The 53,034-nt window shown below is 72.0% G+C and carries 69 protein-coding genes (2 of these 69 only partly in view); 54 read left to right on the top strand and 15 right to left on the bottom strand.

Going from position 1 to position 53,034, the window contains the following annotated elements:
• The 3 genes in view from ACSMHG_RS07950 to ACSMHG_RS07940 are tightly spaced (at most 9 nt apart) and all read right to left on the bottom strand, a layout consistent with a single transcriptional unit that may run on beyond the window.
• A protein-coding gene (locus tag ACSMHG_RS07950; RefSeq protein ID WP_435743445.1) for a DNA repair helicase XPB crosses the window boundary here: on the bottom strand, positions 1-84 show its start. Its footprint begins 1,575 nt before the window's first position; 84 of the gene's 1,659 nt are visible here — the first part of the coding sequence; its start codon is at positions 82-84; its stop codon lies off the left edge, out of view.
• Positions 81-605: a CGNR zinc finger domain-containing protein gene (locus ACSMHG_RS07945; RefSeq protein WP_435743443.1), complete on the bottom strand. Its 525-nt coding sequence runs from the start codon at positions 603-605 to the stop codon at positions 81-83. The genes ACSMHG_RS07950 and ACSMHG_RS07945 overlap by 4 nt, the downstream gene beginning before the upstream one ends.
• 9 nt (positions 606-614) lie before the next feature.
• Complete coding sequence (locus ACSMHG_RS07940) at positions 615-2,873, bottom strand: helicase-associated domain-containing protein (RefSeq protein ID WP_435743441.1); 2,259 nt, start codon at positions 2,871-2,873, stop codon at positions 615-617.
• 24 nt (positions 2,874-2,897) lie between these two features.
• On the opposite strand from ACSMHG_RS07940, the gene ACSMHG_RS07935 reads away from it, so the two are divergent.
• From ACSMHG_RS07935 to ACSMHG_RS07905, 7 genes are all read left to right on the top strand, one after another.
• Positions 2,898-3,719, top strand: coding sequence for a PP2C family protein-serine/threonine phosphatase (locus ACSMHG_RS07935; protein ID WP_435743439.1), 822 nt, complete (start codon positions 2,898-2,900; stop codon positions 3,717-3,719).
• Entirely contained in the window at positions 3,716-4,816 is a 1,101-nt protein-coding gene (locus ACSMHG_RS07930; RefSeq protein ID WP_435743437.1) for an FHA domain-containing protein, read from the top strand. Before ACSMHG_RS07935 ends, ACSMHG_RS07930 begins: the two co-directional genes overlap by 4 nt.
• A complete protein-coding gene (locus ACSMHG_RS07925) occupies positions 4,816-5,880 on the top strand; it encodes an RDD family protein (protein WP_435743435.1) in 1,065 nt (354 codons plus the stop codon). The genes ACSMHG_RS07930 and ACSMHG_RS07925 overlap by 1 nt, the downstream gene beginning before the upstream one ends.
• Positions 5,881-5,882: 2 nt before the next feature.
• The gene (locus ACSMHG_RS07920) at positions 5,883-6,542 is read left to right on the top strand and encodes a histone deacetylase (protein ID WP_435743433.1); all 660 of its coding nucleotides are present in this window, start codon (positions 5,883-5,885) and stop codon (positions 6,540-6,542) included.
• Between the two features lie 24 nt (positions 6,543-6,566).
• Positions 6,567-6,983 (top strand): SRPBCC family protein, encoded by a 417-nt coding sequence (locus tag ACSMHG_RS07915; RefSeq protein ID WP_435743431.1) that lies wholly within the window; start codon positions 6,567-6,569, stop codon positions 6,981-6,983.
• A gap of 59 nt (positions 6,984-7,042) precedes the next feature.
• Positions 7,043-7,672: an HAD family hydrolase gene (locus ACSMHG_RS07910; RefSeq protein WP_435743429.1), complete on the top strand. Its 630-nt coding sequence runs from the start codon at positions 7,043-7,045 to the stop codon at positions 7,670-7,672.
• A gap of 148 nt (positions 7,673-7,820) precedes the next feature.
• Positions 7,821-8,216, top strand: coding sequence for a cold-shock protein (locus ACSMHG_RS07905; protein ID WP_435743427.1), 396 nt, complete (start codon positions 7,821-7,823; stop codon positions 8,214-8,216).
• Between the two features lie 22 nt (positions 8,217-8,238).
• Here ACSMHG_RS07905 and ACSMHG_RS07900 read toward each other — a convergent pair whose 3' ends face one another.
• Entirely contained in the window at positions 8,239-9,816 is a 1,578-nt protein-coding gene (locus ACSMHG_RS07900) for an MFS transporter (RefSeq protein WP_435743425.1), read from the bottom strand.
• Between the two features lie 97 nt (positions 9,817-9,913).
• Here ACSMHG_RS07900 and ACSMHG_RS07895 point away from each other — a divergent pair, with 97 nt between their 5' ends.
• Entirely contained in the window at positions 9,914-10,687 is a 774-nt protein-coding gene (locus ACSMHG_RS07895) for a DUF3027 domain-containing protein (protein ID WP_435743423.1), read from the top strand.
• Positions 10,688-10,721: 34 nt separating this feature from the next.
• On the opposite strand, the gene ACSMHG_RS07890 is transcribed toward ACSMHG_RS07895, so the two are convergent.
• Positions 10,722-11,333, bottom strand: coding sequence for a class I SAM-dependent methyltransferase (locus ACSMHG_RS07890; protein WP_435743421.1), 612 nt, complete (start codon positions 11,331-11,333; stop codon positions 10,722-10,724).
• Entirely contained in the window at positions 11,326-11,643 is a 318-nt protein-coding gene (locus ACSMHG_RS07885; RefSeq protein WP_435743419.1) for a DUF2530 domain-containing protein, read from the bottom strand. The genes ACSMHG_RS07890 and ACSMHG_RS07885 overlap by 8 nt, the downstream gene beginning before the upstream one ends.
• A 49-nt stretch (positions 11,644-11,692) precedes the next feature.
• Here ACSMHG_RS07885 and ACSMHG_RS07880 point away from each other — a divergent pair, with 49 nt between their 5' ends.
• The 41 genes from ACSMHG_RS07880 (at position 11,693) to rplQ (ending at position 39,863) form a co-directional block, all read left to right on the top strand.
• Complete coding sequence (locus ACSMHG_RS07880) at positions 11,693-13,120, top strand: NCS2 family permease (protein WP_435743417.1); 1,428 nt, start codon at positions 11,693-11,695, stop codon at positions 13,118-13,120.
• A 102-nt stretch (positions 13,121-13,222) separates the two neighbouring features.
• Positions 13,223-13,669 (top strand): MarR family winged helix-turn-helix transcriptional regulator, encoded by a 447-nt coding sequence (locus ACSMHG_RS07875; protein WP_435743415.1) that lies wholly within the window; start codon positions 13,223-13,225, stop codon positions 13,667-13,669.
• On the top strand, positions 13,666-14,970 hold the full coding sequence (locus tag ACSMHG_RS07870; protein ID WP_435743413.1) for an MFS transporter: 1,305 nt from the start codon (positions 13,666-13,668) through the stop codon (positions 14,968-14,970). Before ACSMHG_RS07875 ends, ACSMHG_RS07870 begins: the two co-directional genes overlap by 4 nt.
• 191 nt (positions 14,971-15,161) lie before the next feature.
• Positions 15,162-15,536, top strand: a complete 375-nt coding sequence (gene rpsL, locus ACSMHG_RS07865; protein ID WP_011757353.1) for a 30S ribosomal protein S12 — start codon at positions 15,162-15,164, stop codon at positions 15,534-15,536.
• 1 nt (position 15,537) lies between these two features.
• Positions 15,538-16,008, top strand: coding sequence for a 30S ribosomal protein S7 (rpsG, locus tag ACSMHG_RS07860; RefSeq protein ID WP_300952935.1), 471 nt, complete (start codon positions 15,538-15,540; stop codon positions 16,006-16,008).
• A 128-nt stretch (positions 16,009-16,136) separates the two neighbouring features.
• A complete protein-coding gene (gene fusA, locus ACSMHG_RS07855; protein WP_435743459.1) occupies positions 16,137-18,197 on the top strand; it encodes an elongation factor G in 2,061 nt (686 codons plus the stop codon).
• Positions 18,198-18,293: 96 nt separating this feature from the next.
• Positions 18,294-19,487 carry an elongation factor Tu gene (gene tuf, locus ACSMHG_RS07850; protein WP_435743410.1) on the top strand — a complete coding sequence of 398 codons (1,194 nt, stop codon included), beginning with the start codon at positions 18,294-18,296 and terminating at the stop codon, positions 19,485-19,487.
• Between the two features lie 230 nt (positions 19,488-19,717).
• Positions 19,718-20,440 (top strand): tRNA (guanosine(46)-N7)-methyltransferase TrmB, encoded by a 723-nt coding sequence (trmB, locus tag ACSMHG_RS07845; RefSeq protein ID WP_435743408.1) that lies wholly within the window; start codon positions 19,718-19,720, stop codon positions 20,438-20,440.
• Positions 20,441-20,822: 382 nt separating this feature from the next.
• Entirely contained in the window at positions 20,823-21,131 is a 309-nt protein-coding gene (gene rpsJ / locus ACSMHG_RS07840) for a 30S ribosomal protein S10 (RefSeq protein WP_139977667.1), read from the top strand.
• Positions 21,132-21,142: 11 nt separating this feature from the next.
• Positions 21,143-21,817: a 50S ribosomal protein L3 gene (rplC, locus tag ACSMHG_RS07835; protein WP_435743406.1), complete on the top strand. Its 675-nt coding sequence runs from the start codon at positions 21,143-21,145 to the stop codon at positions 21,815-21,817.
• Positions 21,818-21,819: 2 nt separating this feature from the next.
• Complete coding sequence (gene rplD / locus ACSMHG_RS07830) at positions 21,820-22,491, top strand: 50S ribosomal protein L4 (protein ID WP_435743404.1); 672 nt, start codon at positions 21,820-21,822, stop codon at positions 22,489-22,491.
• Positions 22,488-22,793, top strand: a complete 306-nt coding sequence (gene rplW / locus ACSMHG_RS07825) for a 50S ribosomal protein L23 (protein WP_435743402.1) — start codon at positions 22,488-22,490, stop codon at positions 22,791-22,793. The genes rplD and rplW overlap by 4 nt, the downstream gene beginning before the upstream one ends.
• Positions 22,794-22,825: 32 nt before the next feature.
• Positions 22,826-23,662, top strand: a complete 837-nt coding sequence (gene rplB, locus ACSMHG_RS07820; protein ID WP_435743400.1) for a 50S ribosomal protein L2 — start codon at positions 22,826-22,828, stop codon at positions 23,660-23,662.
• A 5-nt stretch (positions 23,663-23,667) separates the two neighbouring features.
• On the top strand, positions 23,668-23,949 hold the full coding sequence (gene rpsS, locus ACSMHG_RS07815) for a 30S ribosomal protein S19 (RefSeq protein ID WP_090969263.1): 282 nt from the start codon (positions 23,668-23,670) through the stop codon (positions 23,947-23,949).
• Entirely contained in the window at positions 23,946-24,383 is a 438-nt protein-coding gene (gene rplV / locus ACSMHG_RS07810) for a 50S ribosomal protein L22 (protein WP_435743397.1), read from the top strand. Before rpsS ends, rplV begins: the two co-directional genes overlap by 4 nt.
• A complete protein-coding gene (rpsC, locus tag ACSMHG_RS07805; RefSeq protein ID WP_435743395.1) occupies positions 24,383-25,225 on the top strand; it encodes a 30S ribosomal protein S3 in 843 nt (280 codons plus the stop codon). Before rplV ends, rpsC begins: the two co-directional genes overlap by 1 nt.
• Before the next feature lie 3 nt (positions 25,226-25,228).
• Positions 25,229-25,648: a 50S ribosomal protein L16 gene (gene rplP, locus ACSMHG_RS07800; protein WP_137065147.1), complete on the top strand. Its 420-nt coding sequence runs from the start codon at positions 25,229-25,231 to the stop codon at positions 25,646-25,648.
• Entirely contained in the window at positions 25,648-25,893 is a 246-nt protein-coding gene (gene rpmC, locus ACSMHG_RS07795; protein WP_435743392.1) for a 50S ribosomal protein L29, read from the top strand. Before rplP ends, rpmC begins: the two co-directional genes overlap by 1 nt.
• Positions 25,890-26,165, top strand: coding sequence for a 30S ribosomal protein S17 (gene rpsQ / locus ACSMHG_RS07790; protein WP_166195674.1), 276 nt, complete (start codon positions 25,890-25,892; stop codon positions 26,163-26,165). Before rpmC ends, rpsQ begins: the two co-directional genes overlap by 4 nt.
• Positions 26,166-26,262: 97 nt before the next feature.
• The gene (gene rplN / locus ACSMHG_RS07785) at positions 26,263-26,631 is read left to right on the top strand and encodes a 50S ribosomal protein L14 (RefSeq protein ID WP_116570784.1); all 369 of its coding nucleotides are present in this window, start codon (positions 26,263-26,265) and stop codon (positions 26,629-26,631) included.
• A gap of 3 nt (positions 26,632-26,634) precedes the next feature.
• A complete protein-coding gene (rplX, locus tag ACSMHG_RS07780) occupies positions 26,635-26,994 on the top strand; it encodes a 50S ribosomal protein L24 (protein WP_435743389.1) in 360 nt (119 codons plus the stop codon).
• Positions 26,994-27,566: a 50S ribosomal protein L5 gene (rplE, locus tag ACSMHG_RS07775; RefSeq protein ID WP_435743387.1), complete on the top strand. Its 573-nt coding sequence runs from the start codon at positions 26,994-26,996 to the stop codon at positions 27,564-27,566. The genes rplX and rplE overlap by 1 nt, the downstream gene beginning before the upstream one ends.
• 1 nt (position 27,567) lies before the next feature.
• Complete coding sequence (locus tag ACSMHG_RS07770; protein WP_011757321.1) at positions 27,568-27,753, top strand: type Z 30S ribosomal protein S14; 186 nt, start codon at positions 27,568-27,570, stop codon at positions 27,751-27,753.
• A gap of 73 nt (positions 27,754-27,826) precedes the next feature.
• On the top strand, positions 27,827-28,234 hold the full coding sequence (gene rpsH / locus ACSMHG_RS07765) for a 30S ribosomal protein S8 (RefSeq protein ID WP_166195670.1): 408 nt from the start codon (positions 27,827-27,829) through the stop codon (positions 28,232-28,234).
• 30 nt (positions 28,235-28,264) lie between these two features.
• Positions 28,265-28,804, top strand: a complete 540-nt coding sequence (rplF, locus tag ACSMHG_RS07760; protein ID WP_435743382.1) for a 50S ribosomal protein L6 — start codon at positions 28,265-28,267, stop codon at positions 28,802-28,804.
• Positions 28,804-29,187, top strand: a complete 384-nt coding sequence (rplR, locus tag ACSMHG_RS07755; RefSeq protein WP_435743380.1) for a 50S ribosomal protein L18 — start codon at positions 28,804-28,806, stop codon at positions 29,185-29,187. Before rplF ends, rplR begins: the two co-directional genes overlap by 1 nt.
• A gap of 37 nt (positions 29,188-29,224) precedes the next feature.
• Positions 29,225-29,845: a 30S ribosomal protein S5 gene (gene rpsE / locus ACSMHG_RS07750; RefSeq protein ID WP_435743378.1), complete on the top strand. Its 621-nt coding sequence runs from the start codon at positions 29,225-29,227 to the stop codon at positions 29,843-29,845.
• On the top strand, positions 29,845-30,027 hold the full coding sequence (gene rpmD / locus ACSMHG_RS07745; protein WP_165228353.1) for a 50S ribosomal protein L30: 183 nt from the start codon (positions 29,845-29,847) through the stop codon (positions 30,025-30,027). The genes rpsE and rpmD overlap by 1 nt, the downstream gene beginning before the upstream one ends.
• Position 30,028: 1 nt before the next feature.
• Positions 30,029-30,469 (top strand): 50S ribosomal protein L15, encoded by a 441-nt coding sequence (gene rplO, locus ACSMHG_RS07740; RefSeq protein ID WP_435743376.1) that lies wholly within the window; start codon positions 30,029-30,031, stop codon positions 30,467-30,469.
• Between the two features lie 202 nt (positions 30,470-30,671).
• Complete coding sequence (gene secY, locus ACSMHG_RS07735; protein ID WP_435743374.1) at positions 30,672-31,976, top strand: preprotein translocase subunit SecY; 1,305 nt, start codon at positions 30,672-30,674, stop codon at positions 31,974-31,976.
• The gene (locus tag ACSMHG_RS07730; protein ID WP_435743372.1) at positions 31,973-32,548 is read left to right on the top strand and encodes an adenylate kinase; all 576 of its coding nucleotides are present in this window, start codon (positions 31,973-31,975) and stop codon (positions 32,546-32,548) included. Before secY ends, ACSMHG_RS07730 begins: the two co-directional genes overlap by 4 nt.
• Positions 32,549-32,657: 109 nt before the next feature.
• On the top strand, positions 32,658-33,476 hold the full coding sequence (gene map, locus ACSMHG_RS07725; RefSeq protein ID WP_435743370.1) for a type I methionyl aminopeptidase: 819 nt from the start codon (positions 32,658-32,660) through the stop codon (positions 33,474-33,476).
• Between the two features lie 169 nt (positions 33,477-33,645).
• Positions 33,646-34,656, top strand: a complete 1,011-nt coding sequence (locus ACSMHG_RS07720; RefSeq protein ID WP_435743367.1) for a TerC family protein — start codon at positions 33,646-33,648, stop codon at positions 34,654-34,656.
• Positions 34,657-34,684: 28 nt separating this feature from the next.
• Positions 34,685-35,743, top strand: coding sequence for an LLM class flavin-dependent oxidoreductase (locus tag ACSMHG_RS07715; RefSeq protein ID WP_435743365.1), 1,059 nt, complete (start codon positions 34,685-34,687; stop codon positions 35,741-35,743).
• A gap of 284 nt (positions 35,744-36,027) precedes the next feature.
• Positions 36,028-36,249 carry a translation initiation factor IF-1 gene (infA, locus tag ACSMHG_RS07710; RefSeq protein ID WP_011757309.1) on the top strand — a complete coding sequence of 74 codons (222 nt, stop codon included), beginning with the start codon at positions 36,028-36,030 and terminating at the stop codon, positions 36,247-36,249.
• Positions 36,250-36,276: 27 nt separating this feature from the next.
• Positions 36,277-36,390: a 50S ribosomal protein L36 gene (gene rpmJ, locus ACSMHG_RS07705; RefSeq protein WP_056862094.1), complete on the top strand. Its 114-nt coding sequence runs from the start codon at positions 36,277-36,279 to the stop codon at positions 36,388-36,390.
• A gap of 188 nt (positions 36,391-36,578) precedes the next feature.
• Positions 36,579-36,953, top strand: coding sequence for a 30S ribosomal protein S13 (rpsM, locus tag ACSMHG_RS07700; protein ID WP_435743361.1), 375 nt, complete (start codon positions 36,579-36,581; stop codon positions 36,951-36,953).
• A gap of 95 nt (positions 36,954-37,048) precedes the next feature.
• Positions 37,049-37,456, top strand: a complete 408-nt coding sequence (rpsK, locus tag ACSMHG_RS07695; RefSeq protein WP_166195653.1) for a 30S ribosomal protein S11 — start codon at positions 37,049-37,051, stop codon at positions 37,454-37,456.
• A gap of 29 nt (positions 37,457-37,485) precedes the next feature.
• Positions 37,486-38,094, top strand: a complete 609-nt coding sequence (gene rpsD, locus ACSMHG_RS07690) for a 30S ribosomal protein S4 (RefSeq protein ID WP_435743358.1) — start codon at positions 37,486-37,488, stop codon at positions 38,092-38,094.
• A 71-nt stretch (positions 38,095-38,165) separates the two neighbouring features.
• Positions 38,166-39,182, top strand: a complete 1,017-nt coding sequence (locus tag ACSMHG_RS07685; RefSeq protein ID WP_435743356.1) for a DNA-directed RNA polymerase subunit alpha — start codon at positions 38,166-38,168, stop codon at positions 39,180-39,182.
• Between the two features lie 66 nt (positions 39,183-39,248).
• Positions 39,249-39,863: a 50S ribosomal protein L17 gene (gene rplQ / locus ACSMHG_RS07680; protein WP_435743354.1), complete on the top strand. Its 615-nt coding sequence runs from the start codon at positions 39,249-39,251 to the stop codon at positions 39,861-39,863.
• Positions 39,864-39,958: 95 nt separating this feature from the next.
• Here rplQ and ACSMHG_RS07675 read toward each other — a convergent pair whose 3' ends face one another.
• The gene (locus tag ACSMHG_RS07675; RefSeq protein WP_435743352.1) at positions 39,959-40,312 is read right to left on the bottom strand and encodes a GntR family transcriptional regulator; all 354 of its coding nucleotides are present in this window, start codon (positions 40,310-40,312) and stop codon (positions 39,959-39,961) included.
• A gap of 22 nt (positions 40,313-40,334) precedes the next feature.
• On the opposite strand from ACSMHG_RS07675, the gene ACSMHG_RS07670 reads away from it, so the two are divergent.
• Positions 40,335-41,258 (top strand): PfkB family carbohydrate kinase, encoded by a 924-nt coding sequence (locus ACSMHG_RS07670; RefSeq protein WP_435743350.1) that lies wholly within the window; start codon positions 40,335-40,337, stop codon positions 41,256-41,258.
• A 13-nt stretch (positions 41,259-41,271) separates the two neighbouring features.
• Here the strand turns inward: ACSMHG_RS07670 and ACSMHG_RS07665 are convergent, their stop codons facing one another.
• Positions 41,272-42,930, bottom strand: coding sequence for an NAD(P)/FAD-dependent oxidoreductase (locus ACSMHG_RS07665; RefSeq protein ID WP_435743348.1), 1,659 nt, complete (start codon positions 42,928-42,930; stop codon positions 41,272-41,274).
• A 54-nt stretch (positions 42,931-42,984) separates the two neighbouring features.
• On the opposite strand from ACSMHG_RS07665, the gene truA reads away from it, so the two are divergent.
• From truA to ACSMHG_RS07650, 3 genes are all read left to right on the top strand, one after another.
• On the top strand, positions 42,985-43,815 hold the full coding sequence (gene truA, locus ACSMHG_RS07660) for a tRNA pseudouridine(38-40) synthase TruA (RefSeq protein ID WP_435743346.1): 831 nt from the start codon (positions 42,985-42,987) through the stop codon (positions 43,813-43,815).
• A gap of 5 nt (positions 43,816-43,820) precedes the next feature.
• The gene (locus tag ACSMHG_RS07655; RefSeq protein WP_435743457.1) at positions 43,821-44,429 is read left to right on the top strand and encodes a class I SAM-dependent methyltransferase; all 609 of its coding nucleotides are present in this window, start codon (positions 43,821-43,823) and stop codon (positions 44,427-44,429) included.
• A gap of 203 nt (positions 44,430-44,632) precedes the next feature.
• Positions 44,633-45,433, top strand: coding sequence for an exonuclease/endonuclease/phosphatase family protein (locus ACSMHG_RS07650; RefSeq protein WP_435743344.1), 801 nt, complete (start codon positions 44,633-44,635; stop codon positions 45,431-45,433).
• Positions 45,434-45,540: 107 nt separating this feature from the next.
• Here ACSMHG_RS07650 and ACSMHG_RS07645 read toward each other — a convergent pair whose 3' ends face one another.
• The 7 genes from ACSMHG_RS07645 to ACSMHG_RS07615 form a co-directional block, all read right to left on the bottom strand.
• Positions 45,541-46,089: a hypothetical protein gene (locus tag ACSMHG_RS07645; protein ID WP_435743342.1), complete on the bottom strand. Its 549-nt coding sequence runs from the start codon at positions 46,087-46,089 to the stop codon at positions 45,541-45,543.
• Between the two features lie 104 nt (positions 46,090-46,193).
• Positions 46,194-46,874, bottom strand: a complete 681-nt coding sequence (locus ACSMHG_RS07640) for a maleylpyruvate isomerase family mycothiol-dependent enzyme (protein WP_435743340.1) — start codon at positions 46,872-46,874, stop codon at positions 46,194-46,196.
• Positions 46,875-46,967: 93 nt separating this feature from the next.
• On the bottom strand, positions 46,968-48,311 hold the full coding sequence (locus ACSMHG_RS07635) for an ABC transporter substrate-binding protein (RefSeq protein ID WP_435743338.1): 1,344 nt from the start codon (positions 48,309-48,311) through the stop codon (positions 46,968-46,970).
• Positions 48,308-49,432: a branched-chain amino acid ABC transporter permease gene (locus ACSMHG_RS07630; RefSeq protein ID WP_435743336.1), complete on the bottom strand. Its 1,125-nt coding sequence runs from the start codon at positions 49,430-49,432 to the stop codon at positions 48,308-48,310. Before ACSMHG_RS07630 ends, ACSMHG_RS07635 begins: the two co-directional genes overlap by 4 nt.
• Position 49,433: 1 nt before the next feature.
• A complete protein-coding gene (locus ACSMHG_RS07625) occupies positions 49,434-50,312 on the bottom strand; it encodes a branched-chain amino acid ABC transporter permease (RefSeq protein ID WP_435743334.1) in 879 nt (292 codons plus the stop codon).
• Between the two features lie 12 nt (positions 50,313-50,324).
• Positions 50,325-51,029 carry an ABC transporter ATP-binding protein gene (locus ACSMHG_RS07620; protein ID WP_435743332.1) on the bottom strand — a complete coding sequence of 235 codons (705 nt, stop codon included), beginning with the start codon at positions 51,027-51,029 and terminating at the stop codon, positions 50,325-50,327.
• Positions 51,029-51,826, bottom strand: coding sequence for an ABC transporter ATP-binding protein (locus tag ACSMHG_RS07615; protein WP_435743330.1), 798 nt, complete (start codon positions 51,824-51,826; stop codon positions 51,029-51,031). The genes ACSMHG_RS07620 and ACSMHG_RS07615 overlap by 1 nt, the downstream gene beginning before the upstream one ends.
• Positions 51,827-52,002: 176 nt before the next feature.
• On the opposite strand from ACSMHG_RS07615, the gene ACSMHG_RS07610 reads away from it, so the two are divergent.
• Positions 52,003-53,034, top strand: the 5' portion of a protein-coding gene (locus ACSMHG_RS07610; RefSeq protein WP_435743328.1) for a PucR family transcriptional regulator. 192 nt of this gene lie beyond the right edge of the window; 1,032 of the gene's 1,224 nt are visible here — the first part of the coding sequence; it begins with the start codon at positions 52,003-52,005; its stop codon lies off the right edge, out of view.

Here is a 53,034-nt window from a genome sequence, read left to right as displayed (position 1 = left end):
CTTGCGGCACTCGGGCGCGCGCTCGTGGTCGATCTCGAGCAGGAGCGTCTTGTCGGACTGGACGATGAGCGGTCCGTCGTTCATGGGGAGGAGGTGGCCTTCCGTCGTGCTCGGTACGCCGCCACGTTGGCCCGCGAGGAGCAGCGGTCCGAGCAGTAGCGGCGCGAGGTGTTGGGGGAGGTGTCGACGTAGACGCGGCGGCAGGGCGCTGCGGCGCACACGCCGAGCCGGGTCGGGCCGTGGTCGCAGACCAGGGTCGCCAGCCCGAGCAACGACTCGCCGACGAGGAGCTCGGCGACCGACTGAACCCGGCTGGCGACGTGGACGTGCAGGTGGCCGTCGTGGTCGGTGATCTGCGGGGTGACCGGGTGGCGACCCATCAGCTCGTTGAGGCCGTCGACCACCGCGGCGCTGTCGCCGGACGCCGAGGCCTCGAAGACCGGGCGCAGCTCGCGCTGGAACTTCCGCAGCAGCATGCAGTCGCGGTCGGTGCACTGCGGCTGTAGCCACGGCCGCGCGGCGAGGTGGGACACGAGCCCTGCGACGTCGCCCAGGTCCGCGTTGAGCAGCGCGGCCGACTGGTCGGCGTACCGGAGGAAGTCCACCTGTCGAGTCTACGGAGCCGCATCCACCGGCCGGACCGACGTGATCCGGTGCACCGCGTAGGTGCGCACATCGTCGGCGCGGTGGTCGTGGGCGGTCAGCCGGCCGCCCTCGACGGAGAGCGGGTCGACGATCCGCTCGCTGGAGGCGCCGTGGTTGTCGACGTAGGAGATGAGCACGGGCGTGCGCGCCTCGACCGCGTCGCGCAGCGCTGCCAGCGACCCGCTGGGGCTCAACGGCGCGTCCGCCGCCGGGCGTGCGCCGGCCGCCCGGTCACCGGAGCGGATCGCCGTGACGACCGCCGAGGCCGTCGCGGTACGGCGCGCGGCAGCGTGGGCGGGCACCCGGCGGGCCTTGGGCGTGCGGGCGCGCAGCACGTCCGGCCGCGCGACGTGGACGGTGCCGTCGGGGGCCTCGACGACGGGTGCGCTGCCGAGCTCGCGCAGCCGGGGGAGGAGCAGGTCGAGCGGCGTGGTGGAGACCAGCACCGTCGGGGCGAGCCGCCGCAGGCCGAGGGCGCTCGCCCGCGGGTGGTGGAGCAGCTCGGTCAGCGCCGTCTCGTCGTCGGAGCGCAGGAACGCCTCCACCGCACCGACGCGGACGGCGCCGTACGTCCGGGCGGTGTCGTCGACCAGGTAGGTCAGCGGTTGGGGGACCGGCGTCCGCGAGAGCGAGCCGACGAAGTCGTGCAGCTCGACGGCGGTCCAGCCCGAGTCGAGCGCCCGCCGGACCGAGGAGGGCGTGAAGCGGTAGACCGTCGCGCCGCCGCGCGACTCCACGTCGGCGACCAGCTGCAGCCGGCGGGCCAGCGCCGACTCCAGCGGTCCCGGCGCGACCGCGGTGAGGTCGGCCTGGAGCAGCACGTGGTCGACCGGCTCCGGCAGCAGGGCGGCCAGCGCGGCGGAGGGGTCGTCGTCGGCGAGCAGCTCGCGGGCGTGCGAGGCCAGGCCACCCAGCCCGGTCACGCCCAGCGCTCCCGCCTCGTCGAGGGCCCAGGCGACCTGGTCGGCCCGGGAGCGGGGCCGGCGGGGTCGCAGCCACGCCACCCGCGCCACGACCGAGGGCGGACCGGTGCCGGCCGCCAGCACCTGCCCCTCGGGCAGGTCGGCGAGCACCTCTAGGGTCATCCGCCGGGCCTCCGCCGCGGTCGCGGCGGCGAGCTCGGGCTGGAGGGCGTTCCACGTCTTGCCCTGCGGGTCCCGGCTGCCGACCAGCCCGGGCAGCCGGGGGGTGTCGAGCCACGCCCGGGCGAGGACGGTCCACCGGTCGGCGAGGTCCTGCCCGGCCCAGGTGTCGAAGAGGTCGGTCGGCACCCAGGCGGGGTTTCCGTCGCGGTCGGCGGTGGTGGCCAGGAGGCCGGCCGCGTGCGCCGTCTCCACGAGGAGGGCCGCGGTCGGCTCGTCGACGTGCAGCAGGCCGGCGGTCGCCTTGAGGTCGCGCACGGCCAGCCCGCCGCTGCGCAGAGCGGTGGGCGGGGAGGTGCCCCACTGGTCGAGGAGGAGCTCGACCCGGCGTACCGCCTCGAACGCCGCGCCGGCCGCCGCGCGGTCGACGAGCGACGCCGAGCGCTCGGAGGTCACGACCTCGGGAACCACGTCGACCGGCTCCCGGGTGGTGCGGCCGCCGCGCAGCGCCAGCCCCACCTCGCCCGGCAGCACGACCGTGCCGCCGCCGCGCGGCACGAGGAGCCGGCGGGCGAGCAGCTCCTCCGCTGGCGTCGCGGCGTCGGCGACGGTCACGTGGTGGCGGGAGGTCCCGGTGGTGGCCTCGCCCCCCTGCTCGGCGACGTGCTCGAGCAGGGTCCGCGCCGCAGGCGAGAGCTCGGCGAGGCGGCGCTCCACCTCGGCCGTCGGCGGGGCGTCGGGGGACCGCGGGTGGAGGCCGCTGCTGCCGCCGCCGCGCACGCCGGCCATCGCATCGGCGACCCCGGTGAGGGCGCGTAGCCCACCGGTGGACTCCCACGCCAGGGCGAGGTCGAGCAGCCGGTCGAGCGCGGAGGCGCTACCTTTCGGGTCTGCGTGCACCAGTGTCACCAGCTCGTCGGCCGTGGTTTGGCCGGCGACGACCAGGGCATCAAGGACGCAGAGCTCGAGCCGGCTGAGGCCGTCGAGGGCACGCATCAGGGACGATCGAGTGGCCGCGCGGGACGCCAGCTGGCCGGAGTCATGAGGGGCGGGAGTGGCGAGATCGGGACGCTCGTGCAGCAGCCGGGACAGCCGTGCGTCGGGCCAGCTGCGCAGCTGGTCGGCGAGCGAGCGGTGTCCGGACATCCCCCCAACGCTAGCGAGGCGCCCGTGAGAGCCGTCGAGCTCCACCACGGGACCGCCACCGACGTGGGCCTGGTGCGCGAGGTCAACGAGGACTCCTTCCTCGCCGCCCCGCCGGTCTTCGTCGTCGCCGACGGCATGGGCGGGCACCAGGGCGGCGACGTCGCCAGCGCGATCGTCGTGGAGGAGTTCGCCCGGCTCGCCGACGACGGCTACGACCCCCACCGCGGGGCCGAGGCGATCGCCGCCACCCTCGCCCGCTGCGGCCAGCGGATCGCGGAGTACGGCGCGGCGCAGCGCGCCCGCGGCGCCACCGGCCCGCAGGCCGGCACCACCGCCGTCGTGGCCCTGCTGGTCGAGGACGCCGGCGAGCCGAAGTGGCTGCTGGCCAACCTCGGCGACTCCCGGGTCTACCGGTTCGCCGGTGGCCGGCTGGAGCAGGTCAGCGTCGACCACAGCCTCGTGCAGGAGCTCGTGGACGCCGGGGCCATCACCGCCGAGGACGCGGCGGTCCACCCGGAGCGGCACGTGATCACCCGGGCCCTGAGCGGCTCGGAGCCGGCGGAGGCCGACTACTTCCTCCTGCCCCTGCCCTCGGCCGAGCGGCTGGTCCTGTGCTCCGACGGCATCAGCGGGATGATCTCCGACGAGGAGATGGCCGCGGTGCTCGGCCGGGCCGACGACCCCCGCGACGCCGCCGACCAGCTGGTCGCCGCGGCGCTGGCGGCCGGCGGCCGCGACAACGCGACCGTCGTCGTCGTCGACGTCGTCGGGCTGGCCGGCGAGGCGTCGTACGACGCCGCCGCGCAGCGGGTGAGCCTGGAGCAGAAGCTCGGGGCCCTGCCGTGACCGGCGCCGCTGCCGTGACCCGGGCCTACCGTCCGGGCGACTGGTTCGCCGTGCTCGGCCGGGGCACCACGCTCCTCCTCCCACCGTCGGAGCGGGCCCGCGTGCCGGCGCTGTGGGAGCTGGTCGACGGCGGCGCCGAGCCCGACGAGGTCCTCGACGCGCTGGTCGCCGGCGGGCTGCGCGGGCTGCCGGCGTTCCTGCTCGCCACCACCGCCGACGACGGGTCGGTCCGCCTGGTGCTGCGGGGGCGGGTGCGGGCCACCGTCGCCGCCGACGGCGAGACGGTGGCGGTCGACGGGGCCTCGGCCACCACGTGGGTGGAGCGCTCGTGGGTGCACGTGGTCGCCCTGTCGGTCGTCCTCGACGAGCGGGTCGCCGGCCCCGACCTGGTCGTGGCCGACGGGCTGGTGCGCCTGGCCCGGCTGGAGGAGCCGGCACCCGCCACCGCGGAGTCGTCCCCGGTGGCCGGTGTCCCAGGCGTCCCAGGCGTCCCAGGCGTCCCGGGCATCCCCGAGCCGCCGCACGAGCCGGAGGCGGAGACCGAGCTGACCGACCTGGGCGGCGCCGCTGAGCGCTCGCGGTCGGCGTCCTCCCGCCTGCCGTCCCTCGCGTCCGCGCCGCCGGCTGCCCCGCTGGCGACCAGCGAGCCCGACGAGACCCGGACGGGCGAGATCGCCGCCCTCCCGCTCGAGCCGCGACTGCCCGGCATCCCCGGCCAGCCGCCGGCGCCCGAGGTCACCGCACATCCGGTCGCCCGGCTCGTGATGTCGCACGGAGAGACGGTGGACGTCGACCGGGTGGTCCTCGTCGGCCGCGCGCCCGAGGCCCGCCGGTTCACCTCGGGTGCGCAGCCGCGCCTGGTGACCGTGCCGAGCCCGCACCAGGAGATCTCCTCCACCCACCTCGAGATCAGACCCGGGTCCGGCGCCGACCACGGCCTCGCGGTGGTGACCGACCTCGGTTCCACCAACGGCACGGTCCTGGTGCAGCCCGGCCTGGGCCCCGAGGAGCTTCGGCCCGGGGTCGCGGCGCAGCTGGTCCCCGGCGCCGTGGTGGACCTCGGAGACGGCCTCACCATCCAGGTGCTCAAGCCCTGATGGCCGTGGCTGCCGAGGCCCCGGCGACCGCCTTCCCCGCGGCGGGGCTCGACCGGAGGCTCCACGCGTTCCTGCTCGACCGGCTCGTCGGCTGGGGGGTCTACGCCGTCGCGGCCGGGCTGGCCTGGTGGCTGGTCCGCGACGGTGCCGCCCTGGGCGCCGCCGTCGGGATCGTGGCCGGCGCGGTCCTCCTCGTCGTGCTCGTCCACGCGCTGCTGCTCGGGCTCCGCGGGACCTCGCCGGGCAAGGCGGCGACCGGGCTCAGGGTGGTCCACGCGGGGACCGGCGACCCGATCGGGGTGCCCGCGGCGCTGCTGCGGGTGGTGCTGCTCGGGCTGGCGACGGTGCCGACGTTCGGGCTGGGCCTGGCCACCCTGGCGTGGACGGCCGTCGCCGACCGCGGCGGTCGCCGCCGGGGCGCCCACGACGTGCTGACCCACGCGGTCGTGGTCGACGTCCGGCCCGCACCCGTCGTCGTCGAGGAGGTCGCCAGCGCACCGCGCCAGGTCGTCAACCTCACCGCGCTCCGGTTGCTCCCCACCCCGGCCCAGCCGTCCCTGCCCGCCCCACCGTCCCTGCCGGCCGCGCCGCGGGAGGTGGCACCGGAGCCGCCTGCACCGCCCCGGCCGCCCGTCGCCGCCGAGCCGCCTCCACCCGCCGCGCCGGTGACGCCCCCGGCACCCCGCCCGGCCGCGGACCGGACCGTGGTGCGGGGCTCGGGCGCGGCCCCCGCGCGCTGGCGGATCAGCGTGGACACCGGCGAGAGCCTCCTCGTCGAGGGCCTCGCGCTCCTGGGCCGACGCCCCGAGGCGAGGGAGGGTGAACCGGTGCGCCACCTGCTCGCGCTACGGTCGGACGACATGTCCTTGTCGAAGACCCATGCCCAGCTGCAGGTCGCGCCCGACGGTGTCCTCGTCGTCATGGACCGCGGCTCGACGAACGGATCGGTCCTGCTGCGGCAGGGGACGCCGCGGCCGCTGAGCGCCGGCCGGCCGGTGACCCTGGTCGACGGCGACCGGGTCCGGCTGGGCGACCGCGAGCTGGCGGTCACCCGGGAGGGCTGAGCGTGCGCACCCGCAAGCGCTCGACCCAGCGCTCGGCCCAGCGCTCGACCCAGCACTCGGCCGAGGACCCGCTGGTCTGGTACGTCTCCTACGGCTCCAACATGTCGCTCGACCGGCTGTCCTGCTACCTGGAGGGCGGTTGCCCGCCGGGCGGCAGCCGGCACAACCCCGGCGCACGGGACCAGTCGCCGCCGCTGCGCAGCCGGGCGGTGGACCTGCCCGGGACGACGTACTTCGCCGGGCGGTCCGCGCAGTGGGGCGGCGGCGTCGCGTTCTACGACCACGCGACACCGGGGCGCACCGCCGCCCGCGCGTACCTCGTGACCGCCGCGCAGTTCGCCGACATCGCGGCACAGGAGATGTTCCGCGTCCCGGCCGAGGGCGACCCGATCGAGGAGCTGGTCCTCGACCCGCTCGAGGGCGGCCGGCACCACGTCGGGCCGGGCCACTACGAGACGCTCGTCGAGGTGGGCCGGGTCGATCGGCACCCGCTGCTCACCTTCACCGCGCCGCACGGTGCCGACCACGTCGAGCACACCCGGCCGTCGGACGCCTACCTCGCCGTGATGGCCGCCGGGCTCCGCGAGTCGCGACCGTGGGACGACGCCGAGGTCGCGGCGTACCTCTGCTCGCTGCAGCCGGGACTGACGCTCGCCCGCTGATCCGTGCGCCCCTACGGTGCGGCCATGAGCTTCGAGCACGAGGAGTCGGTCCGCACCCCGGCCCCGCCCGCCGCGGTCTGGGCGTTGTGGAGCGACACCGCCACCTGGCCCGACTGGGACCCGGCGGTGGAGGCGGTCGCGCTGGACGGCGACTTCGTGGCCGGTGCCGCCGGCCTGGTCACGCTCGCCGGTGGGATCGACGCGCCGGTGCTGCTCGAGGTCGTCGAGCCCGGTGCCCGCTACCTGGACCGCCTCACCATGGGTGACCTGGTGATCCGCATCGACCACGTGGTGCGCGCCGACGGCGACGGCTCGCTCGTCACCGTCGCCACCACCATCGACGGGCCGGGTGCGGGGGACGTGGGACCGATGGTGACCCGGGACGCACCGGTCGCGCTGGCCCGGCTGGCGGGGCTGGCCGAGCGGTCCGCGCCGGCCTGAGCGACAGGGCTCGGACCGACCGTTTCGCCGGCGCCCCGGGGCCCGCCTACGCTGACGCCGTGCGCGACGACCGATCCACCCCGCTGGCGGTGGGGTTCGACCTCGACATGACGCTGATCGACACCGCCCCCGGCTTCGGCTCGGTCCTCGAGGCGCTCGGCGCCGAGCTCGGCGTCGACTTCCCCGTGGCGGAGATGACCGCCCGGCTCGGCCCGCCGCTCGACCTCCTGCTCGAGCCGTACCTGGCCGCCGACGCCATCCCGGCCGCCGGCGACCGGTTCCGCGCCCTCTACCCCGACCACGCCATCGCGTCGGTGCCGCTGCTGGCCGGCGCGCAGGAGGCCCTGGCCGCCGTACGTCGCCACGGTGGGCGCACGGTCGTCGTCACGGGGAAGTTCCCGGCCAACGCCCGGCTCCACCTCGACCACCTCGGGCTGGAGGTCGACGTCCTCGAGGGCTGGGTCTGGGGCGTCGGGAAGGCCGCCGCGCTGCGCCGCGAGGGCGCGTCGATCTACGTGGGCGACCACGTCCACGACGTCGAGGGGGCCCGGGCCGCCGACGCCCTCAGCGTCTCGGTGCTCACCGGCGGCTGCACGCGTGAGGAGCTCCTCGCCGCCGGCACTGACGTCGTGCTCGACTCGCTCACCGACTTCCCCGCCTGGCTCGACGACCACCTCGCCGGCCCCTGACCCTCGACGAGGTGGCAGCCCTGCATGGTCGAGGTGGCACCCCTGCACGGCCGCGGCAACCCGATGGACCCCTCCTTGGCCACCCTCGTAGGCTGTGCCGTCGCCCGGCAGGTCGCCGCGGACGAGACGGATCAGAAGAGGTCAGACGGTGCCCACTGGCAAGGTGAAGTGGTTCGACGCTGGCAAGGGCTTCGGCTTCCTGTCCCAGGAGGACGGGCCCGACGTCTACGTCCACGCCGACGCACTCCCGGAGGGCGTCGCGACGGTGAAGCCGGGCACCCGGGTCGAGTTCGGCATCGCCCAGGGCCGGCGCGGTGACCAGGCGCTGCAGGTGCGCATCCTCGACAAGGCGCCCTCCGTCACCCGCAGCCAGCAGGCGGCGCGCCGCAAGAAGCCGGACGAGATGGCGCCGATCGTCGAGGACCTGATCCGGCTGCTCGACGACATCGGTGAGGGCTACCGCCACGGACGTCACCCCGACGCCCGCACGGCGAAGCCCACCGCCAAGCTGCTGCGCGCGCTCGCCGACGAGCTCGAGCTCTGAGTCGAGGAGCCGCGCCGGGGGCTCAGTGGTCCGTGCGCGGTCGCCGTGGCATCGGCTGCGTGTCCGGTACGTCGGGCGAGGACACCGGGGTGCCGGGCGGGGTGGACCCCTCCCCGTGCGGCGAGCCCTCCCGGGACGACTGCGAGGGGCCGGCCGGCGCCCCCGCGTCCGGCGGCACGTCGTCCTGCGGCCGCGCGGTGCGGCCGGCCCGGGCCGCGGCGGACCGTCGCCCCAGGAGCACGTAGGCGGTCCAGGCGCCGAGCACCGCCACGCCCACGCCGAGGCCCAGCCGGGCGGGCTCCAGCGGCAGCGCGATGCCGACGAAGCCGCCGATGACCCACGCCAGCTGCAGCGTGGTGTCGCTGCGGGCGAACGCGCTGGCCTGCACCCGGGACGGCACGTCGCGCTGGATCGTGGAGTCGAGGCAGAACTTCGCCAGCGACTGGGCCAGGCCGGCGGTCAGGCCCAGCAGGGCCAGCGGCAGCACGCCGTAGAAGAAGGTGGCGACCAGGATCGCGGCGAGGTCGGCGACCAGGGCCAGCACCACGGTGACCGCGGGGTTGATCCGGCGCAGCAGGGAGGCGGCCGCCACGCCGAGCGCGTTGCCGGCGCCGGCGGCGCCGACCACGAGGCCGACCATCACCTCGGCCGAGAGCGACGTGGGCGGTGGGTTCTCCCGGAGCAGGAACGCCATGAACATCAGCAGGAAGCCGGAGAGGAACCGGGGCCCGCAGTTGGCCCGGAGCGCGAACGCGACGGCCGCCGGGATGCGGGTGCGGGTGCGCCCCCGGCGTGAGGCCGAGTCCGACGACCCGCGCAGGACGAGGTCGCCCTCGCCGGCGCTGGAGTCCACCGCCTCGGGCAGCCGGATGGCGCAGACGGTCGCGACGACGAAGAGCGCGAACGCGTAGCGCAGGCTCCACTGCGGCCCGGCCAGGGAGGCCAGCCCGGCCAGCGGTGCCGACACGACGACGCCGACGATGCCGGAGAGGCTGACCCGGCCGTTGGCCTTCACCAGCGTGAAGCCGTCGGGCAGCAGGCGGGGCACCGCGGCCGCGCGCGTGACGCCGTACGCCTTGGAGGAGACCAGGACGCCCAGCGCTGCGGCGAACAGCCACGGCGAGTCGCCGGTCACCGAGGTCGCCAGCGCCCAGCAGAGGAACGCGCGCAGCGCCATCGTCGCGCCGATCGCCCAGCGCCGACCGTGCGCGAACCGGTCGAGGAACGGGCCGATGAGCGGGGCCACGATCGCGAACGGCAGCATCGTCAGGCCGAGGAAGAGCGCCACCTGGCCGCGCGCCTCGCCGGAGGGAACCTGGAAGAACAGCGAGCCGGCCAGCGAGATCGCGACGGCTGCGTCGCCGGCGGTGTTGAAGAAGTGCATGTGGATGAGGCGGTTGAGCCCGGACTCCCCGGCTCCCTCCGCGTTCGCCGCCCGGGTGGCCTGCCGGCCCAGGAACCGGCCGGCGCGCCCGGTGGCGCGGCCGGCGGCCGCGACGCTGCGAGCCGTCGCGCGGGCGCCCGTGCCGACACCCCGGCCGAGTGCACGGGCGCGTCCGCCGGGCTGCTCGGGCTCGGGCTGCGGCCGGTCCGACGTCATGGGCACCATCCTGCCGTGCGCGCCGAGGCGCCGGCAGCGCCCCGCCGACATCCGACCCCGGCTGACACCGGGTTCGGCGATCGGTCACACTTGACCCGTGACGACCCTCGCCCGCCCGAAGCCCGACTCCGCCACCGTCGCGGCCGTCGACGTCGCCCGGGACGCCCTGCTCCAGGAGGTCGACGGGGCGGACGTCGGCGAGCACCTCGGCCACGTCGTCGAGGGGGAGCGCGTCGTCACCCACCACTTCGCGTGCGAGCGGGCCGGGTACCGCGGCTGGCGCTGGTCGGTGACGGTCGCCCGTGCGCCCCGCCAGAAGTCGGTGACCGTCGACGAGGTCGTGCTGGTCCCCGGCGAGGACGCCATCGTCGCGCCCGAGTGGGTGCCCTACCGCGAGCGGATCCAGCCGGGCGACCTCTCGCCCGGTGACCTGCTCCCGGTCGCCGACGAGGACCCGCGTCTGGTCCCGACCTACGCGTACGGCGACGACCCGCTCGACGCCGACGACCGCGCGCAGGTGCGTCAGGTCGCCAAGGAGCTGGGGCTCGGCCGGGTCCGCACCCTCTCGCTCGAGGGGCGCGACCAGGCGGCGGAGCGCTGGTACGACAGCGACCACGGACCGTCCGCGCCGATCGCCCAGGCGGCGCCGGACCTCTGCTCCACCTGCGGCTTCCTGGTACGCCTGAGCGGGCCGCTGTCGGAGATGTTCGGGGTCTGCGCCAACGGCGACGCCAACGACGACGGCCGGGTCGTCTCCTTCGACCACGGCTGCGGCGCCCACTCGGAGGTCCGGCTGGCCAAGAAGCACGAGCCGGTGCCGCTGCCCGAGCCGGTGGTCGACACCCTCACCGAGGACCTCGAGCCGCTCTGAGCGGCCTGGTGCCGACGCGCCGGGAGTCCTCCGGTCAGCCGGCCACGGAGAGCAGCCAGACGGCGTAGTCGTCGTTCGCGGGGTGCAGCTCGTAGCTGCCCGCGCGCAGGTCCACCCGGAGCCCCGCCGCGGTCGCGTCCGCGACGAAGTCCTCGGGGGTGTAGCGGCGCGCCGCTGCGGGCCCGCCCGTGAGGTGGAAGCCGGCCAGGACCCGCCCGCCCGGTGCCAGGAACGACCGCAGGTGCGCGAGCACGCGTCGCTCGGTGCCCTCCGCGAGGAACACCAGCACGTTGCCGACGCAGACCACCAGGTCGACGACGCCGACCGTGGCGGGGGAGACCGACAGCACGTCGGCCTCGACCACCTCGAGGTCCGGATAGGTACGGCGCGACTGCGCGACCAGCTCGCCGTCGGGCTCGACGGCCACCACCTCGTGCCCGCGGGCCGCCAGCGCGGCTGCGACCCGGCCCATGCCGGAGCCGACGTCGAGGACCCGCGCCCCACGCGGCAGCAGGGCGTCGGCCAGCCGGGCCTCGCCGTCCACGTCGGCCCCCGTGGCGACCAGGCGCGCGAAGGTCTCGGCGTAGCCGCCGCGGGCGGGCCCGGCGAGCTCCCAACGGGTCGGCGGGGGAGCGGGGTCAGCCACGCGGGAGCCCGTCCGGGAATGCGTCCGCCTCCTCCTCGCGGCGCTCGCGGGCCCGGCGCCGGCGCCGGCAGTACTCCACGCCGAAGAGGCCGAGCCCGAACCCGGCGAGGCAGGTCCACAGCCACCAGTCGCGACCCTCGTCCGCCAGCCGGCCGTAGAACGGCAGCAGCGCGAGGAACCCGACCAGCCACAGCGCCACCCCGACCTCGACCGTGCGCACGCCGTCGACGTCGAGCGGCTCGACGTCCGCGACCAGGTAGGTCCGGTTCCCGAACTCGTGCTGCGTCGGCTGGTCGTCGCGGAGCTCCACGTGGACACGGTACTCGGCACGGTCGCCGGCTCTGCCATGCTGACCGCCCGTGAGCATCGACTCCTACTTCCGCATCCGCGAACGCGGCTCGACCGTCGGCCAGGAAATCCGTGGCGGCTTCGTCACGTTCCTGACGATGGCCTACATCATCGTCCTGAACCCGCTGATCCTGGGCTACGTCCCGGACTCCGAGGGCAACTACCTCGGCGGCGGCGCCGACCCGAACCTGCCGGCCATCGCGGCCGGCACGGCCCTCGTCGCCGGCGTCCTGACCATCCTCATGGGCTCGGTCGCGAACTTCCCGTTGGCCCTCGCCGCCGGCCTGGGGCTCAACGCCTTCGTCGCCTTCGCCATCGCCACCCAGTCGACCTGGGCCGACGCCATGGGCCTCGTGGTGCTCGAGGGCATCGTGATCCTGGTCCTGGTGCTGACCGGCTTCCGGCGGGCCGTCTTCCACGCGGTGCCGACGCAGCTGAAGGTCGCCATCTCGGTCGGGATCGGCCTGTTCATCGCGCTCATCGGCTTCGTCGACGCGGGTTTCGTGACCCGGATCCCGGACGCCGCGCAGACGACGGTCCCGGTCCAGCTCGGCTCGGGCGGCCAGCTGGAGGGGTGGCCGGTCCTCGTCTTCGCCGGAGGCCTGCTCCTCCTGGTCGCGCTCTGGGTGCGCCACGTCAAGGGCGCCATCCTCATCTCGATCGTCGCCGCGACCGTCGTCGCGGTCGTGCTGGAGGCGCTGCTCGACCTCGGCCCGGCCAACGAGAACGCCGGTGGTTGGGCGCTGACGGTGCCGAGCTTCGACGGCTTCGTCGACCTGCCGGACTTCGGCACGCTGGGTCAGTTCTCGCTCTTCGGGGCCTTCTCCTCGGTCGGCGTGGTCGCCGCGCTGCTGCTCGTCTTCTCCCTGATGCTCGCCGACTTCTTCGACACCATGGGCACGATGACCGCGATCGGCGCCGAGGCCGGGCTCAACGACGCCGAGGGCGTCCCGCCGCACACCCAGCGGATCCTCGTGGTCGACTCGGTCGCCGCGATCGCCGGTGGCGCGGCCGGTGTCTCGTCCAACACCTCCTACATCGAGTCGGCCTCCGGCGTCGGCGAGGGCGCCCGCACCGGCCTCTCCTCGATCGTTACCGGCCTGCTCTTCCTGCTGGCGACGCTCTTCACGCCGGTGGTCCGCGCGATCCCCTCGGAGGCGGCCGTCCCCGCCCTGGTGCTCGTGGGCTTCCTGATGATGCAGCAGGTGGCGGACATCTCCTGGTCGGACCTCGAGATCGCCATCCCCGCGTTCCTCACCATCGTCCTGATGCCGTTCACCTACTCGATCACCGTCGGCATCGGGGCGGGGTTCCTGGCCTTCGTCCTCGTCAAGCTGGTGCTCGGCAAGGCGCGGCTGGTCCACCCCTTGATGTGGGTGGTGGCGCTGCTCTTCGTCGTCTACTTCGCGATCGACCCCATTACCGACTGGCTCACCTGACCCACGACGGCGGCGACACCGACGAGCGGAGGCCCTCCCCGAGCGGGGGAGGGCCTCCGCTCGTCGGAATACTTAGCAAGGCTAATAAGTTATGCTCACGACATGCCGACCGTGGAGAAGATCTGCCGCACCGACGCCGGGCTGGCGTCGGAGCTCCGCCTGTCCGTGATGCGCCTGCGTCGCCGGCTGGCCAACGAGCGCGATCCCCACAACGAGCTGTCGATGAACGCGATGTCCGTGCTCGGCTGCCTGTTCCGCCACGGCGAGCTCACCGTCGGCGAGCTCGCCGCGTGCGAGCGCGTGCAGCCCCCGAGCATGACCCGCACCGTCAACGCCCTCGAACGCGGGGGCTGGATCACCCGACGACCGCACGAGAGCGACGGCCGGCAGGTCGTCGTCGCGCTCTCCGACGAGGGCCGCGCGACCGTCGTCGCCGACCGTCGCCGCCGCGACGAGTGGCTCGCGCAGCGCCTGCGCGAGCTGAGCCCCGACGAACGCGCGGCCCTGCGCCGGGCCGCCCCGATCCTGGAGAGACTGGCCACCGCTTGAGCCCCACGTTCCGCTCCCTCGCCAACCCCAACTACCGCCGGTACGCCGTCGGCGCCGTCGTCTCGAACACCGGCACCTGGATGCAGCGCGTCGCCCAGGACTGGCTGGTGCTGCAGCTGGCCGTGAACGGCGGCACCGCCGTCGGCATCACCACCGGCCTGCAGTTCCTGCCCGCCCTGCTCCTCTCGCCCTTCGCCGGTGTCGTCGCCGACCGCTTCCCCAAGCGTCAGCTCCTGCAGGTGACCCAGGTGCTGATGGCGGTGCCGGCCCTGGTGCTGGGCGTGCTGGCGGTCACCGGCGTCGCCGAGGTCTGGCACGTCTACGTGCTGGCCCTGCTGTTCGGCGTCGGCACCGCCTTCGACGCACCCGCGCGGCAGTCGTTCGTGAGCGAGATCGTCTCGGCCGACGACCTGACCAACGCCGTGGGGCTGAACTCGGCCTCGTTCAACGCCGCCCGCATCGTCGGCCCGGCGCTCGCGGGCGTGCTCATCGGCGTCCTCGGGGGAGGCGCGCAGGCGACCGGCTGGGTGATCCTGGTCAACGCGGTGACCTACCTCGCGCCGGTGCTCGCCCTGCGTCGCATGGACCCGGCGACCCTCGCCCACGTCGACCCGATCGGCCGCACCCCGGGGATGGTGCGGGAGGGCGTGCGCTACGTGCGCGGCCGGCCCGACCTGATGCTGGTGCTGATGATCGTCTTCGTCGTCGGGACCTTCGGGCTCAACTTCCAGATGACCTCCGCGCTGATGGCGACCGACGTGTTCCACAAGGGCGCCACCGAGTACGGCCTGCTCGGCACGTTCATGGCGGTCGGCTCGCTGTCCGGCGCGCTCCTGGCCGCCCGCCGCCCGGTGGTGCGGCTGCGGCTGGTCGTCGGCGCGGCGGTCGTCTTCGGTGCCACCGAGGTCGTGGCCGGGCTGCTGCCGTCGTACGCCGTCTTCGCGCTGTGGATGCCGGCGCTCGGGCTCTCCGCGCTCACGATGATCACCGCGGCGAACACGCTGATGCAGGTGTCGACCGCTCCCGCGCTGCGGGGCCGGGTGATGGCGCTGTACCTGATGATCTTCATGGGCGGCACACCGGTGGGGGCGCCCGTCGTGGGGTGGGTCGGTGAGACCTTCGGGGCCCGGTGGACACTGGTCGGGGGAGGGCTGATGACCCTGGTCGGGGTCGGCCTCGCGGTGGCCTGGTTCTTGACCCGCCCGGAGGGCCGCTCGCGCGTTTTGACCCCTGTGGGGGCGGCGGGTAGCCTCGGTCCTCGTGTCTGGGACAACCAGGCCGTTGCGCGTGCTCAGAAGTAGTCGGCGGGAACGGATCGCCGGCCTTCGGCACGCAAGCCTCCACTTCCGCCTCGGCGGCAGTGCCGTGCGCCGGGCGACACGCCCGACCTCGGGGGCGAGCAACGCCGGTTGAGAGCACCACCCGACACCGCACACATCGTGCGCAGCACCGTGCCGCGCACTGAGAGCCGAACAAGAAGGGGAACCACCCGGTGCCCACCATTCAGCAGCTGGTCCGCAAGGGCCGCCAGGACAAGGTGTCGAAGAACAAGACACCTGCCCTCAAGGGATCGCCGCAGCGCCGCGGTGTCTGCACCCGCGTCTACACCACCACCCCGAAGAAGCCGAACTCCGCCCTCCGCAAGGTCGCCCGTGTGCGCCTGTCCAGCGGCGTCGAGGTCACGGCGTACATCCCGGGCGTGGGCCACAACCTCCAGGAGCACTCGATCGTGCTCGTCCGCGGCGGCCGGGTGAAGGACCTCCCCGGTGTCCGGTACAAGATCATCCGCGGCACGCTCGACACCCAGGGCGTGAAGAACCGCAAGCAGGCTCGCAGCCGTTACGGCGCGAAGAAGGAGAAGAGCTGACATGCCGCGCAAGGGTCCGGCCCCGAAGCGGCCGATCGACGTCGACCCGGTCTACGGGTCGCAGCTGGTCTCCCAGCTCGTCTCCAAGGTGCTGCAGGACGGCAAGAAGCAGGTCGCCCAGCGCATCGTCTACTCCGCGCTCGAGGGCTGCCGCGAGAAGACCGGCACCGACCCCGTCGTGACGCTGAAGCGCGCGATGGACAACGTCAAGCCGGCCATCGAGGTCAAGTCCCGCCGCGTCGGCGGTGCGACCTACCAGGTCCCGATCGAGGTCAAGGGCACGCGCGGCACGACGCTCGCGCTGCGCTGGCTCGTCGGCTACGCGCAGGACCGTCGTGAGAAGACGATGTCCGAGCGCCTGATGAACGAGATCCTCGACGCCTCGAACGGCCTCGGTGCCGCGGTGAAGAAGCGCGAGGACACCCACAAGATGGCCGAGTCCAACAAGGCCTTCGCCCACTACCGCTGGTGACCGCAGCGGGGCGCCCGACCGGGTGCCCCGCTCACCACCGGAACACTCCGACTTCTCTCAAGGGACGCTGACGAATCGTGGCAGTCGACATCACCACGGACCTCAACAAGGTCCGCAACATCGGCATCATGGCGCACATCGACGCCGGCAAGACCACCACCACCGAGCGCATCCTGTTCTACACCGGCATCACCTACAAGATCGGTGAGGTCCACGACGGCGGCGCCACGATGGACTGGATGGAGCAGGAGCAGGAGCGCGGCATCACGATCACGTCCGCCGCGACGACCTGCTGGTGGAAGGACCACCAGATCAACATCATCGACACCCCCGGCCACGTGGACTTCACGGCCGAGGTCGAGCGCTCGCTGCGCGTCCTCGACGGCGCAGTGGCGGTCTTCGACGGTGTCGCCGGCGTCGAGCCGCAGACGATGACGGTGTGGCGCCAGGCCAACAAGTACTCCGTCCCCCGCATGTGCTTCGTCAACAAGCTCGACCGCACCGGCGCGGACTTCTTCCGCTGCGTCGACATGATGGTCGAGCGCCTCAACTCCACCCCGCTGGTCCTGCAGCTCCCCATCGGTGCCGAGAGCGACTTCCTCGGCGTCGTCGACCTGGTCGGCATGCGTGCCCTCACCTGGCGCGGCGAGACCAAGATGGGCGAGGACTACGAGATCGAGGAGATCCCCGCGGAGATGGCCGAGCAGGCCGCCGAGTACCGCGAGAAGTTCCTCGAGACCCTCTCCGAGGCCGACGACGCCATCATGGAGAAGTACCTCGAGGGCGAGGACCTCTCGGTCGAGGAGCTGGAGGCCGCGATCCGTCGCGCCACCCTCGCCGACAAGGTCAACCCGGTCCTGTGCGGCACCGCGTTCAAGAACAAGGGCGTCCAGCCCCTGCTCGACGCGGTCGTCAAGTACCTGCCGTCGCCGCTCGACATCGACGCCATCATCGGCCACAAGCCGGGCGACGAGGAGACCGAGATCGCGCGGAAGCCCGCCGACAGCGAGCCGTTCTCCGGCCTCGCCTACAAGATCGCCTCCGACCCGCACCTCGGCAAGCTGATCTACGTCCGCGTCTACTCGGGCAAGCTCGAGGCCGGCTCCACCGTGGTCAACTCGGTGAACGGCAAGAAGGAGCGGATCGGCAAGGTCTACCAGATGCACGCGAACAAGCGTGAGGAGATCGCCTCGGTCGGCGCCGGCCAGATCGTCGCCGTCATGGGCCTGAAGGACACCAAGACCGGCCACACCCTCTGCGACCCGCAGAACCAGGTGGTGCTGGAGTCGATGACCTTCCCCGCGCCGGTGATCGAGGTCGCCATCGAGCCGAAGACCAAGTCCGACCAGGAGAAGCTGGGTCTGGCGATCCAGCGCCTCTCCGACGAGGACCCGACCTTCACCGTCAAGACCGACGAGGAGACCGGCCAGACGATCATCGCCGGCATGGGCGAGCTCCACCTGGAGATCCTCGTCGACCGGATGAAGCGCGAGTTCCGCGTCGAGGCCACCGTCGGCAAGCCGCAGGTCGCCTACCGCGAGACCCTCCGCAAGGAGGTCAAGGGCCACAGCTACACCCACAAGAAGCAGACCGGTGGGTCCGGCCAGTTCGCGAAGGTCGTCGTCTCGCTCGGCCCCAACATCGACCCCGAGACGGGCACCGGTGCGGGCTACGAGTTCGTCAACAGCGTCACCGGCGGTCGCGTGCCGAAGGAGTACATCCCCTCGGTCGACCAGGGTGGCCAGGAGGCCATGGAGTTCGGCATCCTCGCCGGCTTCCCGATGGTCGACGTCAAGTTCACGCTCGAGGACGGCGCCTACCACGACGTCGACTCCTCCGAGCTCGCGTTCAAGATCGCCGGCAACCAGGCCTTCAAGGAGGCCGCCCGCCAGGCGAAGCCGGTCCTGCTGGAGCCGATGTTCGCCGTCGAGGTGACCACGCCCGAGAACTTCCTCGGCACGGTCATCGGCGACATCAACAGCCGGCGCGGCCAGATCCGTGCGCAGGAGGAGCGTCACGGCGACATCGTCGTCAACGCCCTCGTGCCGCTGTCCGAGATGTTCGGGTACGTTGGCGACCTGAGGTCCAAGACCTCCGGCCAGGCGTCGTACTCGATGGAGTTCGACTCGTACGCCGAGGTTCCTTCGAACATCGCCGACGAGATCATCAAGAAGGTCCGCGGCGAGTGATCCTCGCCGGTCCGCCAGGAAGCTCTGGGGGACTGGACCCTCGGCACCACCCAGCTAGTACGAGTCAGGTACCAACCACACCAGGAGGAGCCCACCGTGGCTAAGGCGAAGTTCGAGCGGACCAAGCCGCACGTCAACATCGGCACGATCGGTCACATCGACCACGGCAAGACCACGCTGACCGCGGCGATCACCAAGGTCCTGCACGACAAGCACCCGGACCTCAACGCCGCCTCGGCGTTCGAGGACATCGACAAGGCTCCCGAGGAGCGCCAGCGCGGCATCACGATCTCGATCGCGCACGTCGAGTACCAGACCGAGGCGCGCCACTACGCGCACGTCGACTGCCCGGGTCACGCTGACTACATCAAGAACATGATCACCGGTGCGGCCCAGATGGACGGCGCGATCCTCGTGGTCGCCGCCACCGACGGCCCGATGCCGCAGACCCGCGAGCACGTGCTGCTCGCGCGCCAGGTCGGCGTGCCGGCCCTGGTCGTCGCGCTCAACAAGTGCGACATGGTCGACGACGAGGAGCTCATCGAGCTCGTCGAGATGGAGGTGCGCGAGCTCCTCTCCGAGTACGAGTTCCCGGGCGACGACATCCCCGTCGTGCGCGTGGCGGCCTTCCCGGCGCTGCAGGGCGACGCCAAGTGGGGGGACTCGATCGCCGAGCTCATGCAGGCGGTCGACGACTACATCCCGACCCCCGAGCGGGAGACCGACAAGCCGTTCCTCATGCCCGTCGAGGACGTCTTCACGATCACCGGTCGCGGCACCGTGATCACCGGTCGTATCGAGCGCGGCATCGTCAAGGTGAACGAGGAGGTCGAGATCGTCGGCATCCGCGAGGGCTCGATGAAGTCCACGGTCACCGGCGTCGAGATGTTCCGCAAGCTGCTCGACGAGGGCCAGGCCGGTGAGAACGTCGGTCTGCTCCTCCGTGGCACCAAGCGCGAGGACGTCGAGCGCGGCATGGTCGTCATCAAGCCGGGCACCACGACCCCGCACACCAACTTCGAGGCCTCGGTCTACATCCTCTCGAAGGAGGAGGGCGGCCGTCACACGCCGTTCTTCAACAACTACCGCCCGCAGTTCTACTTCCGCACGACGGACGTGACCGGCGTCGTGACCCTCCCCGAGGGCACCGAGATGGTCATGCCGGGTGACAACACCGAGATGTCGGTCGAGCTCATCCAGCCCATCGCGATGGACGAGGGCCTGCGGTTCGCGATCCGTGAGGGTGGCCGCACCGTCGGCGCCGGCCGGGTCACCAAGATCACCAAGTGAGCACCGCCCCGCCTGAGCCTGCGAAGGCGGGGACCGGTGCCAGGTCGAGCAAGCGGCGCGACTGAGCCTGCGAAGTCGCGGTCCGCGTGTCGAGACCAGCGCCTGTGATACACCCAGATCGGCCCCGGACCACTCGGTCCGGGGCCGATCTGCATTCTCGCCCCGGCTGGTCGAGGAGGTTGCGCAGCAACCGTCTCGAGACCTGCCCCCGTCGACCTGGGATGGAGACCATGGATCGCCCTGTCACCCCGGCGCGACCGCACCACAAGCTGACCGAGGACGGCCGGCGGATGCGGGAGGTGCTGTCCTACTCGCGTCGCGGAAGCCGGTTCACCCCGCGCCAGGCCGAGGCCTGGGCGGCCCACCACGAGAAGTGGGTGATCCCGGACGAGGCCGTCGACCGTCCGGGGTTCGCCCTGGCCGACTGGTTCGGCCGCGAGGCACCCCTCGTCGTGGAGATCGGGTCCGGGGTCGGGGAGGCCACGGCGGCACTGGCGGCCACCCGGCCGGCGCACGACGTCCTGGCGTTCGAGGTCTGGCGACCCGGGGTCGCCGACACGCTCTGGAAGCTGGCCGAGGCCGGGGCGTCCAACGTCCGGCTCTGCGGCGTCGACGCCGTCTGGTCGATGGAGCACCTGCTGGGGGAGGGGCAGGTCGAGGAGCTGTGGACCTTCTTCCCCGACCCCTGGCGCAAGACCCGCCACCACAAGCGGCGGCTGGTCGACGCGGCCTTCGCCCGGCTGGCGGCCAGCCGGCTGCGCCCCGGTGGGCTCTGGCGGCTCGCGACCGACTGGGCCGACTACGCCGAGCAGATGCAGGAGGTCCTCGGCGCCGAGCCGGGCCTGGAGGGCGGCGTCATCGAGCGGTGGGGAGAGCGGCCGGTCACGCGCTTCGAGCGCAAGGGCATCGAGGCGGGCCGCGCGATCACCGACCTCTGCTACCGCCGGCGGTAGCCGCCCGCGGTCCGCGGGTCCCGTGCGATTTGGTCCCGGTCCCGATCTCTGCCAAGATGGTCCGGTTGCTCCGGCGGGTCGCCGGGGTGCGGCACACCTTGACTTCTGAATCGCGTCTCCTGATCCCCGGTCCGCCGGGCCTGGAGTGAGTTCGGTGGTCGGCTGTGCGCCGCACCGGACGAGGAGACCCGATCAGCCCGACGAACCGTCGGGTGCCACCAAGAAACCAGCAGGATCCCGGTCCTGTGTTGCGCCTCGAGGCCGCGACACGCCCGACCGCGGGGGTCGGCCGGTGGGGGTGGGGCCAGGGCGGGACCGACCCAAACCGGGGGACGTCCCGGACATGCACGCGGCAGCTGAGAAGTAAGGACGAGAGAGACCTATGGCGGGACAGAAGATCCGCATCAGGCTCAAGGCCTATGACCACGAGGTGATCGACACCTCGGCGCGCAAGATCGTGGACACCGTCACCCGCACGGGTGCTCGCGTCGCCGGCCCCGTGCCGCTGCCGACGGAGAAGAACGTGTACTGCGTCATCCGCTCGCCCCACAAGTACAAGGACTCCCGCGAGCACTTCGAGATGCGCACCCACAAGCGCCTCATCGACATCATCGACCCCACGCCGAAGACCGTCGACTCGCTCATGCGCCTCGACCTCCCGGCGGGCGTCGACATCGAGATCAAGCTCTGAGGTCTGACGAGATGACTACCGAACGCAACGTGAAGGGGCTGCTGGGCACCAAGCTCGGCATGACCCAGCTCTGGGACGAGAACAACCGGATCGTCCCCGTCACCGTGGTCGCCGCGGGCACCAACGTCGTGACCCAGGTCCGCACTCCCGAGACCGACGGCTACAACGCCGTCCAGGTCGGGTTCGGCGAGATCGAGGGCCGCAAGGTGACCAAGCCGCAGGCGGGCCACTTCGCCAAGGCCGGCACCACCCCGCGCCGCCACCTGCTCGAGATCCGCACGTCCGACGCCGCGTCGTACGCCGTGGGCCAGGAGCTGGCCGTCGACACCTTCGCCGCCGGCGACGAGGTCGACGTGACCGGCACCAGCAAGGGCAAGGGCTTCGCCGGAACCATGAAGCGCCACGGCTTCTCGGGTGTGTCCGCCTCGCACGGTGCCCACCGCAACCACCGCAAGCCCGGCTCGATCGGCGCCTGCGCCACCCCGGGCCACGTCTTCAAGGGCACCCGGATGTCCGGCCGGATGGGTAACGACACCGTCACCACGCAGGGCGTCACCGTCCACGCCGTCGACGTCGAGAAGGGCCTGATCCTGCTCAAGGGCGCCGTCCCCGGCCCCAAGGGCGGCCTCGTGGTCCTCCGCTCGGCCGTCAAGAACTCCGCCGTCTCTACTGGCAAGGAGGCCTGAGCATGGCCGCCAAGACCGTCAAGGTCGACCTTCCTGCCGAGATCTTCGACGTTGCCGTCAACGTCCCGCTGATCCACCAGGTCGTCGTCGCCCAGCAGGCCGCTGCCCGACAGGGCACGCACGCCACCAAGACCCGCGGCGAGGTCCGCGGTGGTGGCCGCAAGCCGTACAAGCAGAAGGGCACCGGCCGCGCCCGTCAGGGCTCGACCCGCGCGCCGCAGTTCGCCGGCGGTGGCACCGTCCACGGCCCGCAGCCGCGCTCGTACGACCAGCGCACCCCCAAGAAGATGAAGGCCGCCGCCCTGCGCGGTGCCCTCTCGGACCGGGCGCGCAACGGCCGCATCCACGTGGTGGACGGCCTCGTCGAGGGCGCCACGCCGTCGACGAAGGCCGGCATCGCTGCCCTGCGCGGCCTCTCCGACCGCCGCCACTTCCTCGTCGTGCTCGAGCGGACCGACACCGTCACCTGGCTGTCGCTGCGCAACGCGCCCGAGGTGCACATCGTGGCCGTCGACCAGCTCAACACCTACGACGTGCTGGCCAGCGACGACGTGGTCTTCACCCGCGGCGCCTTCGACGCCTTCGTCACCGGCACCGCCCGCGCCAGCGAGAAGCCCGCGACCGTCGTCGAGGCCCCGGCCGCCGACGCTGTCACCGAGGAGGCTGCCAAGTGAGCACGCTGCACAAGGACCACCGCGACATCCTGATCGCGCCCGTGGTCTCCGAGAAGAGCTACGGCCTCCTCGACGCGAACAAGTACACGTTCCTGGTGCGCCCCGACGCCAACAAGACCGAGATCAAGATCGCGGTCGAGAAGGTGTTCGGCGTCAAGGTCACCTCCGTGAACACGATCAACCGTCCCGGCAAGACGCGCCGCACCCGCACGGGCCTCGGCAAGCGCAAGGACACCAAGCGCGCCATCGTCAGCCTCGCCGAGGGCCACCGCATCGACATCTTCGGGGGTCCGGTCTCCTGACCGGGCTGGCTGAGAACGAGGACTGAGAACCCATGGCTATCCGCAAGTACAAGCCGACCACCCCGGGCCGTCGCGGCTCGTCGGTCGCCGACTTCGTCGAGATCACCCGGACCACGCCGGAGAAGTCGCTGACGCGTCCGCTGCCCAAGAAGGGCGGCCGCAACAACCAGGGCCGGATCACCACCCGGCACCAGGGCGGCGGCCACAAGCGCGCCTACCGCATCATCGACTTCCGTCGCTACGACAAGGACGGCGTGCCGGCCAAGGTCGCGCACATCGAGTACGACCCCAACCGCACGGCCCGGATCGCGCTGCTGCACTACGCCGACGGCGAGAAGCGCTACATCATCGCGCCGAAGGGCCTGACCCAGGGCACTCCGGTCGAGTCCGGCCCGAACGCCGACATCAAGCCCGGCAACAACCTGCCGCTGCGCAACATCCCGGTCGGCTCGACTATCCACTGCGTCGAGCTGCGTCCGGGCGGCGGTGCGAAGATCGCCCGCTCGGCCGGCAACAGCGCCCAGCTGGTCGCCCGTGAGGGCAGCCGCGCCACCCTCCGCATGCCCTCCGGCGAGATGCGCTTCGTCGACGTCCGCTGCCGCGCGACGGTCGGCGAGGTCGGCAACGCCGAGCAGTCGAACATCAACTGGGGCAAGGCCGGCCGCATGCGCTGGAAGGGCAAGCGCCCGACGGTCCGCGGTGTCGTCATGAACCCGGTCGACCACCCGCACGGTGGTGGCGAGGGCAAGACCTCGGGTGGTCGCCACCCGGTGTCCCCGTGGGGCAAGCCGGAGGGTCGCACGCGCAAGCGCAAGGCCTCCGACGCCCAGATCATCCGTCGCCGCAAGTCCGGCAAGGGTAGGAAGTAACCGACATGCCTCGTAGCCTCAAGAAGGGCCCCTTCGTCGACGACCACCTTCAGAAGAAGGTGGACGCCGAGAACGAGAAGGGCAGCCACAACGTCATCAAGACGTGGTCGCGCCGGTCGATGATCGTGCCGGACATGATCGGCCACACGATCGCCGTGCACGACGGTCGCAAGCACGTCCCGGTGTTCGTGACCGACTCGATGGTCGGCCACAAGCTGGGCGAGTTCGCCCCGACCCGCACCTACCGCGGTCACGTCAAGGAAGACCGGAAGGGACGCCGTCGATGAGTGTCACCGATCGCCAGCGCACCAGCGCGCGCCGTGAGTCGCTCCTCGGCGACCAGCCCGGTGCCTTCGCCAGCGCCCGGTTCACCCGGATCACGCCCATGAAGGCCCGCCGCGTCGTGGACATGGTCCGCGGCCTGCCGGTCGACGACGCGCTCGCGCTGCTGCAGTTCGCGCCGCAGGCCGCGTCCGAGACCGTCTACAAGGTCCTCGAGAGCGCCATCGCCAACGCCACGACGACCGAGGGCCTGGTCCGCGACGACCTGGTCGTCTCGATCGCCCAGGTCGACGAGGGTCCGACGATGAAGCGCTGGCGCCCCCGCGCCCAGGGCCGCGCGACGCGGATCAACAAGCGCACGAGCCACATCACCCTCGTCGTCCAGCCGGCCGACGTCGTGGAGAAGAAGGCGACCCCGAAGAAGAGGAAGAGTGCCTGATGGGCCAGAAGATCAACCCGAACGGCTTCCGCCTCGGCATCTCGACTGACCACAAGTCGCGGTGGTACGCCGACAAGCTCTACAAGTCCTACGTCGGCGAGGACGTCGCGATCCGCAAGCTGCTCTCCAAGGGCATGGAGCGGGCCGGCATCTCCAAGGTGGAGATCGAGCGCACGCGTGACCGCGTCCGCGTCGACATCCACACCGCGCGCCCGGGCATCGTCATCGGCCGCCGCGGCGCCGAGGCGGACCGGATCCGCGGGGAGCTGGAGAAGCTCACCGGCAAGCAGGTGCAGCTGAACATCCTCGAGGTCAAGAACCCCGAGGTGGACGCGCAGCTGGTCGCCCAGGGCGTCGCCGAGCAGCTCTCCGGCCGTGTGCAGTTCCGCCGTGCGATGCGCAAGGCGATGCAGACGACCATGCGCTCGGGTGCCAAGGGCATCCGGATCCAGTGCTCCGGCCGGCTCAACGGTGCCGAGATGTCGCGGACCGAGTTCTACCGCGAGGGTCGCGTGCCGCTGCACACCCTGCGCGCGGACATCGACTACGGCTTCTACGAGGCCCGCACGACCTTCGGCCGCATCGGTGTGAAGGTCTGGATCTACAAGGGCGAGGTCGCCGGCACCCGTGCCGAGCGCCAGGCCCAGGCCGCCGCCCGCGCCGGTGTTCCCGGTCGCGGTGGCCGTCCCACCCGTGGTGGCGACCGCCCCAGCCGCGGCTCGCGGGGTGACCGTCCCGGTCGCGCCGACCGCGGTGCGGACGCCCCCGCCGTGACCGAGGCGCCGGCCGGCGGCGACACCGCCCAGGCCACCACCTCGGCCGAGACCCCGCAGGAGGGCTGACCCATGCTGATGCCCCGTCGTGTCAAGCACCGCAAGCAGCACCACCCGAAGCGGACCGGTGTTGCCAAGGGTGGCACGAAGCTCGCCTTCGGCGACTTCGGCATCCAGGCGGTCGAGGGCCACTACGTGACCAACCGTCAGATCGAGTCGGCACGTATCGCCATGACCCGTCACATCAAGCGTGGCGGCAAGGTCTGGATCAACATCTACCCGGACCGCCCGCTGACCAAGAAGCCCGCTGAGACCCGCATGGGTTCCGGCAAGGGCTCCCCCGAGTGGTGGGTGGCGAACGTCAAGCCCGGCCGCGTCATGTTCGAACTCTCCGGTGTCTCCGAGGACGTCGCCCGCGAGGCCATGCGCCGCGCGATGCACAAGCTCCCGATGAAGTGCCGGTTCATCTCGCGAGAGGCGGGTGAATTCTGATGGCCAACGGTACGAAGGCCCACGAGCTCGACGACCTGAACGACGTCGACCTCGAGGCGAAGCTGCGCGAGGCCAAGGAGGAGCTGTTCAACCTCCGATTCCAGGCGGCCACCGGCCAGCTGGAGAGCCACGGCCGGCTCCGCTCGGTCAAGAAGGACATCGCCCGGATCTACACGGTGGTGCGGGAGCGCGAGCTCGGCATCCGGACCGCGCCGGGCACCGACAACGAGGATGGTGCCGCATGAGCGAGCAGACCCCGACCGCGGAGCGCAGCTCCCGCAAGGTCCGTGAGGGCCTGGTCGTCAGCGACAAGATGGACAAGACCGTCGTCGTGTCCGTCGAGGACCGCGTCAAGCACGCGCTGTACGGCAAGGTCATGCGCCGCACGAGCAAGCTCAAGGCGCACGACGAGGCCAACGAGTGCGGCATCGGCGACCGCGTGCTCCTCATGGAGACCCGCCCGCTGTCCGCCACCAAGCGCTGGCGCGTCGTCCAGATCCTCGAGAAGGCCAAGTAGCACCCTCCCCGCCCACCGGCGGGAGGTCCACGACAAGTTCGGCCAGGCTCGTCGACCGTGAGTCGTCGAGAACCGGCACGACAACCAGGAGAAACTGATGATCCAGCAGGAGTCGCGACTCAAGGTCGCCGACAACACCGGTGCGAAGGAGATCCTCTGCATCCGTGTTCTCGGTGGCTCGGGTCGGCGCTACGCCGGTATCGGCGACGTCATCGTCGCCACCGTGAAGGACGCGATCCCCGGTGGCAACGTGAAGAAGGGTGACGTGGTCAAGGCCGTCGTCGTGCGCACCGTCAAGGAGCGCCGTCGGGCCGACGGCTCGTACATCCGCTTCGACGAGAACGCCGCCGTCATCCTCAAGAACGACGGCGAGCCCCGGGGCACGCGCATCTTCGGGCCCGTGGGCCGCGAGCTGCGCGAGAAGAAGTTCATGAAGATCATCTCGCTGGCGCCGGAGGTGCTCTGAGCCATGGCCAAGAGTGTGAACATCAAGAAGGGCGACACCGTCAAGGTGATCGCCGGCAAGGACAAGGGTGCCGAGGGCAAGGTCATCCAGGTGCTGCGTGAGCAGCAGCGGGTGATCGTCGAGGGCGTCAACCGGGTCAAGCGGCACACCAAGGCCGTCAACTCCGGTGGTGTCTCCAGCACCGGCGGGATCATCACCGCCGAGGCCCCCATCCACGTCTCGAACGTGATGCTCGTCGAGGGCGACGGCGTGACCCGCATCGGCTTCCGGCGCGACGAGGTCACCAAGCGCCGCCCGGACGGTTCGACGTACCAGGCCGAGCGCAGCGTCCGCGTCTCGCGCAAGACCGGCAAGGAGCTGTGATGACCGAGACCCAGACCTCCGCCGCGGTCACCCCGCGGCTGAAGACCCGCTACCGCGAGGAGATCCTCCCCGCGCTGCAGAGCGAGTTCGAGATCGGCAACGTCATGCAGGTCCCCGGTCTCGTGAAGATCGTGGTCAACATGGGCGTCGGCGAGGCGGCTCGCGACTCGAAGCTGATCGAGGGTGCGGTCAAGGACCTCACCGCGATCACGGGCCAGAAGCCGCTGGTGACCAAGGCCCGCAAGTCGATCGCGCAGTTCAAGCTGCGCGAGGGCATGCCGATCGGTGCGCACACGACGCTGCGCGGTGACCGCATGTGGGAGTTCCTCGACCGGCTGCTGTCGATCGCGCTCCCGCGCATCCGCGACTTCCGCGGGCTCTCGCCCAAGCAGTTCGACGGGCGTGGCAACTACACCTTCGGTCTCACCGAGCAGGTCATGTTCCACGAGATCGACCAGGACCGGATCGACCGGTCGCGCGGCATGGACATCACCATCGTGACCACGGCCACCAACGACGACCAGGGTCGGGCGCTGCTCAAGCAGCTCGGCTTCCCGTTCAAGGAGAACTGACATGGCGAAGACCGCCCTCAAGGTCAAGGCCGCCCGCAAGCCGAAGTTCGCGGTCCGCGGCTACACCCGCTGCCAGCGCTGCGGCCGCCCGAAGGCCGTCTACCGCAAGTTCGGCCTGTGCCGGATCTGCCTGCGCGAGATGGCGCACCGCGGCGAGCTGCCCGGCGTGACCAAGTCCTCCTGGTAACCAACCTTCTACTTCAAACCCTGAAGGTCCCGCCCAGGGCGGGAAACCACAGAGAGAAAGGGCCGATCAGGCCATGACGATGACTGACCCGATCGCAGACATGCTCACTCGTCTGCGCAACGCCAACCAGGCGTACCACGACGCGGTCTCCATGCCGTACAGCAAGCTGAAGCAGGGCGTCGCGGAGATCCTCCAGCAGGAGGGCTACATCACCTCGTTCGAGGTCAAGGAGCCCACCGAGGGTGAGGTCGGCAAGACGCTGACCATCACGCTGAAGTACGGCCGCAACCGGGAGCGCTCGATCGCCGGCGTGCGCCGCATCAGCAAGCCCGGCCTGCGCGTCTACGCCAAGCACACCGGCCTGCCGAAGGTCCTCGGTGGCCTGGGCGTCGCGATCATCTCGACGAGCCAGGGCCTGCTGACCGACCGCCAGGCGAACCAGAAGGGCGTGGGTGGGGAAGTCCTCGCCTACGTCTGGTGACGACGAGAACTGCGAAGGAGTAACAACAGCATGTCGCGTATTGGCAAGCTCCCCGTCGCGGTCCCGTCCGGCGTCGACGTGGCGATCAACGGCCAGCAGGTGACGGTCAAGGGGCCCAAGGGCACCCTGTCGCACACCGTGGCCGACCCGATCACCGTCGAGCAGGGCGACGGCGTCCTCGACGTCAAGCGCCCCGACGACGAGCGGCTCAGCAAGTCCCTCCACGGCCTGACCCGCACGCTGGTCAACAACATGGTCGTCGGCGTGACCGAGGGCTACGAGAAGAAGCTCGAGATCGTGGGCGTGGGTTACCGCGTCCTGTCCAAGGGCCCGACCCAGCTGGAGTTCCAGCTCGGGTACTCCCACTCGATCGTGTTCGACGCTCCCGAGGGCATCACCTTCGCCGTCGAGGGCCCGACCAAGCTCGGTGTCCAGGGCATCGACAAGCAGCTCGTCGGCGAGACCGCCGCGAAGATCCGCAAGCTGCGCAAGCCCGAGCCCTACAAGGGCAAGGGTGTCCGTTACGCCGGCGAGCACATCCGCCGCAAGGTCGGAAAGGCTGGTAAGTGATGGCGATCTCGCTCAAGAACAACAAGCACACCGCGAACCGTGTTCGGTCGCGCCTGCGCCGCCAGGCGCGGGGCCGCAAGAAGATCGAGGGCTCGCCGGAGCGTCCGCGCCTCGTGGTGTCCCGGTCCGCCAAGCACATCACCGTGCAGGTCGTGGACGACACCGTCGGCAAGACGCTGGCGTACGCCTCGACCATGGAGTCGGACCTGCGCGGCTTCGACGGCGACAAGACGGCGAAGGCCAAGCGGGTCGGCGAGCTCGTCGCCGAGCGGGCCAAGGCTGCCGGCATCGACGGCGTGGTCTTCGACCGTGCCGGCAACAAGTACCACGGTCGCGTCGCGGCCCTGGCCGACGGCGCCCGCTCGGGTGGCCTGACCTTCTGATCGCAAGACAAGCAAGAAGAGAGAAGAGGAAAGTCTCATGAGCGGAGCCCAGCGCGGACAGCGCGGTGGCGAGCGCCGTGGCAACCGTGACGATCGTCGCGGCGGCCAGGGTGCGGACAAGACCGCCTACATCGAGCGCGTCGTTGCGATCAACCGTGTCGCCAAGGTCGTGAAGGGTGGTCGTCGCTTCAGCTTCACCGCCCTGGTCATCGTCGGTGACGGCGACGGCATGGTCGGTGTCGGCTACGGCAAGGCCAAGGAGGTGCCCGCGGCGATCGCCAAGGGTGTCGAGGAGGCCAAGAAGCACTTCTTCCGCGTGCCCCGCATCCAGGGCACGATCCCGCACCCCGTCCAGGGGGAGAAGGCGGCCGGCGTGGTCATGCTGCGCCCGGCGTCGCCCGGTACCGGCGTCATCGCCGGTGGCCCGGTGCGTGCGGTCCTCGAGTGCGCCGGCATCCACGACATCCTGAGCAAGTCGCTCGGCTCGTCGAACCAGATCAACATTGTGCACGCCACGGTCGAGGCGCTGCGGATGCTCGAGCAGCCCGAGGCCGTCGCCGCACGGCGTGGGCTCGCCGTCGAGGACGTCGCCCCGGCGGCGCTGCTGAAGGCGCGCATGGAGGTCCCGGCGGGTGTCTCCGAGGAGGTGTCCTCCTGATGGCGCAGCTGAAGGTCCAGCAGAAGAAGTCCACGATCGGCTGCAAGGCCAACCAGCGGGAGACCCTGCGCACGCTCGGTCTCAAGCGGATCGGCGACGTGGTCGTCAAGGAGGACCGCCCGGAGATCCGCGGCATGGTCCACACCGTCCGTCACCTGGTGACGGTCGAGGAGGTCGACTGACATGACGCTCAAGCTGCACCACCTGCGCCCCGCCCCGGGAGCGAAGACCGCCAAGACCCGCGTGGGTCGCGGTGAGGGCTCCAAGGGCAAGACGGCCGGCCGTGGTACCAAGGGCACCAAGGCCCGCTACCAGGTCCCGTCCGCCTTCGAGGGTGGCCAGATGCCGCTGCACATGCGGCTCCCGAAGCTCAAGGGCTTCAAGAACCCGTTCAAGGTGGAGTTCCAGGTCGTCAACCTGGACCGGATCAGCGAGCTGTTCCCCGAGGGTGGCACCATCACCCCCGACGAGCTCGTGTCGCGCGGCGCCGTCCGCAGCGGCCACCCGGTCAAGGTGCTCGGCCAGGGCGACATCACGGTGAAGGTCGAGGTGAGCGCCCAGGCGTTCTCCGCCTCCGCCAAGGAGAAGATCGAGGCTGCAGGCGGCACGACGACCGTCCTGTGAGCGTTGTCCCGAAGGGGCGCGGCTCGGCTGCTGACCTGCGGCCGGCCGCGCCCCTTCGGCGCATCGGTGCCCGCACCGTCGCGCGCTCCGCAGCACCCACCCGTCGGCCACCCGGTCGGCGCCGTGACAGCGACATCTGCCTGTTAGGCTTCCGGCGGTCTCTCGCCGATCCCGAGAGGCGGCCAGGGAAAAGAGGAACTTCGTGCTCAGCGCGTTCGTGAACGCATTCCGGACTCCGGACCTCCGGCGCAAGCTGCTCTTCGTCCTGTTGATCATCACGATCTTCAGGCTCGGGTCGCAGATCCCCGCGCCCGGTGTCAACGTAGGCAACGTCCAGAGCTGCCTCGACCAGGTCCCGGACTCCAGCGTCTTCACCCTGATCAACATGTTCTCGGGTGGGGCGCTCCTCCAGCTCACGGTCTTCGCGCTGGGGATCATGCCGTACATCACCGCCAGCATCATCCTGCAGCTGCTCGTCGTGGTGATCCCGCGGCTCGAGGCGCTGAAGAAGGAGGGGCAGGCGGGGCAGACCAAGATCACGCAGTACACCCGCTACCTCACCCTGGGGCTCGCGGTGCTGCAGGCCACGGGCATCGTCGCCCTGGCCCGGTCCGGCAACCTGCTGCCCAGCTGTGACCCGCAGCAGTTCCCGCTGCTGCACAGCAACGACACCAGCACGTTCCTCGTCATGGTCGTCACGATGACCGCCGGCACGGCCGTGATCATGTGGCTCGGTGAGCTCATCACCGAGCGCGGCGTCGGCAACGGCATGTCGCTGCTGATCTTCGCCCAGGTCGTCGCCACGTTCCCCACGGCCCTGTGGTCGGTGCAGAAGGGCCAGGGCTGGTGGACCTTCGGCGTGGTCCTGGCCATCGGCCTGGTGATCATCGCGGCGGTCATCTTCATCGAGCAGGCGCAGCGCCGGATCCCGGTGCAGTACGCGCGCCGCATGGTCGGGCGCAAGATGTTCGGCGGCAGCTCGACCTACATCCCGCTGAAGGTGAACCAGGCGGGCATCATCCCCGTCATCTTCGCCTCGTCGCTGATGTACCTCCCGGCGATGGCGGTGCAGTTCAACCAGACCAGCACCTCGCCGGTGATCCGGTGGATCAACCGGTACCTGGTGACCGGTGGTCACCCGATCTACATGATCACGTTCTTCCTGCTCATCGTCTTCTTCACCTACTTCTACGTCTCGATCACCTTCAACCCGACCGAGGTGGCCGACAACATGAAGAAGTACGGCGGCTTCATCCCCGGGATCCGGGCGGGCAAGCCGACCGAGGACTACCTGTCCTACGTCCTGTCCCGCATCACGCTGCCTGGTGCTCTCTACCTGGGCCTGATCTCGCTCATCCCGCTGATCGCGCTCGTGCTGATCGACGCCAACCAGAACTTCCCGTTCGGTGGAACGTCCATCCTCATCATGGTCGGCGTCGCCCTCGACACGGTGAAGCAGATCGAGAGCCAGCTCCAGCAGCGCAACTACGAAGGATTCCTCAGTTGAGGCTGATCTTGATGGGCCCCCCGGGGGCCGGCAAGGGCACCCAGGCCAAGTTCGTGGCCGAGCACTTCGGCGTCCCCGCCATCTCGACGGGCGACATCTTCCGGGCCAACGTCTCGCAGGGCACCGAGCTCGGCATCGAGGCGAAGCGCTACATGGACGCCGGCGAGTACGTCCCTGACGAGGTCACCAACCGGATGGTCCGCAACCGGATCGACGAGCCGGACGCGGAGCCGGGCTTCCTCCTGGACGGCTACCCGCGCACCCTGGCGCAGGTCGAGGAGCTCGACGGGATGATCCGGCACACCGGTCACTCCCTGGACGCGGTCGTCAGCCTGACCGTCGAGCCCGACGAGATCGTGCAGCGCCTGCTGCAGCGGGCCCAGGTCGAAGGTCGGGCCGACGACACCGAGGAGGTCATCCGCCGGCGCCAGGAGGTCTACGCCGAGCAGACCGAGCCGCTGATCGAGGTCTACCGGGAGCGCGGCATCCTCATCACGGTCGACGGGATGGGCGAGGTCGACGAGGTCACCCGGCGGATCTTCGCGGCGCTCGACACCGTCGCGGAGTCCTGAGCAGGGCTGAGCTCGCGAAGGCCTGGTCGATGGTGGTTGAGCAGCGAGCGCGGCTGAGGCACGAAGCCGCGACCGAGCGTGTCGAGACCCGGTGGGGAGCGAGCGACTCGTGAGGTTGCGTGACCGAGGGGTCGAGATCAAGACCCGCGAGCAGGTCGACGTCATGCGGCGGGCAGGGCTGGTCGTGGGGGAGACCCTCGAGCTCCTGCGACGGGCGGTCCGTCCCGGGATCTCGACGCGGGAGCTCGACGGCATCGCCGAGGACAGCATCCGCTCGCGCGGCGCGACGCCCTCGTTCCTCGGGTACCACGGCTTCCCGGGCTGCATCTGCGCGTCGGTCAACGACGAGGTGGTCCACGGGATCCCCGGTGATCGGGTGCTGGCGGAGGGCGACGTCGTCTCGATCGACTGCGGTGCCATCGTCGAGGGCTGGCACGGCGACGCGGCCATCACCGTGGCCGTGGGCGAGGTGCCCGCCGAGGTCACCGAGCTGATCCGGGTGACCGAGGAGGCGATGTGGCACGGGATCGCCGCCGCCCGCCTGGGCGGCCGGGTCACCGACATCTCCGCCGCCGTCGAGCAGCACGTCCGCTCCCGCGGCAGCTACGGCATCCTCGAGGAGTACACCGGCCACGGCATCGGATCGGCCATGCACCAGCCACCCGACGTGCCGAACTACGGGCGGCCCGGGCGGGGACCCCGGCTGGTCCAGGGGCTGGCCCTCGCCGTGGAGCCGATGGTGACGCTCGGGGGGAAGCACGTGTCGGTGCTCGACGACGACTGGACGGTCGTCACCGACGACGGCTCGTGGGCCGCGCACTCCGAGCACACCTTCACCCTCACCGAGACCGGCGCCTGGGTGCTGACCGCCCTGGACGGCGGCGAGCAGGCCCTGAGGAACCTCGGCGTGCCGTTCGGGGGCCGCTGAGGCGGTCGTCGCTTCGGGGACGTGCGAGGATGGTCCACCGCAGGGGGGAGTATTCCTTCGCTGCGGCTCCGTCAGCACGGCCGGGTGATCCGGTCCGGGGCCGTGGGCCGCTGACGCGGCGGGAGAGACCTCTGGTGTCTTTGTCGTCCGTCCGATCAGGAGGAACCCTGTGGAAGTCTCTGCCCTCGAGTGGGGCATCACCATCGCCGTCACGGTCGCCGTGCTGCTCTTCGACGTCATCATCATCGCGCGCAAGCCGCACGAGCCATCGATGCGGGAGAGCACGATCGCCTTCATCGTGTACATGGCGGCCGCTGCGGCGTTCGGTGTCTGGACCTGGGCCTTCCACGGCCAGGAGCACGGCATCGACTACTTCACCGGCTTCATCGTCGAGAAGAGCCTCTCGGTCGACAACCTCTTCGTCTTCCTGGTGCTGATGTCGGCGCTCAAGGTTCCTCGGAAGTACCAGCAGGAAGCCCTCATGGTGGGCATCATCCTGGCCCTGGTCTTCCGCGGCATCTTCATCGCGGTCGGCTACGCACTGATCTCGAACTTCAGCTGGGTCTTCTACATCTTCGGGGCCTTCCTCATCTACACCGCGTTCAGCCTCGTGCGCTCCTACCGCAAGCACGAGGAGGAGCACCCCGAGGACTCCCGCATCGTGACCTTCGCGCAGAACCACCTCAACGTGGGCGACAAGTGGAAGGGCCTCAAGCTCTTCTACCGCGAGAACGGCGTCCGGTACGCCTCGCCGATGCTCATCGTCATCATCGCGCTCGGGGCGACCGACATCCTGTTCGCCCTCGACTCGATCCCGGCCATCTTCGGCATCACCCAGGAGCCCTACCTGGTCTTCACGGCCAACGTGTTCGCCCTGATGGGTCTGCGGCAGCTGTACTTCCTCATCGGCGGGCTGCTCCAGCGCCTGGTCTACCTCTCGCTGGGCCTGGCGTTCATCCTGGGCTGGATCGGCGTCAAGCTCGTCATCCACGCCCTCCACGAGGGCCACGTCATCGGCTTCGAGGTGCCGACCCTGCTGAGCCTCGGCGTCATCCTCGTGGCCCTGGCGCTCACGGCCGTGGCCAGCCTGCTGAAGACCCGCAAGGACGAGCGGGCCGAGGTGGCAGCGACCGCCTCCACCCCGCCCGCTCCGCAGCCCGGGGACCGCGGCTCGGAATAGGAGCTGGGTCGGCGAGCGTTCCGAGCAGGTGACCTCGCCGACCCTCTCCGTCCTCGACCTGGTGCCGGTCCGCAGCGACCAGAGCACCGCCCACGCCCTGCAGGCGACCACCGCCCTCGCGCGGGTGGCCGACAACCTGGGGTACCACCGCTACTGGGTCGCCGAGCACCACAACATGCCGGCCGTGGCCGCGACCAACCCGCCGGTCCTCATCGGCCTGCTCGCCGCGGCCACCGAGCGGATCCGGCTCGGCTCGGGCGGGGTGATGCTGCCCAACCACGCACCGCTGGTCGTCGCCGAGCAGTTCGCGCTGCTCGAGGCGGCGTTCCCCGGCCGGATCGACCTGGGGATCGGCCGTGCACCCGGCACCGACCCGGTCACCAGCTGGGCGCTGCGCCACGGCGCCGGCGGGGTGACCGACGAGGCCGTGAGCCGCTTCCCCGAGTACGTCGACAACGTGCTGGCGATGATGGACGCCGCCGGGGTGGGCCTGGCCGTGCAGGGGCGCGCCCACCTGCTGCGCGCCACCCCGGCCGCCACCTCCGTGCCCACCGTCTGGCTGCTCGGGTCCTCGGACTACTCCGCGCGCCTGGCGGCGGAGAAGGGCATGCCCTACGTCTTCGCCCACCACTTCTCCGGCAGCGGCACCGCCGAGGCCCTCGAGCTCTACCGCCGCTCCTTCCGACCCTCGCCCGACCTCGGCCCCGAGATGTCCGAGCCCCGCACGTTCCTCACCGTCAACGCCGTGGTGGCCGACGACGCCGAGGAGGCCCGCCGGCTCGCGCTGCCGCAGCTGCAGATGATGCTCGAGCTGCGCACGGGCCAGCCGCTCGGCCCGGGCCGGCTCGTCGAGGACGCCGAGGAGGTGCAGGCCTCGATGCCCGACGCGCACCGGGAGCTGGTGGAGAAGATGGCCGCCCGGTGGGTGATCGGCACCGCCGAGCAGGCGCGGGCCGAGCTCGAGCGGCTCGCCGCGACGTACGACGTCGACGAGGTGATGGTCGCGCCGGTGGCCGCGGCGTACCGTGGCACCGACCCGGGGGCGTCGCCGGCGCGCGAGGAGACGCTGCGGCTGCTGGCCTCCTGATCGGTGTCGCCGGATTCGTCTTGGGCGCGCCTTTGCGCCTAGACTGCAACGTCGGCCCAACGTGGGTCTGTTTCGTGGTGCCTCGCGGCTGCCCGGATCTCGACGCCCGACGTGCTCTCCGAGCCCGTCGTCGTCGCGCCCGGGATGAGGTACCCGGACGGCTGCACGAGGTCCACCGGCTCCCTGGCTCGCCAGGCGCCGGAGGTTCCCGGGCCACCCGCCGCGGTCCGCACCGCGTGCGGTGCACCGAACGGTAGACATCCGACCGACAGATTGTGGAGGACATGCCGAAGAAAGAAGGCGTGATCGAGATCGAGGGCACCGTCGTGGAGGCCCTGCCCAACGCCATGTTCCGCGTCGAGCTGAGCAACGGCCACAAGGTTCTCGCCCACATCAGCGGCAAGATGCGCCAGCACTACATCCGGATCCTCCCCGAGGACCGGGTCGTGGTGGAGCTCTCGCCGTACGACCTCACGCGGGGTCGCATCGTCTACCGGTACAAGTAGCCCACAGCCGAGCCGAAGGGGCCTCTCATGAAGGTCAACCCCAGCGTCAAGAAGATCTGCGACAAGTGCCAGGTGATCCGTCGCCACGGCCGCGTCATGGTCATCTGCGAGAACCCGCGCCACAAGCAGCGTCAGGGCTGAGGCTCTCGCCGGCCGCCGCGCGGCGGCCACCCCACAACTGAACACCCACACAACGTGCTCGCTCACCCGTCCTCGGACGGGTCAACCACCTCCGGTGCAGAGGCCGGAGCCTGGACCACGACCAGCGGTCGGGACACCCAGGACGCGACACGACCGACACCTCTGCGGAACAGACAAGGAAACGCCACATGGCACGCCTCGTTGGTGTGGACCTCCCGCGCGACAAGCGCATCGAGGTCGCACTCACCTACATCTACGGCATCGGCCGTACCCGCGCCCAGCAGCTGCTGGAGACCACCGGGGTCAGCCCCGACCTCCGCGTGCACCAGCTGGGTGACGAAGAGCTGGTCAAGCTCCGCGACGCGATCGAGTCGAACTTCAAGATCGAGGGTGACCTCCGTCGAGAGGTCCAGGCCGACATCCGTCGCAAGATCGAGATCGGCAGCTACCAGGGTCGCCGCCACCGCATGGGCCTCCCGGTCCGCGGTCAGCGCACCAAGACCAACGCCCGCACCCGCAAGGGTCCGAAGCGCACGGTTGCCGGCAAGAAGAAGGCCAAGTGACCCGACTGGTCCGGAGACGGTCGCAGCGCGACCTCCTCGACCAGCAGATGCCACTGCCTTCCCCCTCACAGACCAGCTGACACAGGAGTAACTGCATGCCTCCCAAGAGCCGCACCGCGGCCGGCGCCAAGAAGGTGCGTCGCAAGGAGAAGAAGAACGTCGCTCAGGGCGAAGCCCACATCAAGAGCACGTTCAACAACACCATCGTCACGATCACCGACCCGACCGGTGCGGTGATCTCGTGGGCCTCGGCCGGCACCGTCGGCTTCAAGGGCTCGCGCAAGTCCACCCCGTTCGCCGCACAGATGGCCGCCGAGGCCGCCGGTCGTCGGGCGATGGAGCACGGGATGAAGAAGATCGACGTCTTCGTGAAGGGCCCGGGCTCGGGCCGCGAGACGGCGATCCGCTCGCTGGGTGCGATCGGCCTCGAGGTCGGCACCATCCAGGACGTCACCCCCGCGCCCCACAACGGCTGCCGCCCGCCCAAGCGCCGCCGCGTCTGATCCCGACACCGAACAGGAGACTTTGAGAGATGGCCCGTTACACCGGCCCCATGACCCGGAAGTCGCGCCGCCTCGGTGTCGACCTCGTCGGCGGTGACGGCGCGTTCGAGCGTCGTCCGTACCCCCCCGGCGCCCACGGCCGCGGTCGCATCAAGGAGAGCGAGTACCTCCTCCAGCTGCGCGAGAAGCAGAAGGCCCGCTTCACGTACGGCGTGATGGAGAAGCAGTTCCACAACTACTACGCCGAGGCGTCGCGTCGCCCCGGCAAGACCGGCGACAACCTGCTCCAGCTGCTGGAGTGCCGCCTCGACAACGTGGTCTACCGCGCCGGGTTCGCCCGGACCCGCCGCCACGCCCGCCAGCTGGTCAACCACGGCCACTTCCGGGTCAACGGCAAGAAGGTCGACATCCCGTCGTACCAGGTGAGCGCGCACGACGTCATCGACGTCCGGGAGAAGTCGCTCGAGATGACCCCGTTCATCGTGGCTCGTGAGACCCACGGCGAGCGTGTCGTCCCCGCGTGGCTCGAGGCGCTGCCCAACCGCATGCGGATCCTCGTCCACCAGCTCCCCGTCCGGGCGCAGATCGACATCCCGGTCCAGGAGCAGCTCATCGTCGAGTACTACTCGAAGAAGTAAGACCTCTCCCTTCCGTCATCACGATGTTCGGGCCCGTCATATAGCGGGTGGGCCCGGAAAGGAAAGAACCAGTGCTGATTGCACAGCGCCCCACCCTGTCGGAAGAGACCGTCGACGAGTTCCGCTCGCGGTTCGTGATCGAGCCGCTGGAGCCCGGCTTCGGCTACACCCTCGGCAACTCGCTGCGCCGGACCCTGCTGTCCTCGATCCCCGGCGCCTCGGTCACCAGCATCAAGGTCGACACCGTCCTCCACGAGTTCTCGACCATCGAGGGCGTCAAGGAGGACGTCACCGAGATCATCCTCAACCTCAAGGGCCTCGTCGTCTCCTCCGAGCACGACGAGCCGGTCACCATGTACCTGCGCAAGTCGGGTGCCGGTGACGTCACCGGGGCGGACATCGCGCCGCCGGCCGGGGTCGAGGTGCACAACCCGGAGCTGAAGCTCGCGACCCTGTCGGAGAACGGCAAGCTCGAGATGGAGCTCGTCGTCGAGCGTGGCCGCGGCTACGTCTCGGCCGTGCAGAACAAGGGCGCCGACAACGAGATCGGCCGGATGCCGGTCGACTCGATCTACAGCCCCGTGCTGAAGGTGACCTACAAGGTCGAGGCGACCCGTGTCGAGCAGCGCACGGACTTCGACAAGCTCGTCATCGACGTCGAGACCAAGCCCTCGATCCGTCCCCGCGACGCCATCGCCTCGGCCGGCAAGACCCTGGTCGAGCTCTTCGGCCTGGCCCGGGAGCTCAACGTCGAGGCCGAGGGCATCGACATCGGCCCCTCGCCGGTCGACGAGCAGCTGGCCGCCGACCTGGCCCTGCCGGTCGAGGACCTGCAGCTGACGGTCCGGTCCTACAACTGCCTCAAGCGCGAGGGCATCCACACCGTGGGTGAGCTCATCGGCCGCTCGGAGCAGGACCTGCTCGACATCCGCAACTTCGGCGCGAAGTCGATCGACGAGGTCAAGGCGAAGCTGGTCGAGATGGGCCTGTCCCTCAAGGACAGCGCACCCGGCTTCGACCCGCACGCCGCCCTCGCGGCGTACGGCGACGACGACGACGACGCCTTCGTCGAGGACGAGCAGTACTAACAGGCACGTTTGCCTGATCCCACTACTCCGGTACCTGGTACGGCCGGAGAGAATTGAGAGAGAACGATGCCCAAGCCCACCAAGGGTCCCCGCCTCGGCGGCGGCCCGGCGCACCAGCGCCTCATCCTGGCGAACCTGGCCACCCAGCTCTTCGAGCACGGCCGGATCGTCACGACCGAGGCCAAGGCCCGCGCGCTGCGCCCGCACGCCGAGAAGCTGATCACCAAGGCGAAGAAGGGCGACCTGCACAACCGCCGCGAGGTCCTCCGGACCATCCGCGACAAGTCGGTCGTCCACACCCTCTTCACCGAGATCGCCCCGACCTTCGCCGAGCGCCCGGGTGGCTACACCCGCATCACCAAGCTCGGGCCCCGCAAGGGCGACAACGCCCCCATGGCGGTCATCGAGCTCGTGACCGAGGCCTACACCCCGTCGGCTCCGCGGACCAAGGCGGCCCCGGCCGCTGCGGCAGCGCCCGCCGAGGAGGCCCCGGCCGAGGAGACGACCGACGAGGCCGCGGGCGAGACCGCGACCGAGTCGGTGCCGACCGAGCTGACCGACGAGGCCTCGCCCGAGGAGAGCGTGGTCGCCGAGGCGGAGACCGAGCTCACCGAGCCGGTGTCCGAGGAGGCCGCCGAGGCCGAGGCCGCTGCGGAGACCGAGGACGAGTCCAAGGCCTGATCGCTGCAGCACTCCACCGCACCACCCACCGACCCGCCCGGACCACCGGGCGGGTCGCTGGCATTTCCAGGGCGGTCAGCTGCGGCGGACCGGGGTCACCAGCGCTCCTCGACCAGCCGCACCGCCTCGGCGCGGGTCAGCCCCAGCCGGCGGGCCTCGGCGACGTACCGCTCGGCGGTGGCGGTGGCGGTGGCGGTGGCGGCGGCGGGGGAGGAGGCGACGAAGGTGCCGCGCCGGCCCTCGGTGACGACCACGCCGTCGGTCTCGAGCGCACGGTAGGCCTTGGCGACGGTGTTGACGGCCAGGCCCAGCTCCGCGGCGACGGCGCGGACCGTCGGCAGCCGGGTGCCTGCGGGCAGCTCGCCGTCGGCGACCCGCGTCGCGACCTGGGCCCGCAGCTGCTCGAAGGGTGGCGTGGGGTCCTCGGCGTCGAGCGGGCGCACCTGCATGGCGTCACCCTAGGGTGAGGCCATGGGACCGGGTCGGGAGCGGGACGTGCTCGTCGTCGGGGAGTCGCTGGTCGACGTCGTGCGGTCGGCCGACGGCACGGCGCGCGAGCATCCGGGCGGGAGCGCCGCGAACGTCGCGGTCGCGCTGGCCCGCCTCGGACGGCCCGTGCGGTTGGCGACGGCGTACGCCGACGACGCCCGTGGTGCGCTGGTCGCCGCCCACCTCGAGGCGGCCGGGATCCAGCTCGCGACCGACCCGCGGACGATCGCGCGCACCTCGGCCGCGCTGGCGACGATCGGCACCGACGGCGCCGCGACGTACAGCTTCGACCTCGCGTGGGAGCTGGGCCCGGTCGCGGACCGGCCGGCACCGCTGGTGGTGCACGCGTGCTCGCTGGGCGCGGTCGTCGCGCCGGGCGCCGAGGACGTCGCCGCGCTGCTGCGCCGGCTGCGGCCCACCGCCACCGTGACCTACGACGTGAACGCTCGCCCGGCCGTCACGGGCGCCGGCCCCGACGTGGTGGCCCGGGTGGAGCGGGTCGCCGCCCTGGCCGACCTGGTCAAGGCCAGCGACGAGGACCTCGCCGCACTCTGGCCCGACCTCGACGAGACCTCGGCCGTGGCGCGGCTGCTCGGGCTGGGCCCCGCCGCGGTCGTGGTGACCCGCGGTGCGGAGGGCGCCACCTGGACCGGCCAGCGGTGCACGGTGGAGGGCGCCTCCCGGTCGGTCGGCGTCGCCGACACCATCGGCGCGGGCGACACGTTCGGGGCCGCGCTCGTCGACGCCCTGTGGGAGCGCGGACGACTCGGCGCCGACCAGCGGGAGGCGCTCCGCGGGATCGACGAGAACGAGGTCGTCGAGGTGCTCGACCACGCCGCCCGCGCCGCGGCGGTCACCGTCTCCCGGCCGGGAGCGGACCCGCCGTACCGCCACGAGCTGGGTTGAGCCGGCTCCTCGGTCAGGGCGCGAGCCACTGGTGCACGAGCGGCACCACGGAGGACCCCTCCCCGGCCGCGGCCGCCACCCGCTTCATCGAGCCGGAGCGGACGTCCCCGACGGCGAAGACGCCGGGGAGAGCGGTGGCCAGGCTCGCCGGGGGCAGCTCGCCGGACCAGCGGTCGCGGGGGACGTCTCGACCGGTCAGCACGAACCCGCGCTCGTCGCGGACGACCGCCTCCGGGAGCCAGTCGGTCTGCGGGTCGGCGCCGAGCAGGAGGAACAGCCCGTCGGCGCTGCGCCGGCGTACCGTCCCGTCGAGGGTGTCGCGGACGTCGAGCCACTCCAGCCGCCCGTCGCCGCCGCCGTCGGCGACCTCGCAGCAGGTGGCGACGGTGATCCGCGGGTTGTGCTCGATCTCCGTGACCAGGTACCGCGACATCGTCTCGGCCAGCGCCGTGCGGCGGACCATGATGGTGACCGACCGGGCGAAGCGGGCGAGGTGGACGGCGGCCTGGCCGGCGGAGTTGCCGCCACCGACGACGACCGCGTCGGCGCCCTCCATCTCGCGGGCCGCGGTCATCGCGCTGCCGTAGAAGACCCCTCGCCCGGTGAGGTCCTCGACGGCCGGCACGCCGAGCTTCCGGTAGGCGACACCGGTGGCGAGGATGACGGCGCGGGCGCACACGTCGCCTCCGTCGGTGCGCACGCGGTGGCCATCGGGGTGCGGCTCGATCCCGCGGACTTCCCAGCCGGTGAAGAAGCGGGTGCCGAAGCGGATCGCCTGGGTCCGCGCCCGCTGCGCCAGCCGCATGCCGGAGATGCCGCGGGGGAAGCCGAGGTAGTTGCGGATCATCGAGCTGGTGCCGGCCTGCCCGCCGACCGCCTCGGCCTCGAGCACGACGGTGGAGAGCCCCTCGGACGCGGCGTAGACGGCCGCGGCGAGGCCGGCAGGGCCCGAGCCCACCACGCAGACGTCGACGACGCCCGCGAGCTCGATCTCCTCCGGGCGGCCGTAGATCACGGCGGCGACGTCGCGCACGGTGCGCGGGGCGATCGGCGGCCGCTCCAGCGCCTCGACGAGCGGGTAGGTCACCGCGCCGCCCCAGCGGTCCAGCACGGCGCGGCCGTCGTCGCTCTCCGGCGGGTGCACGCCGTTCGGCAGCCCCATCCGGTCGAGGTAGTCGCGGATCGCGAGGGTCAACGGGTCGGACGCCTCCGGCGTGATGATCCGGACGCTCTCCACCTCCGGCGCGGCCACGGTGGAGCCCCAGTCCGAGAGCAGCTCGGTGACCGCGGTGTGGAACTCCTCGTCCCGCACGCCCCGCGGCTGCAGCAGGTACGCGTCGTACTCGCCCTTGGCCAGCCCCTCGCGCAGCCCCTCGGCGTCGGGGAGGAACCGCTCGAACCGGGCGGCGACCATCCGCCGCGCGGTCGGCACGACCGTGCGCCAGCGGCGGAACGCCTCGACCACGCCGGAGTCGGGCAGCAGCGACTCGGTGACGAACAGCGCGACCTGCCCGCCGGCGTCGAGGACCGCGCGGGCGACCTCCTCGGCCTCCGCGGCGGAGGTGGCGGTGCGCAGGTCGTAGTCGCGGCGGTAGCGGCCGAACTCGTCGAGGAGGAAGGCCGGGTCCGTCGGGGAGACGAGAACCAGGCACGGCATCGGTCCGGTGCTCACGGAGGAACACTAGGGGAGGCGGTGGGCGGGCCGGGCGCCTGAGAGGATGCGCGGGTGCGGATCCGGATCGACCTCGCCTACGACGGCGGCCGCTTCCACGGCTGGGCGGCCCAGCCGGGCCTGCGGACCGTGCAGGGCGAGCTCTCGGCCGCGGCCGAGACCGCCTTGCGGGTGCCGTCGGTCGCGCTCGTGTGCGCCGGCCGCACCGACACCGGGGTCCACGCACGCGGGCAGGTCGTCCACCTCGACGTCGAGCCCGAGGCACTCGTGGCGTCGGCGGGCCGGTCCCCGGACCCGCCGCTGGCGGCCCTGGTGCGGCGGCTCAACGGGATCCTGCCTCCCGACGTCCGGGTACGCCGGGCCGTGGAGGCCGCGCCCGGGTTCGACGCCCGCTTCTCCGCACTGTGGCGTCGCTACGCCTACCGGGTCGCCGACACCCCCGAGGCCGTCGACCCGCTCACCCGCGGCCACGTGCTCGCCTGGCCGAGGCCGCTCGACGTGGACCGGATGAACGAGGCGGCCGTCGTCCTCCTCGGCCAGCACGACTTCGCGTCGTTCTGCAAGCAGCGGGAGGGGGCGACGACGATCCGGGTGCTCCAGGAGCTCTCGTGGGCGCGGACCGCCGACGGGCTGGTCGTGGCGACCGTGCGGGCCGACGCCTTCTGCCACAGCATGGTCCGGGCCCTGGTCGGCTGCCTGCTGGCCGTGGGGGAGGGCCGGCGGCCGGTGGCCTGGGCCGGCGAGGTGCTGGAGGCCGCGCGACGGGACGCCTCGGTGGCCGTCGTCCACGCCCACGGGCTGACCCTGGAGGAGGTCGCCTACCCGCCCGACGCGGAGCTCGGCGGCCGGGCGGAGCTGACCCGGGCGAGGAGGCAGGCGGGATGAGCGCGATGTCCGGGTCCGGCGACGACCACTACTTCTCCGCCGATCCGGCGGTGCCGTTCCGCCGGGAGCCCGTGGAGGCCGAGGTCTGGGGCCGGCGGCTCTCGCTGGTGAGCGGCTCGGGGGTCTTCGCGCGGGGCCGGGTCGACATCGGCACCGCGGTGCTCTTCCGCGAGACCGACCCGCCGGCGGGTGGCCGGGTGCTCGACCTCGGCTGCGGCTACGGCGTGATCGGGCTGGCCGTCGCCGCCTGCTCGCCGGCCACGACGGTCACCGGCGTGGACGTCAACGAGCGGGCCGTGCTGCTGGCCAACGAGAACGCCGCGGCGCTCGGCGTGGCGGACCGCTACCGCGCCGCCACCCCAGAGGCGGTCGACCGGTCGGCGTCCTACGACGAGATCTGGTCGAACCCGCCGATCCGGATCGGCAAGGACGCCCTCCACGACCTGCTGCTCACGTGGCTGCCGCGCCTCGCGCCCGGTGGCCGCGCGGTCATGGTCGTCGGCAAGAACCTGGGGGCCGACTCGCTCCAGCGCTGGCTGGGGGACCAGGGGTTCCCCACCACGCGGCTGGCCTCGGCGAAGGGCTTCCGGGTGCTGGAGTCCCGACGCGGCTGAGCGCACGCGGCGGCAGACGTACGCTGCGGCCATGCGACCGCGCCGCCGTCTCCCCGTGGCGGCGGCTGCCCTCGTCGTGCTCCTCGTGCTCGCCACGGTCCTCAGCGCGGCGCTCGTGGCGGCTCCCTGGCGCGACCCGAGCAGCGGGCCGGTCCGGCCCCGGACCCGGGCCGGCGCCCGTCGCGGCCCGGCTGCCCGGAACGGTGCTCGACACCGTCGGCGTGGTGTCGTACAACGCCCTGCGGCTGCTGCCGCTGCACCGGGCCCGCGCCGACTGGGACCGGCTCACCTCCCGCCGGGACGTCGACCTGATCGGCTGGCAGGAGTCGAAGTCGCCGGCCTTCCGCGAGCTGCATCCGCAGTACCGCTCCCGCGGGTGGGAGACCTGGCACTGGCCGGACCCGGACGGGCCGATCTCGCTGGCGGTGACCTGGCGCCGGGCGACCTTCAGGTTGCTCGACGTCGACTTCCGCAAGATGCACGACGGCGGCTACCCGAGCCAGACGACTCATCCGTTCCCGGCCCGCTGGGTGGTGACCGCCCGCTTCCGGCACCGCGCCACCGGGCGCACGGTGACCCTGCTCAACACCCACGTGAACCAGCACATCGAGACCGGGCAGCGCTTCGAGCGCAACCTGAACGCACGACGGGCCCAGAAGCACCTCGCTGCCTTGGCGCAGATGTGGGAGACCGCCCCGGGCACGGTGGTCGTCGGCACCGGCGACTACAACTTCGACCACGTCGACGACGCGGCCGCTCGGCCGGCCGGCGGGATCACCCGTGTCTTCCGCGGGCACGCCACGTCGTCGTACCAGGTGCTGGGCCTCGACGGCCTGCGACCGACGCGCAACACCCGGTGGATCGACTACGTCTTCCTCGCCGACCGGTCGATGCGCAGCCGCAGCAACCCCGACGCTCCCGCCCAGTTCGCCCGGCACCGGGTGCTCGCCGGATTCCATTCCGACCACGCGCCGGTGCTGGCGCGGGTGCGGCTCTACCGGTGAGGCCGGGGCCGGCTACGACTACTGCTGCTCCGCCGACCTCGCGGTGCCGTTCCGCCGCGAGCCGGTGGAGGCCGAGGTCATGGTCGTCGGCGAGAACCTGGGGTGGCTCAGGGGGCGACGCGCCTCAGCATCCCGGCCTTCTGCTCGGTGGCGCGCTGCTGCTCGCCGGCGAAGGAGCTGACGACGACCAGCGCACCGGTGAGGGCGGGCACCGCCCACTGGAGCGCGGCGAGCTGCCGCTGGGCCTTGGCCACCTCCGGCGGGGTGCCGGCCTCGGGCTCCGTGCCGGAGGTGGCGGGCATCTGGGTCTCCTGCGAGACCTTCTTGCCGAGCGCGCGGGAGTACGCCGTGACGCCCAGCGCAGCGGCGGTGAGGGCGGTCTTGGCGAGGACCATCGATCCGACCCCCTGCTGTCCGGCGATCCGGCCCTTGTTGCCTGTGAGCTGGCCGATGCTGCCGACGACGTGGGCGCCGATGGCGGCCGCGTTGACCGGCGTCCAGCGGTCCCAGCCCACGTTGGCGACGGCGCCGACGTCCGGGGAGCGGGTCGCCTCGGCGGCGGCCGGGTTGAGGGCGACGGCATTGGCGAGCGTGCCGCCGAACCAGGCGGCGAGGCCGACGTCGTGCAGCGAGCGGGAGAGGGTGTCGCGAGTCATGGGGAAACCTCCGGGATCGGCGGGCAAGAAGGTCGCGGTACCCGCCGTCCTCGGCGCGATACCGGACGTCCGGCGCGTCGTCGGCACCCGGTCCTGGTCGGCTCCTACGGCGTGAGGGCGTACGCCGTCAGCTCGGCCGCCGCTGGGTCGGGGCAGGGGACGCGGTGCCACAGCACGAGGAGCAACGTGGCCGCCGGAGCTGCGAGCTCGAGAGGGGCCTCGCCGTCGCCGATCGTCACCGGCTCCACGTCGAGGTCGGTCGCGACCAGCCGCAGCGGCCGGGGGAGCGGCTCGGTGCGGCCCAGGGCCACCTGGCGGGGGTAGAACATCTCCGCGACCTCGCCGACGCCGTCCCACGCGACGGCCGGCTCGAGCACCCACTGCTCGACCCGGCCCAGGGCGTCGAGCACGTCGCGGGTGTGGAGCAGCACCTCGTGCAGCTGCCGGCGCTGCCAGAAGCCGACGTGCTGGTGCGGTGGCGAGAACGACCATGCTGCGGCGTCGGCCGGCCGGCCGTCCAGCACCTCGACGAGCCGGTCCGCGTGCCGCCGGTACCACGCCGCGACCTCGGACGCCGGAGCCGCCGACGGCAGCCCCTCGGCCCGGACCCGCGGGTCGCCGGCGAGCACCGCGTGCGTGGCCCACTGGTGGACGTGCCCGACGTGCGCGACGAGGTCGCGCACCGTCCACCCCGGGCAGGCGGTCACAGGGCGGTCGACGGCATCGGCGTCGAGAACGGCGAGCAGGTCGGCGAGCCGACGGGTGCTGGCGGCGAGGGTGGTCACGGGCAGCATCCTCCTCCTCGGGGTCCGCCCGGTGGGACCCGAGGCGGACGCGTCCGCGCCCGCCCGGTCCTCACCGGGCGGGCGCGGCGTCGCTCACGGGGCCTCGGGGATCCCGCTCTCCGGCGGGGCGTCGTCGGCCTGCCCGGAGTCGTCCTCGGTGATCTCCGCGTCGCCGATGTCGGTGACCAGCACCGGGGTGAGGTCCTCCGCGGCGCCGTCCTGGATCTCCACCACCCGCAGCCCGGAGATGCCGAGGTGGCTGTCCTCGGAGTAGCGGAACGGCGCCAGCTGGGGACCCTCCAGCTCGGAGCCGACCTCCTCCATCGCCTCGACGATGCCGTCGCGGGTCAGGTCCTCGCCGGCGGCCATGAGCGCCTGGACGAAGGCGTAGGCGTGGGACATGCCGTAGATCCGGTAGTTGGTGAGCTTGCCCTCGCCGCCGTGCTCGTCCCAGACCTTCTGCCACAGCTGCACCCACGGGTCCTGGGGCTGGTCGGCGCCGGGGATGTACTCGGTGCTGAGCACGCCGTCGAGCGAGCTGGCGTTGCCCTCGACCGCTCCCTCGGAGAACCGGGAGAGCAGCGACCCGACGAGCTCGGCGTCCGAGCCCACGTTGCTGTAGAACCACTGCGGCTCGTAGCCGAGCTTCAGGGCCACCAGCTGGCTGAGCGCGGTGTAGGACGGGGTGTCGAAGGCGAGGACCAGGTCCGCGCCGGCGGCCTGGAGGCCGGCGATCTGCGGGCCCACGTCGGTGTTGCCCGAGGTGTAGCGCTCGCTCGCGACGATCTGCTCGTCGAGGAACTGTCGCACGCCCTTCTCGGCGTCGTCGCCGAAGTCGTCGTCCTGGAGGAACAAGCCGACCTTGGCGTCGGGCAGGTTCTCGGCGACGTACTGGCCGATGATCTTGCCCTCGATCTCGTAGTCGGGCTGCCAGCCGAAGGTGTAGGGGTAGGTCTCCGGGTCGTCGCCCCACATCAGTGAGCCCGAGGAGACGAAGAAGTCCGGGACGCCCTCGTCGTTGAGGAAGTCGACGACCGCGCTGTGGGTCGGCGTGCCGAGGCCGCCGACCATCGCGAAGATCTCCTCCTCCAGCACGAGCTCGTTGGTGACCGAGCTGGTGTTGGTGGGGTTGTAGGCGTCGTCGCGGACGATGTACTCGATCTCGCGGCCGTGGACCCCGCCGTTGGCGTTGACGTAGTCGAAGTAGGCCTGGGCGCCGGTCGGGATCTCGCTGTAGCCGGGCGCGGCCACGCCGGTCAGCGGGAAGTGGGCGCCGATCGTGATGGTGTCCTCGGTGACGCCGGGCGCGTCGGCGCTGCCGCCGTCGCCCCCGTCGCCCCCGTCGTCCGACCGGCCGCCGGCGCCGCAGGCGCCGAGCAGCAGGGCGCCGGCCAGCACGCCGGCCAGCGGTGCGGTCCTGCGGAGCCTTCGTCTCATGGTTGTGTTCCCTTCGAGGTGGTGGTGGGAGCGGGAGTCGCGGGGGTGTGGTCGGCAGCCGTACCGGCCCGCCGGCGCAGTCGGCGGCGCAGCAGCGCCAGCCGGATCGTGCCGACGATGCCGGCCGGCGCGAGGAGGATGACGCCGACCATGACCAGGCCGTAGACGAGCGGGGCGAGCTCGGCGGCCTGGATGTCGGAGAGACCTGCGTCGACGCCGAGGTCGGTGACGACCTGGGGGAGGAAGGTGAGCAGCGCCGCGCCGAGCAGGGCGCCGCCGAGGCTGCCGAGCCCGCCCAGGACGACGGCGGTGAGGAGGGTGAGGCTGAGGGTCAGCGTGAAGCCGCTGGGTGCGGCGAGCCGCACGGTGAGGGCCATCATCGCTCCGGCGGCGCCCGCCGCGGCGGCACTGACGACGAACGCCGAGACGCGGGCGCGGCCGAGGTGGATGCCGGCCAGCTCCGCGGCCACCTCGTCGTCACGGACGGCGCGCCAGCGACGGCCGACCCGGCCGCGGGAGAGGTTGGCGAGCAGGACGAAGGTGACGATGAGGGTGATCCAGGCCAGGTAGGCGACGTACCGGCTCCGGGAGAGGTCCTGACCGGTGACGAAGAAGGAGAGGTCCAGCACCCAGGTGGGGATCTCCGGCAGCGCCACCCGCAGCCCCTGCTCGCCGCCGAGCGACTCCTTGAAGTAGAGGGCGATGCCGGGCACCGCGACGGCGAGCGCGAGGGTGGCGCCGGCGAGGTACGGGCCGTGCAGCCGTGCCGCGGCGGCGCCGACCGCGACGCCGACCAGCAGTGTCACCGCGACCGCGGCCAGCACGACCAGGGGGAGCGGCGTGGAGGCGTCCCGGCCATCCAGCAGGAGCGCGGCGGTGTAGGCGCCGATGGCCATGAGCGCCCCGTGGCCCAGCGAGATCTGGCCGTTGAGGCCGGTCAGGACCGTCAGCCCGCCGGCGGCGATGCCGAGGTAGGCCATCGAGGCCAGCTGCAGGTTGCGGAAGTCGCTCGCGCTCTCGAGCACGACGACGACCGCGACCAGGCCGAGCAGGGCGAGCAGGAGGTGGCGGCCGAGGATGGAGCCGCGCCACCAGGCACCGAGGCGGTCGAGGGCACCCATGTCAGACCCTCCGCGCCGTGGTCTGGGCGAAGAGTCCGCCGGGGCGCAGGGTGAGGACCAGCATCAGGATCACCAGAGCGGCGAGCGCGACGAGCTGCGAGCCGACGTACCCGCTGACGAAGGAGAGCGCGAGCCCCAGGAGGAGCCCGCCGACCACCGCGCCGACCGGGCTGTCGAGCCCGCCGAGCACGGCCGCGACGAAGCCGTAGACGACGATCGAGTCCATGTAGGCGGGGTGGACCAGTCCGCCACCGGCGATGAGCAGGCCGGCGAGGGAACCGACCACGGAGGCGAGCGCCCAGCCGAGGGTGAGCATCCGGCCGACGCGGACGCCGAGCAGGCGGGCCACCTCGGGGTTGTACGCCGAGGCGCGCATCCGCAGCCCGACGTCGGTGTAGCGGAACAGCAGGAGCAGCAGCCCCATCGTGACCAGCACCGCGACGATCGTGAAGATGCCGAAGCCGGTCAGCGCGATCGTGGTGTCGCCGACCTCGATGCCGCGGATGCCGAAGGGTGCGGGGAAGCTGCGGTAGCGGTTGCCGAAGACCACCGCGGCCAGCGCGTGGAGGACGATGAAGAGACCCAGGGTGAGGATCACCGCGTTGATCTCCGGACCGCCCTCGACGCGGCGCACGACCACGCGCTCGAGGACCGCGCCGAGCACCAGCCCGCTGGCGAGCGCGGCGACGAAGGCCAGCCAGTAGGACTGGCCGGCGTCGATGATCACCAGCGCCACGAACGTGGTGACCATCGCCATCGGCGCCTGGGCGAAGTTGACGATCCGGGTGGAGCGCCAGATGAGGACCAGGGCGAGGGCGAACGCGGCGTAGACCATGCCGAGCGTCAGGCCGCCGAGGGCGGTGTTGAGGAACTGCTGCACGGGCTCTCCTGCTCAGAATCCGAGGTAGGCGTGGCGGAGCTGGTCGTCGGCGGCGAGGGTGGCCGCGTCGTCGTCGGCCACCACCCGGCCGAGGTTGAGGACGACGCCGCGGTGGGCGATGGAGAGGGCGCTGCGCGCGTTCTGCTCGACCAGCAGGACGCTGAGCGACTCCGACTCGACCAGCCCGCGCAGCAGCTCGAAGATCTGGCCCACGATGCGCGGCGCCAGGCCGAGGGACGGCTCGTCGAGCAGCAGCATCGTCGGCCGCGCCATGAGCGCTCGGCCGATGACGAGCATCTGGCGCTCGCCACCGGACAGCACGTGGGCGGTGGCGGCCCGGCGGTCGGCGAGCACGGGGAAGAGCTCGTAGACGCGCTCGAGGTCCGCGCCGTCGACGCGCCGTCCGCGGCCGAGGCCGCCGAGCCGGAGGTTCTCCTCGACGGTCAGCTCGGTGATGACGCCGCGGCCCTCGGGCACGTGGGCCAGGCCGAGGCCCGGCATCCGGTCGGCAGGCACCTGGTCGAGGCGGTGGCCGTCGAGCTCCACCGTGCCCCCGTCGGCGCGGTGGAGGCCGGAGACGGTGCGCAGGAGCGTGGTCTTCCCGGCCCCGTTGGCGCCGAGGACGGCGGTCACCCGGCCCCGCTCGGCGGTGAAGGAGACCCGGTCGAGGGCGCGCACCGGGCCGTACGCCGCGGAGAGCTCGGAGATGGTCAGCATCAGTCGACCTGCTCCCCGAGGTACGCCGCGAGGACGGCCGGATCGGTGCGCACCCGGTCGGGCGGGCCGTGCGCGATCCGCCGGCCGAAGTCGAGGACGGTGATCTCGTCGCAGGTGCGCATCACCAGGTCCATGTGGTGCTCGACGAGCATCACCGAGATGCCGCGCTCGTCGACCAGGCCACGGACCAGGTCGCCGAGCTCGTCCATGTCCGAGGCGCTCAGCCCGCTGGCGGGCTCGTCGAGGAGGAGCAGGTCCGGCTCGGCTGCGAGGGCGCGGGCGAGGGCGACCCGCTTGCGGACCGGGTAGGGCAGGCTGGAGGGGTACCGGTCGGCGTACGCCGCGACGCCCAGGCGGTCGAGGACGCCCAGGGCCCGCTCGCGGAGCGCGCGCTCCTCGCGGACGGCGCTGCGCAGGCCGAGCAGGCTGCCGAGGAAGCCGGTGCGGGCGTGGCGGTCGGCGCCGATCACGACGTTCTCGAGGACGGTGACCCGGTCGAAGAGGCCGAGCCCCTGCAGGGTGCGGGCGATCCCCAGGCCGGCGAGGTCGTGGGGGCGCAGCCGGGCGAGGCGCTCGCCGCGGCGCTCGATCGAGCCCTCGTCGGGCACGACGAACCCGCACGCGACGTTGAAGAGGGTCGTCTTGCCGGCGCCGTTGGGTCCGATGACGCCGTGGACGGTCCCCGGGAGCACGGCCAGGTCGACGTCGGAGAGCGCGGTGATGCCGCCGAAGGTGACGGTCACACCACGCAGCTCGAGGGCGGTCGCGGTGGCGGGGGCGCTCGTCGGTGACGACATGGGCGGGAGAGACCTCCGAGGGTGGACGCCGGCCGAGGGCCGGATGTGATGGGGACCACCTTGGTGCCATCGCACAGGTTCCGCGATGGGCGGAGCGCACAAATTCGCTTGGTCTCGGTGCCCCGAACGCGGTGGGGGACTGGTGCAGGTTGTGCAATGAGTGCGAACGTGCGTCCATGCGCTCCGACCAAGACGCCGTCCCGGTCGACGCGACGGACCCCGTCGCGCAGGCCGAGAGGGCGTGGGCGCTGCTGCTCGACCAGTCCGACGCGATCGCCGACGGCATCACGCTGACCCTGTTCGAGCGCGACCTCGACCTCTACGACAGGGTCGGCCCCGAGCTGCGGGTCGACGTCCGGGAGAGCACCCGGCTCCACATCCGGCGCGGGTTGGAGGTGCTCTCCGGTCACCAGCGCCCTGGCAACGAGACCGCGATCGACGTGTGGCGCGAGACCGGCCGGCGCCGCGCCCGGCAGGGCGTGCCGCTGGAGCTGGTCCTCAACGCCTACATGCTCGGGGCCCGGGTGCTGTGGGAGGCCCTCGTGGCCCGGGCGGGGACGGGGGAGGGGCGCCTGGTCGACGACCGGGTGCTCCTGGCCGCAGGCAAGACCGTCTGGTCCAACCTCGACATCCAGAACGGCGTGCTGATCGAGGCCTACCGCCGGGAGGCCACCCGCCTGCAGCGCCAGGACCTCCAGCGCCAGCAGTCGGTGCTCGACGGGCTGCTCGAGGGCCGAGGGGCCGATCCGGAGTTCGCCGAGGAGGCCCGCGCCGCCCTCGGCATCGGCCCGGACGACGCGGTGGCCTGCGTGGTCGCCCTCTACGACGAGTCGCCCGACACGCTCGGCCCTGCCGAGGACCGGCTCGACCGGCTCGGGGTGGTCGCCCGCTGGCACGTCCGGTCGGGGGCGTACTTCGGGCTGCTGGCGGGGCCGTTGCCGGACGAGTCCGGGCTGGTCGAGCTCTTCGCGCCGTACTCCGGCGGGCGGATGGGGGTCGCGTCGTGCCCGGAGGGGATCGCCGGCTTCGCGACCGCCTTCCAGCTCGCGACGCGGGCGGCGGAGACGCTGCCCCGGGGCGGGCGTGGCGTGGTCGGGGTCTCCGACCGGCTCCCCGAGGTGCTGCTCGCCGGGAGCCCGCAGGTGGCGCCGTTGCTGGTCGCCCAGACCCTCGGCCCCCTGCTGGCCCAGCCCGAGGCGCAGTCGCGC

This window comes from Nocardioides ureilyticus (assembly GCF_051280745.1).
GTDB lineage: Bacteria > Actinomycetota > Actinomycetes > Propionibacteriales > Nocardioidaceae > Nocardioides.
Note: the sequence above shows the minus strand (reverse complement) of the source record. Positions and strands in the feature narration are given on the sequence as shown.

What these genes read in the sequence shown, in the direction of transcription:
- ACSMHG_RS07940 (WP_435743441.1), bottom strand. Translation starts at nt 2,873, where the DNA reads ATGTCCGGACACCGCTCGCTCGCCGACCAGCTGCGCAGCTGGCCCGAC.
- ACSMHG_RS07925 (WP_435743435.1), top strand. Translation starts at nt 4,816, where the DNA reads ATGGCCGTGGCTGCCGAGGCCCCGGCGACCGCCTTCCCCGCGGCGGGG.
- ACSMHG_RS07915 (WP_435743431.1), top strand. Translation starts at nt 6,567, where the DNA reads ATGAGCTTCGAGCACGAGGAGTCGGTCCGCACCCCGGCCCCGCCCGCC.
- ACSMHG_RS07900 (WP_435743425.1), bottom strand. Translation starts at nt 9,816, where the DNA reads ATGACGTCGGACCGGCCGCAGCCCGAGCCCGAGCAGCCCGGCGGACGC.
- ACSMHG_RS07875 (WP_435743415.1), top strand. Translation starts at nt 13,223, where the DNA reads ATGCCGACCGTGGAGAAGATCTGCCGCACCGACGCCGGGCTGGCGTCG.
- rpsG (WP_300952935.1), top strand. Translation starts at nt 15,538, where the DNA reads ATGCCGCGCAAGGGTCCGGCCCCGAAGCGGCCGATCGACGTCGACCCG.
- fusA (WP_435743459.1), top strand. Translation starts at nt 16,137, where the DNA reads ATGGCGCACATCGACGCCGGCAAGACCACCACCACCGAGCGCATCCTG.
- trmB (WP_435743408.1), top strand. Translation starts at nt 19,718, where the DNA reads ATGGATCGCCCTGTCACCCCGGCGCGACCGCACCACAAGCTGACCGAG.
- rpsJ (WP_139977667.1), top strand. Translation starts at nt 20,823, where the DNA reads ATGGCGGGACAGAAGATCCGCATCAGGCTCAAGGCCTATGACCACGAG.
- rplC (WP_435743406.1), top strand. Translation starts at nt 21,143, where the DNA reads ATGACTACCGAACGCAACGTGAAGGGGCTGCTGGGCACCAAGCTCGGC.
- rplD (WP_435743404.1), top strand. Translation starts at nt 21,820, where the DNA reads ATGGCCGCCAAGACCGTCAAGGTCGACCTTCCTGCCGAGATCTTCGAC.
- rplB (WP_435743400.1), top strand. Translation starts at nt 22,826, where the DNA reads ATGGCTATCCGCAAGTACAAGCCGACCACCCCGGGCCGTCGCGGCTCG.
- rpsS (WP_090969263.1), top strand. Translation starts at nt 23,668, where the DNA reads ATGCCTCGTAGCCTCAAGAAGGGCCCCTTCGTCGACGACCACCTTCAG.
- rplV (WP_435743397.1), top strand. Translation starts at nt 23,946, where the DNA reads ATGAGTGTCACCGATCGCCAGCGCACCAGCGCGCGCCGTGAGTCGCTC.
- rpsC (WP_435743395.1), top strand. Translation starts at nt 24,383, where the DNA reads ATGGGCCAGAAGATCAACCCGAACGGCTTCCGCCTCGGCATCTCGACT.
- rplP (WP_137065147.1), top strand. Translation starts at nt 25,229, where the DNA reads ATGCTGATGCCCCGTCGTGTCAAGCACCGCAAGCAGCACCACCCGAAG.
- rpmC (WP_435743392.1), top strand. Translation starts at nt 25,648, where the DNA reads ATGGCCAACGGTACGAAGGCCCACGAGCTCGACGACCTGAACGACGTC.
- rpsQ (WP_166195674.1), top strand. Translation starts at nt 25,890, where the DNA reads ATGAGCGAGCAGACCCCGACCGCGGAGCGCAGCTCCCGCAAGGTCCGT.
- rplN (WP_116570784.1), top strand. Translation starts at nt 26,263, where the DNA reads ATGATCCAGCAGGAGTCGCGACTCAAGGTCGCCGACAACACCGGTGCG.
- rplX (WP_435743389.1), top strand. Translation starts at nt 26,635, where the DNA reads ATGGCCAAGAGTGTGAACATCAAGAAGGGCGACACCGTCAAGGTGATC.
- rplE (WP_435743387.1), top strand. Translation starts at nt 26,994, where the DNA reads ATGACCGAGACCCAGACCTCCGCCGCGGTCACCCCGCGGCTGAAGACC.
- ACSMHG_RS07770 (WP_011757321.1), top strand. Translation starts at nt 27,568, where the DNA reads ATGGCGAAGACCGCCCTCAAGGTCAAGGCCGCCCGCAAGCCGAAGTTC.
- rpsH (WP_166195670.1), top strand. Translation starts at nt 27,827, where the DNA reads ATGACGATGACTGACCCGATCGCAGACATGCTCACTCGTCTGCGCAAC.
- rplF (WP_435743382.1), top strand. Translation starts at nt 28,265, where the DNA reads ATGTCGCGTATTGGCAAGCTCCCCGTCGCGGTCCCGTCCGGCGTCGAC.
- rplR (WP_435743380.1), top strand. Translation starts at nt 28,804, where the DNA reads ATGGCGATCTCGCTCAAGAACAACAAGCACACCGCGAACCGTGTTCGG.
- rpsE (WP_435743378.1), top strand. Translation starts at nt 29,225, where the DNA reads ATGAGCGGAGCCCAGCGCGGACAGCGCGGTGGCGAGCGCCGTGGCAAC.
- rpmD (WP_165228353.1), top strand. Translation starts at nt 29,845, where the DNA reads ATGGCGCAGCTGAAGGTCCAGCAGAAGAAGTCCACGATCGGCTGCAAG.
- rplO (WP_435743376.1), top strand. Translation starts at nt 30,029, where the DNA reads ATGACGCTCAAGCTGCACCACCTGCGCCCCGCCCCGGGAGCGAAGACC.
- infA (WP_011757309.1), top strand. Translation starts at nt 36,028, where the DNA reads ATGCCGAAGAAAGAAGGCGTGATCGAGATCGAGGGCACCGTCGTGGAG.
- rpmJ (WP_056862094.1), top strand. Translation starts at nt 36,277, where the DNA reads ATGAAGGTCAACCCCAGCGTCAAGAAGATCTGCGACAAGTGCCAGGTG.
- rpsM (WP_435743361.1), top strand. Translation starts at nt 36,579, where the DNA reads ATGGCACGCCTCGTTGGTGTGGACCTCCCGCGCGACAAGCGCATCGAG.
- rpsK (WP_166195653.1), top strand. Translation starts at nt 37,049, where the DNA reads ATGCCTCCCAAGAGCCGCACCGCGGCCGGCGCCAAGAAGGTGCGTCGC.
- rpsD (WP_435743358.1), top strand. Translation starts at nt 37,486, where the DNA reads ATGGCCCGTTACACCGGCCCCATGACCCGGAAGTCGCGCCGCCTCGGT.
- rplQ (WP_435743354.1), top strand. Translation starts at nt 39,249, where the DNA reads ATGCCCAAGCCCACCAAGGGTCCCCGCCTCGGCGGCGGCCCGGCGCAC.
- ACSMHG_RS07675 (WP_435743352.1), bottom strand. Translation starts at nt 40,312, where the DNA reads ATGCAGGTGCGCCCGCTCGACGCCGAGGACCCCACGCCACCCTTCGAG.
- ACSMHG_RS07670 (WP_435743350.1), top strand. Translation starts at nt 40,335, where the DNA reads ATGGGACCGGGTCGGGAGCGGGACGTGCTCGTCGTCGGGGAGTCGCTG.
- ACSMHG_RS07655 (WP_435743457.1), top strand. Translation starts at nt 43,821, where the DNA reads ATGTCCGGGTCCGGCGACGACCACTACTTCTCCGCCGATCCGGCGGTG.
- ACSMHG_RS07645 (WP_435743342.1), bottom strand. Translation starts at nt 46,089, where the DNA reads ATGACTCGCGACACCCTCTCCCGCTCGCTGCACGACGTCGGCCTCGCC.
- ACSMHG_RS07635 (WP_435743338.1), bottom strand. Translation starts at nt 48,311, where the DNA reads ATGAGACGAAGGCTCCGCAGGACCGCACCGCTGGCCGGCGTGCTGGCC.
- ACSMHG_RS07630 (WP_435743336.1), bottom strand. Translation starts at nt 49,432, where the DNA reads ATGGGTGCCCTCGACCGCCTCGGTGCCTGGTGGCGCGGCTCCATCCTC.
- ACSMHG_RS07620 (WP_435743332.1), bottom strand. Translation starts at nt 51,029, where the DNA reads ATGCTGACCATCTCCGAGCTCTCCGCGGCGTACGGCCCGGTGCGCGCC.
- ACSMHG_RS07615 (WP_435743330.1), bottom strand. Translation starts at nt 51,826, where the DNA reads ATGTCGTCACCGACGAGCGCCCCCGCCACCGCGACCGCCCTCGAGCTG.